Origin of the sequence: Oceanisphaera litoralis (assembly GCF_016907015.1) — a bacterium.
GTDB lineage: Bacteria > Pseudomonadota > Gammaproteobacteria > Enterobacterales > Aeromonadaceae > Oceanimonas > Oceanimonas litoralis.
In genome coordinates, this window is record NZ_JAFBBE010000011.1 from 1 (window position 1) to 55,668 (window position 55,668).

At 59.4% G+C, this 55,668-nt stretch carries 58 protein-coding genes (1 of these 58 only partly in view); 24 read left to right on the forward strand and 34 right to left on the reverse strand.

All coding sequences use genetic code 11. The annotated features are described in order from the left end of the window. Positions 1-116: 116 nt before the first annotated feature. The 9 genes from HNR62_RS08255 to HNR62_RS08295 form a co-directional block, all read right to left on the reverse strand. Entirely contained in the window at positions 117-1,337 is a 1,221-nt protein-coding gene (locus HNR62_RS08255; protein ID WP_204795611.1) for a benzoate/H(+) symporter BenE family transporter, read from the reverse strand. 79 nt (positions 1,338-1,416) lie between these two features. Continuing rightward, positions 1,417-2,760, reverse strand: a complete 1,344-nt coding sequence (locus HNR62_RS08260; protein ID WP_204795612.1) for an MFS transporter — start codon at positions 2,758-2,760, stop codon at positions 1,417-1,419. A gap of 99 nt (positions 2,761-2,859) precedes the next feature. Further along, positions 2,860-3,639 (reverse strand): benzoate diol dehydrogenase BenD, encoded by a 780-nt coding sequence (gene benD / locus HNR62_RS08265; RefSeq protein WP_204795613.1) that lies wholly within the window; start codon positions 3,637-3,639, stop codon positions 2,860-2,862. Continuing rightward, positions 3,636-4,658 (reverse strand): benzoate 1,2-dioxygenase electron transfer component BenC, encoded by a 1,023-nt coding sequence (benC, locus tag HNR62_RS08270; protein WP_204795614.1) that lies wholly within the window; start codon positions 4,656-4,658, stop codon positions 3,636-3,638. Before benC ends, benD begins: the two co-directional genes overlap by 4 nt. Positions 4,659-4,676: 18 nt before the next feature. After that, the gene (gene benB / locus HNR62_RS08275; RefSeq protein ID WP_204795615.1) at positions 4,677-5,162 is read right to left on the reverse strand and encodes a benzoate 1,2-dioxygenase small subunit; all 486 of its coding nucleotides are present in this window, start codon (positions 5,160-5,162) and stop codon (positions 4,677-4,679) included. Further along, the gene (locus tag HNR62_RS08280) at positions 5,159-6,535 is read right to left on the reverse strand and encodes a Rieske 2Fe-2S domain-containing protein (protein ID WP_204795616.1); all 1,377 of its coding nucleotides are present in this window, start codon (positions 6,533-6,535) and stop codon (positions 5,159-5,161) included. The genes benB and HNR62_RS08280 overlap by 4 nt, the downstream gene beginning before the upstream one ends. A gap of 120 nt (positions 6,536-6,655) precedes the next feature. Next, entirely contained in the window at positions 6,656-7,585 is a 930-nt protein-coding gene (gene catA / locus HNR62_RS08285) for a catechol 1,2-dioxygenase (protein ID WP_204795617.1), read from the reverse strand. 53 nt (positions 7,586-7,638) lie between these two features. Then, the gene (gene catC, locus HNR62_RS08290; protein ID WP_204795618.1) at positions 7,639-7,929 is read right to left on the reverse strand and encodes a muconolactone Delta-isomerase; all 291 of its coding nucleotides are present in this window, start codon (positions 7,927-7,929) and stop codon (positions 7,639-7,641) included. A gap of 51 nt (positions 7,930-7,980) precedes the next feature. Next, positions 7,981-9,099, reverse strand: coding sequence for a muconate/chloromuconate family cycloisomerase (locus HNR62_RS08295; protein ID WP_204795619.1), 1,119 nt, complete (start codon positions 9,097-9,099; stop codon positions 7,981-7,983). 106 nt (positions 9,100-9,205) lie between these two features. Here HNR62_RS08295 and HNR62_RS08300 point away from each other — a divergent pair, with 106 nt between their 5' ends. Further along, a complete protein-coding gene (locus HNR62_RS08300; protein ID WP_204795620.1) occupies positions 9,206-10,108 on the forward strand; it encodes a LysR family transcriptional regulator in 903 nt (300 codons plus the stop codon). A gap of 74 nt (positions 10,109-10,182) precedes the next feature. On the opposite strand, the gene HNR62_RS08305 is transcribed toward HNR62_RS08300, so the two are convergent. Then, a complete protein-coding gene (locus tag HNR62_RS08305) occupies positions 10,183-10,965 on the reverse strand; it encodes an IclR family transcriptional regulator domain-containing protein (RefSeq protein WP_204795621.1) in 783 nt (260 codons plus the stop codon). Between the two features lie 285 nt (positions 10,966-11,250). On the opposite strand from HNR62_RS08305, the gene HNR62_RS08310 reads away from it, so the two are divergent. The 5 genes from HNR62_RS08310 to yghU all read left to right on the forward strand — a co-directional run bounded on the left by HNR62_RS08310 (position 11,251) and on the right by yghU (position 15,884). Beyond that, positions 11,251-12,069, forward strand: a complete 819-nt coding sequence (locus tag HNR62_RS08310) for a CoA transferase subunit A (protein ID WP_204795622.1) — start codon at positions 11,251-11,253, stop codon at positions 12,067-12,069. Next, on the forward strand, positions 12,069-12,863 hold the full coding sequence (locus HNR62_RS08315) for a CoA-transferase subunit beta (protein ID WP_204795623.1): 795 nt from the start codon (positions 12,069-12,071) through the stop codon (positions 12,861-12,863). Before HNR62_RS08310 ends, HNR62_RS08315 begins: the two co-directional genes overlap by 1 nt. After that, complete coding sequence (pcaF, locus tag HNR62_RS08320) at positions 12,860-14,065, forward strand: 3-oxoadipyl-CoA thiolase (RefSeq protein ID WP_204795624.1); 1,206 nt, start codon at positions 12,860-12,862, stop codon at positions 14,063-14,065. Before HNR62_RS08315 ends, pcaF begins: the two co-directional genes overlap by 4 nt. A gap of 73 nt (positions 14,066-14,138) precedes the next feature. Next, entirely contained in the window at positions 14,139-14,921 is a 783-nt protein-coding gene (locus tag HNR62_RS08325; protein WP_204795625.1) for an alpha/beta fold hydrolase, read from the forward strand. A 105-nt stretch (positions 14,922-15,026) separates the two neighbouring features. Next, complete coding sequence (gene yghU / locus HNR62_RS08330; protein WP_204795626.1) at positions 15,027-15,884, forward strand: glutathione-dependent disulfide-bond oxidoreductase; 858 nt, start codon at positions 15,027-15,029, stop codon at positions 15,882-15,884. 139 nt (positions 15,885-16,023) lie between these two features. Here yghU and HNR62_RS08335 read toward each other — a convergent pair whose 3' ends face one another. Both HNR62_RS08335 and HNR62_RS08340 read right to left on the reverse strand, forming a co-directional pair. Continuing rightward, positions 16,024-16,686, reverse strand: a complete 663-nt coding sequence (locus HNR62_RS08335; RefSeq protein ID WP_204795627.1) for a CoA transferase subunit B — start codon at positions 16,684-16,686, stop codon at positions 16,024-16,026. A gap of 45 nt (positions 16,687-16,731) precedes the next feature. Further along, complete coding sequence (locus HNR62_RS08340) at positions 16,732-17,430, reverse strand: CoA transferase subunit A (protein WP_204795628.1); 699 nt, start codon at positions 17,428-17,430, stop codon at positions 16,732-16,734. Positions 17,431-17,602: 172 nt separating this feature from the next. On the opposite strand from HNR62_RS08340, the gene HNR62_RS08345 reads away from it, so the two are divergent. The 4 genes from HNR62_RS08345 (at position 17,603) to HNR62_RS08360 (ending at position 23,094) form a co-directional block, all read left to right on the forward strand. Then, positions 17,603-18,493, forward strand: coding sequence for a LysR family transcriptional regulator (locus HNR62_RS08345; protein ID WP_204795629.1), 891 nt, complete (start codon positions 17,603-17,605; stop codon positions 18,491-18,493). A gap of 254 nt (positions 18,494-18,747) precedes the next feature. Next, on the forward strand, positions 18,748-20,385 hold the full coding sequence (locus HNR62_RS08350) for a BCCT family transporter (protein ID WP_204795630.1): 1,638 nt from the start codon (positions 18,748-18,750) through the stop codon (positions 20,383-20,385). Positions 20,386-20,478: 93 nt separating this feature from the next. Continuing rightward, the gene (locus HNR62_RS08355) at positions 20,479-22,350 is read left to right on the forward strand and encodes a DUF294 nucleotidyltransferase-like domain-containing protein (RefSeq protein ID WP_204795631.1); all 1,872 of its coding nucleotides are present in this window, start codon (positions 20,479-20,481) and stop codon (positions 22,348-22,350) included. 9 nt (positions 22,351-22,359) lie between these two features. Next, the gene (locus HNR62_RS08360) at positions 22,360-23,094 is read left to right on the forward strand and encodes a 3'-5' exonuclease (protein ID WP_204795632.1); all 735 of its coding nucleotides are present in this window, start codon (positions 22,360-22,362) and stop codon (positions 23,092-23,094) included. 7 nt (positions 23,095-23,101) lie between these two features. Here HNR62_RS08360 and HNR62_RS08365 read toward each other — a convergent pair whose 3' ends face one another. Further along, on the reverse strand, positions 23,102-23,725 hold the full coding sequence (locus HNR62_RS08365) for a DUF2726 domain-containing protein (RefSeq protein WP_204795633.1): 624 nt from the start codon (positions 23,723-23,725) through the stop codon (positions 23,102-23,104). A 206-nt stretch (positions 23,726-23,931) separates the two neighbouring features. Here HNR62_RS08365 and HNR62_RS08370 point away from each other — a divergent pair, with 206 nt between their 5' ends. From HNR62_RS08370 to rlmM, 4 genes are read left to right on the forward strand one after another with little or no spacing between them, the layout of a single operon-like run. After that, on the forward strand, positions 23,932-24,843 hold the full coding sequence (locus HNR62_RS08370; protein WP_204795634.1) for a transcriptional regulator GcvA: 912 nt from the start codon (positions 23,932-23,934) through the stop codon (positions 24,841-24,843). After that, on the forward strand, positions 24,840-25,454 hold the full coding sequence (locus tag HNR62_RS08375; protein ID WP_204795635.1) for an alpha/beta fold hydrolase: 615 nt from the start codon (positions 24,840-24,842) through the stop codon (positions 25,452-25,454). Before HNR62_RS08370 ends, HNR62_RS08375 begins: the two co-directional genes overlap by 4 nt. After that, the gene (locus HNR62_RS08380; protein WP_204795636.1) at positions 25,444-25,827 is read left to right on the forward strand and encodes a DUF423 domain-containing protein; all 384 of its coding nucleotides are present in this window, start codon (positions 25,444-25,446) and stop codon (positions 25,825-25,827) included. Before HNR62_RS08375 ends, HNR62_RS08380 begins: the two co-directional genes overlap by 11 nt. Next, entirely contained in the window at positions 25,827-26,918 is a 1,092-nt protein-coding gene (gene rlmM / locus HNR62_RS08385; protein ID WP_204795637.1) for a 23S rRNA (cytidine(2498)-2'-O)-methyltransferase RlmM, read from the forward strand. Before HNR62_RS08380 ends, rlmM begins: the two co-directional genes overlap by 1 nt. A 9-nt stretch (positions 26,919-26,927) precedes the next feature. Here rlmM and HNR62_RS08390 read toward each other — a convergent pair whose 3' ends face one another. The 7 genes from HNR62_RS08390 to queF all read right to left on the reverse strand — a co-directional run bounded on the left by HNR62_RS08390 (position 26,928) and on the right by queF (position 34,342). Further along, positions 26,928-27,383, reverse strand: a complete 456-nt coding sequence (locus HNR62_RS08390; protein WP_204795638.1) for a hypothetical protein — start codon at positions 27,381-27,383, stop codon at positions 26,928-26,930. Between the two features lie 145 nt (positions 27,384-27,528). Further along, the gene (locus HNR62_RS08395; protein ID WP_204795639.1) at positions 27,529-28,536 is read right to left on the reverse strand and encodes an isocitrate dehydrogenase; all 1,008 of its coding nucleotides are present in this window, start codon (positions 28,534-28,536) and stop codon (positions 27,529-27,531) included. 78 nt (positions 28,537-28,614) lie between these two features. Then, a complete protein-coding gene (gene xni, locus HNR62_RS08400; RefSeq protein ID WP_204795640.1) occupies positions 28,615-29,397 on the reverse strand; it encodes a flap endonuclease Xni in 783 nt (260 codons plus the stop codon). A 53-nt stretch (positions 29,398-29,450) separates the two neighbouring features. After that, on the reverse strand, positions 29,451-30,806 hold the full coding sequence (gene ppnN / locus HNR62_RS08405) for a nucleotide 5'-monophosphate nucleosidase PpnN (protein ID WP_204795641.1): 1,356 nt from the start codon (positions 30,804-30,806) through the stop codon (positions 29,451-29,453). Between the two features lie 28 nt (positions 30,807-30,834). Then, positions 30,835-30,966 carry a diguanylate cyclase domain-containing protein gene (locus HNR62_RS16385; RefSeq protein ID WP_338044090.1) on the reverse strand — a complete coding sequence of 44 codons (132 nt, stop codon included), beginning with the start codon at positions 30,964-30,966 and terminating at the stop codon, positions 30,835-30,837. 161 nt (positions 30,967-31,127) lie between these two features. Continuing rightward, entirely contained in the window at positions 31,128-33,278 is a 2,151-nt protein-coding gene (locus HNR62_RS08415) for a tetratricopeptide repeat protein (RefSeq protein WP_239552692.1), read from the reverse strand. A gap of 212 nt (positions 33,279-33,490) precedes the next feature. Beyond that, entirely contained in the window at positions 33,491-34,342 is an 852-nt protein-coding gene (gene queF, locus HNR62_RS08420) for an NADPH-dependent 7-cyano-7-deazaguanine reductase QueF (protein ID WP_204795643.1), read from the reverse strand. A gap of 54 nt (positions 34,343-34,396) precedes the next feature. Here queF and HNR62_RS08425 point away from each other — a divergent pair, with 54 nt between their 5' ends. Beyond that, positions 34,397-34,930 carry a SecY-interacting protein Syd gene (locus HNR62_RS08425; RefSeq protein ID WP_204795644.1) on the forward strand — a complete coding sequence of 178 codons (534 nt, stop codon included), beginning with the start codon at positions 34,397-34,399 and terminating at the stop codon, positions 34,928-34,930. A 75-nt stretch (positions 34,931-35,005) separates the two neighbouring features. Here the strand turns inward: HNR62_RS08425 and HNR62_RS08430 are convergent, their stop codons facing one another. The 5 genes from HNR62_RS08430 to HNR62_RS08450 form a co-directional block, all read right to left on the reverse strand. Next, positions 35,006-35,779 carry a Zn-ribbon-containing protein gene (locus HNR62_RS08430; RefSeq protein WP_204795645.1) on the reverse strand — a complete coding sequence of 258 codons (774 nt, stop codon included), beginning with the start codon at positions 35,777-35,779 and terminating at the stop codon, positions 35,006-35,008. Further along, positions 35,779-36,099, reverse strand: coding sequence for a hypothetical protein (locus tag HNR62_RS08435; RefSeq protein ID WP_204795646.1), 321 nt, complete (start codon positions 36,097-36,099; stop codon positions 35,779-35,781). Before HNR62_RS08435 ends, HNR62_RS08430 begins: the two co-directional genes overlap by 1 nt. Positions 36,100-36,115: 16 nt before the next feature. Then, positions 36,116-36,343: a DUF2789 domain-containing protein gene (locus tag HNR62_RS08440; RefSeq protein WP_204795647.1), complete on the reverse strand. Its 228-nt coding sequence runs from the start codon at positions 36,341-36,343 to the stop codon at positions 36,116-36,118. A gap of 83 nt (positions 36,344-36,426) precedes the next feature. Then, positions 36,427-36,729, reverse strand: coding sequence for a DUF3301 domain-containing protein (locus HNR62_RS08445; protein WP_204795648.1), 303 nt, complete (start codon positions 36,727-36,729; stop codon positions 36,427-36,429). Further along, positions 36,722-37,789: a DUF3549 family protein gene (locus HNR62_RS08450; RefSeq protein WP_204795649.1), complete on the reverse strand. Its 1,068-nt coding sequence runs from the start codon at positions 37,787-37,789 to the stop codon at positions 36,722-36,724. The genes HNR62_RS08445 and HNR62_RS08450 overlap by 8 nt, the downstream gene beginning before the upstream one ends. Before the next feature lie 86 nt (positions 37,790-37,875). Here HNR62_RS08450 and HNR62_RS08455 point away from each other — a divergent pair, with 86 nt between their 5' ends. The 4 genes from HNR62_RS08455 to HNR62_RS08470 are packed head-to-tail and all read left to right on the forward strand — an operon-like array spanning position 37,876 to position 40,357. Continuing rightward, a complete protein-coding gene (locus HNR62_RS08455) occupies positions 37,876-38,211 on the forward strand; it encodes a YqcC family protein (protein WP_204795650.1) in 336 nt (111 codons plus the stop codon). Beyond that, positions 38,208-38,939 carry a tRNA pseudouridine(65) synthase TruC gene (gene truC, locus HNR62_RS08460; RefSeq protein WP_204795651.1) on the forward strand — a complete coding sequence of 244 codons (732 nt, stop codon included), beginning with the start codon at positions 38,208-38,210 and terminating at the stop codon, positions 38,937-38,939. The genes HNR62_RS08455 and truC overlap by 4 nt, the downstream gene beginning before the upstream one ends. Before the next feature lie 42 nt (positions 38,940-38,981). After that, complete coding sequence (glsB, locus tag HNR62_RS08465; protein WP_239552693.1) at positions 38,982-39,905, forward strand: glutaminase B; 924 nt, start codon at positions 38,982-38,984, stop codon at positions 39,903-39,905. A gap of 11 nt (positions 39,906-39,916) precedes the next feature. Further along, positions 39,917-40,357, forward strand: coding sequence for a flavodoxin (locus HNR62_RS08470; protein ID WP_204795653.1), 441 nt, complete (start codon positions 39,917-39,919; stop codon positions 40,355-40,357). Positions 40,358-40,717: 360 nt separating this feature from the next. On the opposite strand, the gene HNR62_RS08475 is transcribed toward HNR62_RS08470, so the two are convergent. After that, positions 40,718-41,545, reverse strand: a complete 828-nt coding sequence (locus tag HNR62_RS08475) for a CvfB family protein (protein ID WP_204795654.1) — start codon at positions 41,543-41,545, stop codon at positions 40,718-40,720. Positions 41,546-41,832: 287 nt separating this feature from the next. Between HNR62_RS08475 and HNR62_RS08480 the strand changes: the two genes are divergently transcribed. Next, complete coding sequence (locus HNR62_RS08480) at positions 41,833-43,722, forward strand: SLC13 family permease (protein WP_204795655.1); 1,890 nt, start codon at positions 41,833-41,835, stop codon at positions 43,720-43,722. Between the two features lie 31 nt (positions 43,723-43,753). Next, positions 43,754-44,032, forward strand: coding sequence for a DUF3081 domain-containing protein (locus HNR62_RS08485; protein ID WP_204795656.1), 279 nt, complete (start codon positions 43,754-43,756; stop codon positions 44,030-44,032). Positions 44,033-44,118: 86 nt separating this feature from the next. On the opposite strand, the gene dbpA is transcribed toward HNR62_RS08485, so the two are convergent. The 4 genes from dbpA to cspD all read right to left on the reverse strand — a co-directional run bounded on the left by dbpA (position 44,119) and on the right by cspD (position 49,934). Further along, the gene (dbpA, locus tag HNR62_RS08490) at positions 44,119-45,498 is read right to left on the reverse strand and encodes an ATP-dependent RNA helicase DbpA (RefSeq protein ID WP_204795657.1); all 1,380 of its coding nucleotides are present in this window, start codon (positions 45,496-45,498) and stop codon (positions 44,119-44,121) included. 168 nt (positions 45,499-45,666) lie between these two features. After that, a complete protein-coding gene (dapD, locus tag HNR62_RS08495; protein WP_204795658.1) occupies positions 45,667-46,698 on the reverse strand; it encodes a 2,3,4,5-tetrahydropyridine-2,6-dicarboxylate N-succinyltransferase in 1,032 nt (343 codons plus the stop codon). A gap of 217 nt (positions 46,699-46,915) precedes the next feature. Further along, positions 46,916-49,546 carry a bifunctional uridylyltransferase/uridylyl-removing protein GlnD gene (gene glnD, locus HNR62_RS08500; protein WP_204795659.1) on the reverse strand — a complete coding sequence of 877 codons (2,631 nt, stop codon included), beginning with the start codon at positions 49,544-49,546 and terminating at the stop codon, positions 46,916-46,918. 172 nt (positions 49,547-49,718) lie between these two features. Then, positions 49,719-49,934, reverse strand: a complete 216-nt coding sequence (gene cspD, locus HNR62_RS08505; RefSeq protein ID WP_104484827.1) for a cold shock domain-containing protein CspD — start codon at positions 49,932-49,934, stop codon at positions 49,719-49,721. 381 nt (positions 49,935-50,315) lie between these two features. Between cspD and clpS the strand changes: the two genes are divergently transcribed. Further along, complete coding sequence (clpS, locus tag HNR62_RS08510; RefSeq protein ID WP_204795660.1) at positions 50,316-50,633, forward strand: ATP-dependent Clp protease adapter ClpS; 318 nt, start codon at positions 50,316-50,318, stop codon at positions 50,631-50,633. A 49-nt stretch (positions 50,634-50,682) separates the two neighbouring features. After that, positions 50,683-52,938 (forward strand): ATP-dependent Clp protease ATP-binding subunit ClpA, encoded by a 2,256-nt coding sequence (clpA, locus tag HNR62_RS08515; RefSeq protein WP_204795661.1) that lies wholly within the window; start codon positions 50,683-50,685, stop codon positions 52,936-52,938. Positions 52,939-53,119: 181 nt separating this feature from the next. Here clpA and infA read toward each other — a convergent pair whose 3' ends face one another. The 4 genes from infA to HNR62_RS08535 all read right to left on the reverse strand — a co-directional run bounded on the left by infA (position 53,120) and on the right by HNR62_RS08535 (position 55,001). Beyond that, entirely contained in the window at positions 53,120-53,338 is a 219-nt protein-coding gene (gene infA, locus HNR62_RS08520) for a translation initiation factor IF-1 (RefSeq protein ID WP_007419779.1), read from the reverse strand. Positions 53,339-53,414: 76 nt separating this feature from the next. Then, positions 53,415-54,119: an arginyltransferase gene (locus tag HNR62_RS08525; RefSeq protein ID WP_204795662.1), complete on the reverse strand. Its 705-nt coding sequence runs from the start codon at positions 54,117-54,119 to the stop codon at positions 53,415-53,417. Further along, complete coding sequence (gene aat / locus HNR62_RS08530; protein WP_204795663.1) at positions 54,116-54,814, reverse strand: leucyl/phenylalanyl-tRNA--protein transferase; 699 nt, start codon at positions 54,812-54,814, stop codon at positions 54,116-54,118. Before aat ends, HNR62_RS08525 begins: the two co-directional genes overlap by 4 nt. A gap of 13 nt (positions 54,815-54,827) precedes the next feature. Continuing rightward, a complete protein-coding gene (locus HNR62_RS08535) occupies positions 54,828-55,001 on the reverse strand; it encodes a CopG family transcriptional regulator (protein ID WP_204795664.1) in 174 nt (57 codons plus the stop codon). Between the two features lie 112 nt (positions 55,002-55,113). Here HNR62_RS08535 and dauA point away from each other — a divergent pair, with 112 nt between their 5' ends. Then, on the forward strand, positions 55,114-55,668 hold the beginning of the coding sequence (gene dauA, locus HNR62_RS08540; RefSeq protein WP_204795665.1) for a C4-dicarboxylic acid transporter DauA. The gene runs 1,188 nt beyond the window's last position; the window shows 555 of its 1,743 coding nt (coding positions 1-555); the start codon lies at positions 55,114-55,116; its stop codon lies off the right edge, out of view.

A 55,668-nucleotide genomic window follows, 5' to 3' on the forward strand; every position in this document is an offset into this window, starting at 1 on the left:
CTCTAGCTCCTTATAAGACCATTCCATAATCTGGCCCACCATATTTCTGTATATAAATACAGTGTAGACACAGTTAACTCATACATAGCCAATCCGATTGGTATAACCTTTAACCTTTAACCTTCCCGGTTCCTGTTCAACACCGCCAGCCACCGAGCCTTGCCGGTGATATCGACGCTTTGGGTCAGCACCAGATGCACCCCATAGCCGATCACCACGCCCCACAGCGCCGATGACAGTCCGTACAAGGACAGGCCCGAGGCGGTCACGATAAAGGTAATCACCGAGGCCTCGCGTTCGCGGGCATTGTCCAGGGCGGTCAACAGGTTGCCGGTAATGGCGCCAAGCAGGGCCAGGCCCGCCAATACGGCGACAAAGGCCGAGGGCAGGGAGGTAAACAGGCTGACAATGGTGCCGGCGAACAGGCCGCCCACCAAATAGAAAACGCCGTTGAAGACGCCGGCAACATAGCGACGCTCGGGCTTTTCATGGGCGTCTTTGCTGGCGCAGATAGCGGCGGTAATGGCGGCCACGACGATGCTGATACCGCCGAACAGGGCCATGGGCAGCGACACCAGACTGGTCACCCCGAGCACCGGTTTGGCGCTGACTGGGTAGCCGCCGTTATGCAACACCGCCATACCCGGCAGGAACTGCCCGGTCAGGCTAACCAGCACCAGCGGCAGGGCCAGGCTGAGGGTGGAGGACAGGGTCCATTCCGGGCTGATGAATTGGGGCGTGGCGAGCTCCCAGCGAATACCGGAAAGGGACGCACCTTCAAACCACACGGCCAGCATAATTCCGACGACCAGCAGCAGGACCAGGGTGTACTTGGGCCACATTCGGCGAAAAAACACATAGGCAATGAGCATGCCGATGGCCAGGGCCGGCGAGGTTTCCATGGCGGTAAAGGCCCCCACGCCGAACTGAAACAGAATACCGGCCATCATGCCGGCGGCCACGCCCTTGGGAATGAGGCGAACCACGGTATCGAACAGACCGGAAACCCCAATCAACAGCGTAATGGCGGCCGCCGTCACATAGGCGCCAATCGCTTCGTTGAGTGACAAGTCGGGAAACAGGGTGACCAGCAGGGCAGTGCCGGGTGCCGACCAGGCGGTTACTATGGGTGCCTTGAGCCAGAACGACAGCAATATGCCGGAGATGGCTGCACCGATAGAGATGGCCCACACCCAGGAGGTCATCATCTGTTCCGAGATCCCGGCACTGGCGCCGGCCTGAAAAAAGATGGCAAGTGGCCCGGCGTAGGACACCAGCACGGCAAGAAAGCCGGCGGCAACGGCAGGTAATGACAAGTCACGCAGAAAAGACGACATAATTCAGCTCCTCGGAATAAGGGTGAACAATAAAAAAAGCCCCGGCACAGACCGGGGCTGTTTAGTCATTGGCCGGCAATCAGCTGTCGGCGGCCACTTTGGTGCCATCGGTTGCCTGGTTGGCGACAGCCTGGCGGCGACCCACCAGGGCGATGGCGACGGTCGCGATGGCGCCGGGCACGGCCAAAGCCAGGAAGTTCATCTGGTGTGGCAATGCCAGGGCCAGCAGGGTACCGCCCAGCATGGGGCCCAGGATGGCGCCGTTACGGCCGATGCCCGATGCCCAGCCGAGGGCGGTGGAGCGAATGTTGGCCGGGTAGAACTGGGCCACATAGGCATACAGCAGGATCTGGGAGCCAATGGTGGTGGCGCCGGCCACGGCCATCAGGCTGTACAGCAGCCACATCGGATGCGGATAACCGAGCGACACCAGGGAGGCGGACGCCAGCAGAAAGAAGCTCACCAGCACAGAGCGCAGCGAGAAGCGATCGGCCAGCCAGCCGCCGCCCACGGCACCGATGATGGCACCGATGTTCAGCACCATCAGGAACATCAGGCTGGAGCCCAGCTCGTAACCGGCCGCGGACATCAGTTTCGGCAGCCAGGAGCCCAGCGCATACACCATCAGCAGGCAGCAGAAGAAGGCGGTCCAGAACATCAGGGTGCTCAGGGTGCGACCACCGCGGAACAGCTCCAGTACCGGCGCCTTCTGCACGTTGGCAGGGGGAACGACCAGCTCATCCTTGTCGGTGATCTGCTGAGCCGGATCAACCTGTTGCAGCAGGCCGCGGGCTTCTTCCCGGCGGTTCTGCGCCATCAGGAAGGCGACCGATTCGGGCAGGTATTTTATCATCAGCGGCAGCAGCAGCATGGGGACCGCAGCCAGATAGAACATGATTTCCCAGCCGTAGTTGGGCACTATCCAGATCCCCAGGCCGGCCGACATCATGCCGCCCACGGCGTAACCGCTGAACATCAGCGCCACCAAGGTGCTGCGGCTTTTCTTCGGGGAGTATTCGCTCATCAAGGACACCACATTGGGCATAACGCCACCGATGCCCAGGCCGGCGATAAAGCGCAAGATGCCGAATTGCCAGGGATTGGTGACCAGGCCGTTGATGACGGTGGTGACGCTGAACAGCATCACGCAGATAAGAATGGTTTTCTTGCGTCCGAGCCGGTCCGACAGCATGCCGAATCCCATGGCGCCGAACATCATGCCGAACAGGGCACTGCTGCCGAGCAGGCCGGCCACATAGGGGTTGAGGGCCCACTGGTCCATCAGCAACGGCAGTACCACGCCGTAGATAACCAGGTCGTAGCCGTCGAAAATAATAATGAGGGAACACCAGAACAGCACCTTCCAGTGGAAGGGGGTGAAGCTGGCATTGTCTATGGTCTGGTTTACATCTATCTGTCTCATCCGGTATTACTCCGTATTCTTTCCTTAACCCAGGAGTGGGGATTGGCCCCTGAGGGCCAAAAAAAAGGCTGCCCATCCTCGGGCAGCCTTTACTGCTTGTCAGCCCAAGTCGCCGCCGGCGACCGGGAGAATGGTGCCGGTGATGTAGCTGGCATCCTCTGATGCGAGGAACAAAATGGCCCCCGCCTGTTCGTCCAGGGTGCCGTAGCGATGCATCAGGCTGGTGGCCTTGGTTTGATCAACCAGCGTCTGGTACCACTGCTGCTCCCGCTCGCCCTGCGCTTCGGTATTGCGCGGGGTCAACCGGGGCGGCGCCTCGGTGCCGCCCGGGGCGGTGGCGTTAACCCGGATACCCAGCTCGGCATACTCGAACGCCAGGGCCACGGTAAGGGCATTCACGCCGCCCTTGGCCGCCGCGTAGGGTACACGCATCAGGCCGCGGGTCGCCACGGAAGACACATTGACGATGACGCCACCTTCACGTTTCAGCAGGTGCGGCAACACGGCCCGGCAGCACCAGAGGGTGGGAAACAGCGACCGCTGCACCTCTTTCTGGATCTGCTCCGGGCTGTAGTGTTCGTAGGGCTGCGCCCAGATGGTGCCGCCTACGTTGTTGACCAGAATGTCGATACCACCAAAATGCTCGGCGGCCCGGGTCATCACGCTGTCAGCGCCGTCCCAGGTTTCCAGGTTGGCCTGCACCGCGATGGCCTCGACCCCCTGCCGGTTCAGGTCCGCCACCAGCTCGTGCACGTAATCGGCCAGGTCAACCAGTACCAGGCGTGCACCTTCTTCCGCCGCCCGTTCGGCCACCCGCCGCCCGATCCCCTGGGCGGCACCGGTGATCACCATGACCTTGTCGGTGAAACGCGGCTTCATGCTACCGCCTCTGCGGAGACGCTGGGGCTGAACTTCTCGTAATGGAACGAGGTGGGTTCAATGCCCTGAGCACGGAAGTAGCCCAGTACCGCATCCACCATGGGGGGCGGACCGCACAGGTAGACGTCCACTTCGCCATGATTGATGGGGGCGTCTTCCATATGGTTGGTCACATAGCCCTTGAGCGGGTGAGCACTGTCGGCGCTGGCAACCACTGTCTTGAAGCTGAAATTCTCAACCTCGGCGGCGAATTGCTCCAGCGCCTGGACACACACCAGATCGTCGTCGTTGGTGACCCCGTAGAGCAGGTGGGTCGGCTGGTCGGTGCCTTCGGCCTTGAGGTGCTCCAGCATGGCCATGAAGGGTGCCAGGCCGGTACCGCCGGCCAGCATCAGCACGGGGCGGGCGACCGGACGCAGGTAGAACACGCCCATGGGACCGGTCAGGGTCAGCTTGTCGCCGGCCTTGCACTGACCGACCAGATAACTGCTCATCAGGCCGCCCGGCACATTGCGGATCAGGAAGCTCAGTTCCCGGCTGCCGGGCTTGGAGCTGAACGAATAAGCGCGAACTTCCTTGGTGCCCGGCACCTGGATGTTCACGTACTGGCCCGGCAGAAAGGCAATATCGTCGTCTGCGGTCAGTTTCAGTTCGATGGCGGTCGGAGAAATCAGGTTGACTTCGACCACTGTGCCGGTGAGGCTGGCGATGCCGGTCTTGCACAGGGTGGAGGCGGCGGGGATCTCCACCACACAGTCGCTGGACGGTACCATCTGGCAGGTGAGGATCTTGCCTTCGGCCGCTTCTTCGTCGGTCAGCGCCTCGTCGATGTACTCGTCGCCCAGCTCGAACTGGCCCTGGTGGCAACTGCCCTTGCAGGTGCCACACACGCCATCAGAGCAGTCCATCGGCAGGTTGATCTGGTTGCGGTAGGCCGCATCCAGTACGGTTTCCCCTTCATTACAGCTGATGAAGCGGGTAACGCCGTCTTCAAAATTGAGCGCGATGTTGTAACTCATTTTCTTTCTCCCCACCAATTACAGGTGATAGATATCAATCACTTGATTGATGTAATCGTTATTCAGAACTACCTTCTTCTCGGTGATCAGGGGCTGTTCGCCGCCGATATCCAGGGTATAGAAGGAGGTACCGAAAAAGGTTTCGGTCTTGTGGTAGCGATGGCTGTTGGTCTGCCAGTTGAAGCGCAGTTTCACCTCGTTGCCTTCCCGGGACAGGATCTCCAGGTTGCTGGTCAGGTGAGTGGTGCGCGGCTCCGGCATGGAGCTGGCACCGGAACGTTCGGTCTTGATCCGATACACCCGATCTTCCAGGCCATCACGATTCGGATAATAAATCAGTGAAATCTCGGTCAGGGGGTTCTCGGTCAGCTGGTCTTCGTCGTCCCATGCCGGCATCCAGTACACTACGTTTTCGCTGTAGCACTTGAGCCACTCGTCCCACTGACGGTCGTCCAGCAGGCGGGCTTCACGGTAGATAAACGCCTGAATTTGTTCAAAGTTCATTCGGAGTCCTCCATGGAAGTGATGGAAATCAGCTGGGCGCGCTCGGCTTCGACCGCCTGCAGCATTTCTTTGACCCAATGCTGGTGATGGGTCACGTACAGGCCTTCGTCTTCCGGCTTGGTACCGCTGAGAATCGGCTTGAGGTCGATGGCCTTGGCACCGGCATCCGGACCTTCAATCCAGTGGGCAGCGCCACGGCTCATGTCGTTCCACTTCAGGCCGCTTGCCGAATAACCTTCCTGGCAGGCACGGAACTCTTCCAGATCGTCCGGCGTACCCATGCCGCTGACGTTGAAGAAGTCTTCGTACTGGCGCAGACGCTTGGTCCGTTCGGCAGCCGGCTCGTTCTTGGGTGCCCAGCAATAGATGGTGATTTCGGTCTTGTTGACGGAAATCGGGCGCAGCACCCGGATCTGGGTGGAGAACTGATCCATCAGGTAGACGTTGGGGTACAGGCACAGGTTCTTGGTGGTGTTGACGATGGCATCGGCACGGGCCTCGCCCACTTTTTCCTGCAGCTGTTCGAGTTGGCTGTAAACCGGACGTACCTCCGGATTGGTCAGTCGGGTCCACAGCATCATGTGGCCATGCTCGAAGCCATAGAAGCCGCCCTCGTTGGACCAGCTCTTGGCATCCACCGCCTCGGTGCCGCCCTTGTCGTAGTTGCGCTGGCCCATGGTGGACAGGTAGTTCCAGTGCACTGTGCCCACGTGGTAGCCATCGGCGCCGTTTTCGGCGGTCAGCTTCCAGTTGCCTTCGTAGGTATAGGTAGAGCTGCCGCGCAGGATTTCGATACCGTCTTCGGCCTGATCGACGATGTTGTCGATGATCTTGGTGGTTTCACCCAGATACTCGGTCAGCGGCAGTACGTCCGCATTGAGGCTGCCGAACAGGAAGCCGCGGTAAGACTCGAACTTCGGCAGGCGCTTCAGATCGTGGGAACCGTCGGTGTTGAAGCTCTCCGGGTAGCCGCCCTTCTTCTGATCGCGGGCTTTCAGCAGCTTGCCGTCGTTCTTGAAGGTCCAGCCGTGGAAGGGGCAGGTGAAGGAGGTCTTGTTGCCCTGCTTCTTGCGGCACAGGGTGGCGCCACGGTGAGAACAGGTGTTCAGCAACGCCTGCAGCTCGCCTTCCTTGGAGCGGGTAACCACTACCGGCTGGCGACCAATGGTTGCGGTGTAGTAGTCACCGGGATTTTCCAGCTGGCTTTCGTGGGCCAGGTACACCCAGTTGCCTTCGAAGATGTGTTTCATCTCCAGGTCGAACAGTTCCTGATCGTTGAAGACGCCACGGTCACAGCGATAGTGGCCGGTGGCCGGGTCGGCTTCTACTGCGCCCCGGATCTTCTTTTCGAGTCGGTCGAGTTGGCGAGTCATGTTTCCTTACTCCATCTGGCGCTGTCGGCCTGTTCGGGCCTCTGTGATACCCGACCGCCTGCTGGCAGCAGGCGGTCGGTCCACACACAGCGTGGTATTAAAAATTTTGTGTCCGGTCGCTTAGCTTTCCAGGGCGCGCAGGCGCTCGTGGCGCTGCTGGTGCTCGGGCTTGTCGGAGGCAACCAGCTGAATGTTGAATTCCACCTTGGTGAACGGCTTGTTCAGGCCGTATTGCTCGGCGGCAGCATTGTCTTCGATGCGCACGGCGTCGCAGACCAGCTCTTCGCGGGTGGCGAAGGCGAAGTCGTCGTAGGTGTATTCGTCACCGGACAGGTTGATCTGGGTGGTCAGGTGCTTGTAGCCCGGCTGGGACACAAAGTAGTGAATGTGCGCCGGACGCTGTCCGTGACGACCCAGCAGGTTCAGCAGGGCCTGGGTGGCGCCTTCGGGCGGGCAGCCGTAGCCTGACGGAATGATGCTCTGGGCGGTGTAGCGGCCTTCGGCATCAGTCATAATGGTGCGACGCAGGTTGTACTCGCTCTGGGACTTGTCGAAGTAGGAGTAGCCACCCTTGAGGTCGGCGTGCCAGATTTCAACCTTGGTGTTGGGCAGGGGCTTGCCGTCCTGATCGGTGACCACACCGGTCAGGATCATGGTTTCGCTATCCTGGGTGCCATCGTCCATGCGGGCGAAGCCTTCGGATACCGGGGCGCCGGCCACATACAGGGGACCTTCGATGGTGCGCGGGGTACCGCCGGCCAGGCCGGCCTGCTCGTCTTCGGCATCCATGCGGATATCCAGGTACTTGTCAATACCGATGCCCGGGGCCAGCAGGGCGGCTTCGCCGTTCTTGCCCAGGTCGTTGATGTAGTAAATGGCGCGCCAGAACTCATCGGGAGTGATGTCCAGATCTTCAACGATCTGGAACAGGTCGTGCATTACACGGTGAACGATGGTCTTGACCCGGTCGTTACCGCCTTCCTGGTTGAGTCCGGCTACCTTTTCCAGCAGTTCTTTGACTTCCTGGGTGTGCATGGTTTTTACTGACATTGCTCTGTCTCCTGACTGGTCCTGTTTTATTACTAATTATCGGAACTGAGTGATTAACGATCATCCTGATGGATGGAAGACGGGTGCCGGCACAGGGGCGCGACGCTGATGTCCATGTAGGGAAACAGCGGCAGCGCACTGATCAGATCCTGCAGTTCGGCGTTGTCGGCCACATCGAAGATGCTCACGTTGGCGTAGCTGCCGGCAACGCGCCACAGGTGGCGCCATTTACCCTGGGCCTGCAGCTCCTGGGCGTAGGCCTTTTCCCGGGCCTTGATCTCGGCGGCCACTTCGGCCGGCATATCTTGGGGAATATTGACCTTCATCTCGACTTTGAACAGCATGTGTCTTTCTCCGTATGGTAATCGTTGCGACGGGTGCCGGGGTCCGGCGGTTTATTTCCGGCGATAATGATTCAGCTTGTCTTCGTCTATCTCGACGCCCAGGCCGGGGCCGGTGGGCAGGGTCACGCCGTTGTCATGGAAGTTTAGCCGCTTGACCACGATGTCGTCCTTCATCAGCAGCGGGCCGAACATTTCGGTGCCCCAGTGAATCTTGTCGAGGGTGGACCAGGCATGCAGGGCGGCGACGCTACCGATGGTGCCTTCCAGCAGGGTGCCGCCATAGAGGCCGATACCGGCGGCGCTGGCCACATTGGCGACCTTCAATGCCTGCAGCGGGCCACCGGCCTTGGCAATTTTCAGGGCCACGGCGCCGGCAAAGCCGGCGGCGGCCAGGCTGAACATGTCGGTGGCATCGGCCACGGCTTCGTCGGCCAGAATGGGCAGATGGAACTTCTCGGACAGGCGAACCAGGGCCGCATGATCCTTCATCGGGGTCGGCTGCTCCACCAGATCGATACCGGCGGCCTGCAACTCGGCCATGCCCCGGGCGGCGGTGCTTTCATCCCAGGCCTGGTTGACATCGACCCGCACGCTGGCGCTGTCGCCGACGGCGGCCTTGATCGCCGCCACATGGCGCACGTCGTCCATCAGGGCACGGCTGCCGATCTTCAGCTTGAAATCGCAGTGGCGCTTGGCGGCGATCAGGCCTTTGGCCTCGTCGATATCCTTGGCGGTATCACCGCTGGCCAGGGTCCAGAGCACCGGAATATGCTGGTGCACGGCGCCGCCCAGCAGCTCGGACAGCGGGCGGTTCAGGCGCTTGCCCTGCAAATCCAGCAGGGCGGTCTCGATGGCGGACTTGGCCAGGCTGTTGCCCCGGGTGGCATTGTTCAGCCTTACCCGCAGGGTATTGATATTGTCAGCCGCTTGCCCCAGCAGCAGGGGCTTGAAATAGGTGTCTATGGTCAGCTTCACGCTCTCGGGGCTTTCCGGGCCGTAGGCCAGGCCGCCGATGGTGGTGGCTTCACCCAGCCCCTCCAGACCGTCGGAGTCTTTCATGCGCACGATAACCATGGTCTGAACGCCCATGGTGGTCATGGAAAGCTTGTGGGGGCGTATGGTCGGTATGTCGACCAGAATAGCTTCGATGGACTGGATGGTAGCGGACATGTAATCTCCCGGTGCGGTATGTTTGCTTTGTTGCGCGAAGGTTACATGCCTTGTATCGATGCGAGCCAATATTGATTAAGTTGCAAGTGATACCCTGGAGGTATGGATGGAGTTAAGGCATCTGCGTTATTTCGTGGTGGTGGCACAAGAGCTGAACCTGACCCGAGCCGCAGAAAAGTTGTTTATTGCCCAGCCGCCGTTAACCCGGCAGATCAAGCAGTTGGAAGAGGAACTGGAAGTCCAGCTCTTTATTCGCAAATCCCGGGGGCTGGAGCTGACCCAGGGCGGTCAGTATTTTCTGCAGCAGGTGCACACCATCATGGACAAGCTCGAGGCCAGCATCGAAGGCACGCGTCAGGTGGCCCAGCACCGCAAGACGGTATTTTCCATCGGCTTTGTGCCGTCGGTGTTCTATGGGCAACTGCCCTTGATGGTGCGGCGCCTGCGTCGTAACAAGAATCTGGAAATCGTGCTGCACGAGCTGAAGACCCAGGAGCAGGTCGAGGCGCTCAAGAGTGGCAAGATCGATATCGGTTTTGGCCGGATACGTATCGATGATCCGGATGTAAAGCAGGAGATGCTGTTCAATGAACCCTTGATTGCCGCCTTGCCCGCGGGTCATCCCCTGACCGGGAATAAGCCGACCATGCAGCAGCTGGCGGAGGTGCCCTTTGTGGCGTTTCCTACCGGCAGCGGGCCCAACTTTTCCGATATGGCGCTGGGGTTGTTTCATCGTCGGGGTCTGAAGATACAGGTTATCCAGCAAGTCAACGATCTGCAGACGGCACTGTCGCTGGTGGCCTCGGACATGGGCTTTGCCCTGGTGCCCGATCAGGTGAAAAAGCTGCGCCGGGAGGGAGTGGAATTTATGTCGGTGGCCGATGAGAACATCACCACGCCGGTGATCGCATCGCGTCGTCGTAGTGAAAACCCCAATGCGGTGATGCGGTTGGTGAATACCATACTGGCGGAGCTGGTAGAAAACCGGCTAAGTGGACGTTATCCCTGATGTGTGAGGGTGAGGGTGGGGATGAGGATGAGGGTGAGGGGGCGACATGGCAAACGCCCGGCCTCCGCTGTATCTCAACCGACCGCCTTTCGTATCAGGCTGGCTTTTTCCTGCAGCAGGGGCAGAAAGCGTCCGCGCAGTGTTTCCATGTTTACGCGTCCCGCGTTGGTACTGATGTTGATGGCGCCCAGCAGAAAGCCCTGCTGATCGAACACCGGCACCGCCACCGAGCGCAGGCCGGGGTCCAGTTCCTGATCGACGATGGCATAGCCTTGCCGGCGCACCGCTTCCAATACCTTGCGCAATTCATCGGGCTCGACGATGCTCCGCCCTGTGTGAGCCAGCAGCCGGACCTTGCCCAGAAAGGATTCCAGTTGGGGGGCGGGCAGATGGGCCAGCAGCACCCGGCCCATCGAGGTGTAGGCGGCGGGCAGGCGGGTGCCTACCGATAGCTGGATGGCCATCAAACGGTGTTCCGCCGCAGAGCGCGCCATATACACCACTTCGTCGCCGTCCAGGATGCCGAGAGAAGTGGACTCGTGTATTTCCCGGGTAATGTCTTCCAGATAGGGCTGGATCATGGTTGCGTAGCGATTAACCGATAAAAAGGCATGGCCCAGTTGCAGCACCCTGGGAGTCAGTTCAAAATGACGATGCTGTTTTTTCAGGTAGTCCAGCGCATGCAGGGTCAGCAGAAAACGGCGGGCCTTGGCCCGGTTCATGCCGGTTTTGACCGCCACTTCGCTCAGGGTCATACGGGGGGTGTTTTGATCGAACGCCTGTAATACTGCCAACCCGCCGGCCAGGGCGGTAACGAAATCCCGATCGTCCGGGCTGAGTTTGTTATCTTCTATCATGTTGTCTTTCCTGTCGCAGTCGGCGGAAGTGCTGGGCAATTGATGATAACAAAAGTTCGCAATGCGAACATACCACATGAATAATTTATCTTATTTTGAAAGTTTCACGCAAAGCTAAAAAATATTCACATGTTTTACAGTTACTTACAGTTACTTAAAGTTACCTGAGAGCGTGAATAACCATTTTGGGTTTGCGAGATAAATAAAACAGTGTAATTATGTTCGCAATGCAAACATATAGTTCGTTATACGAACTTTTGATTTTACTCAGGGAGGCAAATACTCATGGCCAACTTTATGAGCTTGCACGACGCAGTTGCTCACTATGTCCAGGATGGCGCTACCATCGCCATGGAAGGCTTTACTCACCTGATCCCCTTTGCGGCGGGTCATGAAGTTATTCGGCAGGAAAAGCAGGATCTCACGCTGATCCGCATGACCCCCGATATTATTTATGATCAGTTGATTGGTGCCGGTTGTGCCAAGCGCCTGATCTTCTCCTGGGGCGGAAACCCCGGCGTGGGTTCCCTGCATCGTCTGCGCGATGCGGTTGAAAAGGGCTATCCCAAGCCGCTCGAAATTTTCGAACACAGTCACGCGGCCATGGCCTGCGCCTATGAAGCGGGCGCAGCGGGTCTGCCGCTGGCGGTATTGCGCGGTTACATCGGCAGCGACCTGCCCAAGGTCAACCCGCAGATCCGCTTTATTGAATGCCCCTTCACCGGTGAGCGACTGGCGGCCGTTCCCGCCGTGCGACCCGATGTGAGCATTGTGCATGCCCAGCGTGCCGACCGGCAGGGCAACGTGCTGGTATCCGGCATCGTCGGCGTACAGAAAGAAGCGGTGCTGGCGGCGAAGCACAGCATAGTGACCGTCGAGGAAATCGTCGACGACCTGCAGGCCGATCCCAATGCCTGCGTGATCCCGGGCTGGGCCATCGATGCCATTGCCGTGGTGAAGCGAGGCGCCGCGCCGTCTTATGCGCACGGTTACTACCCGCGTGACAACAGTTTTTATAAAGAATGGGATGCGATCGCACGAGATCGCGACAGCTTCAACAACTGGCTGCAAGAAAATGTCTATAACCAGGGAGGGCAAGCCTAATGACACTCGAATATAACGCTTCCGAAATGATGACGGTGACCGCCGCTCGTGCCCTGAGCAACGGCATGACCTGTTTTGTGGGTATCGGCCTGCCCAGCGAGGCGGCCAACCTGGCACGTCTGACCCACGCGCCCGATGTGACCCTGATCTATGAATCCGGCACCCTGCAGACCAAGCCTGAAATACTGCCGCTGTCCATCGGTGACGGCGAGCTGTGCGAGTCGGCCCTGACCACGGTAGCGGTACCCGAAATGTTCCGTTACTGGTTGCAGGGCGGTCACATCGACGTGGGCTTCCTGGGTACCGCGCAGGTAGACAAGTACGGCAACCTCAACACCACCCTGATTGGTGATTACCAGGCGCCCAAGGTACGGCTGCCCGGTGGCGGTGGCGCCCCCGAAATCGCCTCCAACGCCAAGGAAGTGTTCATCACCCTGAAGCACTCGCCGCGCGCCTTTGTGGAAGCGGTCGACTTCATCACCACCCTGGGCTACGGCCGCGACGGCAAGGGCCGTGACGGTGTGCCCAACATCGGCCGTGGCCCGACCAAGGTGATCACCGACCTGTGCGTGATGGCCCCCGATGCCGACACCAAGGAACTGACTGTGGTGTCCCTGCACCCGGGCGTGACCCGCGAGCAGGTTACCGAAGCCACCGGCTGGGCGGTACGCTTTGCCGACGAGCTGGCGCAGACCCCCGAGCCGAACGCCGAAGAACTGGCCATACTGCGTGATCTCAAGGCCAGAACCGCCGCGCATCACGCCAAGCCGATCTCTAAGGAGGATGCTCAATGAAGCCGGTATATCTGTGTCATCCCCGCCGCACCGCCATCGGCCGCTTTGGCGGCACCCTGGCGGCGGTTCGTCCCGACGACCTGGCCGCCCGCGTGTTTGAAGCCGTGCTGGCTCAGGCGCCGAATCTGGACCCGGCCGCCATCGACGAAGTCATCATGGGCTGTGCCAACCAGGCCGGTGAAGACAACCGCAACGTGGCCCGCATGTCCTCCCTGCTGGCCGGTCTGCCGGTAAGCGTGCCCGGCACCACCATCAACCGCCTGTGCGGCTCCGGTATGGATGCCGTTGGCACCGCCGTGCGCGCCGTCAAGGCCGGTGAGCTGGATCTGGTGCTGGCCGGTGGCGTGGAGTCCATGTCTCGTGCGCCCTATGTGATGGGCAAGGCAGACTCCGCCTTTACTCGTGGTCAGAAAATAGAAGATACCACCATCGGCTGGCGCTTTATCAACCCGCTGATGAAGGCCCAGTGCGGCGTGGACTCCATGCCGGAAACCGCCGAGAACCTCGCCGAGCAGTTCAACATTTCCCGGGAAGATCAGGACGCCTTTGCCGCCCGCTCCCAGGAAAAGGCCGCCGAGTCCCAGCGCAACGGTCGCTTTGCCGAGGAAATCGTGGCGATAGAAATTCCGCGCCGCAAGCAGGAGCCGCTGATCTTCGCCGACGACGAGCACCTGCGTCCGGGCACCACGGTCGAGAAGCTGGCCAAGCTGCCGACCCCGTTCCGCGAAGGTGGTAGCGTGACCGCCGGTAACGCCTCCGGCGTCAACGACGGCGCCGCCGCCATGCTGATCGCCAGTGAAGAGGCAGTGGAACGTCACGGTCTCAAGCCGATGGCCAAGGTACTGGGCATGGCCACCGCCGGCGTTGAGCCGCGCATCATGGGCGCCGGCCCGATCCCGGCGGTGCAGAAGCTGCTGGCTCAGCACAACCTGACCATGGACGACATCGACCTGTTCGAGTTCAACGAAGCCTTTGCCGCCCAGGCTCTGGCCTGCATGCGCGAGCTGGGTCTGAAGGACGACGACGCCCGGGTCAACCCCAACGGCGGCGCCATCGCCCTGGGTCACCCGCTGGGCATGTCCGGCGCCCGTCTGCTGCAGACCGCCGCCCATGAACTGCACCGCCAGAACAAGCGTCTGGCCCTGTGCACCATGTGTGTGGGCGTGGGTCAGGGTATCGCCACCCTGATCGAGCGCGTTTAATCACAGCGCAACCCCTTATCTGCCCGAAAGGCCGGCGTTGGCCGGCCTTTCTTTTTACTTGTTAGGAGGCCGAATGTCTTTTCTGAACATCAATGGCCGCGCCGTTGGCTACCGCCTGCTGGGCGACGCCGAACTGCCGCTGGTCGTGCTGGCACACCCCCTGGGCATGAGTCAGGCGGTGTGGGATGACCTGCTGCCCGCCCTGCTGCCCCAATACCGCGTGCTGACCTGGGACCTGCCCGGTCACGGCAGCAGCGCCGCCTGGAGCGGCGATGAAATCACCCCCGCCAGCCTGGCGGCGGAAGCCCTGGCCCTGGCCGAGGTGGCCGGCGCTGAGCGCTTCCACTTTGCCGGCACCTCCATCGGTGGCGTGATCGGTCAGCAACTGCTGAGCGCCCACCCCGAGCGCCTGCTGTCCGCCACCCTCACCAACACAGGTGCGGTAATCGGCACCCGTGACGCCTGGCAAACCCGGGCCGCCGCCGTGCGGGAACGGGGCCTGGTGAGCATGGCCGTGGACATAGTGCCGCGCTGGTTTGGTCCTGCCGCCTGTGCGGCCCAGCCCGCCCTGCTGGCCGGCTGGAACACCATCATGGGCCGGGGCGATGCCAACAGCTACGCCCTGCTGTGCGAAATGCTGGGCGAGGCCAACTTCAGCGAGCAACTGCAGGGCCACGGCGTGTCTCTGCAGCTGCTGGGCGGCAGTGACGATCTGGCCACCCCGCCCGAGTCGCTGCGCAACCTGGCCCAGTGCGCCGGTGCCGGCGAGCCGGTTATCCTGGAGCAAGTGGGCCATGTGCCCTCGGTAGAAGTACCGGCCCAGTTTGCCGACGTGTTGCTGAAACACCTGGGCTGACAAAGCAAACGAACCAATGAAAAGGCCTGCAATCGCAGGCCTTTTTGTTAAAGTGGTCGTATTACTTGCATAAGCATAAAAACCATAGTGTTGACAGGAGCCTGTATGACCCGTGAATATCACGTTCCCACCGTGTGGACTGTGCCGGAAGACGATGGCAGCACCTGGGCAAAAACCAACCGTCCGGTATCGGGTGCCACCCACGATAACGCCTTGCCCAGGGGCAGGCATCCGCTGCAGCTGTACTCCATGGGCACGCCCAATGGCCAAAAAGTCACTATTCTGCTGGAAGAACTGCTGGCGCTGGGCATCACGGATGCCGAGTACGATGCGCATTTGATCAGCATTGGCGACGGAGATCAGTTCTCCAGCGGCTTTGTGGAGATAAACCCCAACTCCAAAATTCCCGCCTTGCTGGACTGTTCGACGGATGCTCCCATCAGGGTGTTTGAGTCCGGCAACATACTGTTGTATCTGGCAGACAAGTTCGGTCACTTTTTGCCGGCCGATATTGCCGCACGTACCGAAACCCTGAACTGGCTGTTTTGGCTACAAGGTTCGGCGCCGTATCTGGGCGGTGGCTTTGGCCATTTTTATGCCTATGCGCCGGTGAAAATAGAGTACGCCATTAACCGTTTCACCATGGAAACCAAGCGCCAGCTCGATGTGCTGGACCAGCAACTGGCAGACAAGCCGTATATTGCCGGCAACGACTACAGCATTGCCGATATGGCCATCTGGCCCTGGTATGGCAACCTGGTGCTGGGGCGGGCGTATGATGCCGCCGAGTTTATCGATGCCGCCAGTTATGTTCATGTATTACGCTGGGCGAAAGAGATTGCCGCACGGCCTGCGGTACAGAGAGGGCGCATCGTTAATCGTACCAGTGACGAGCCGGGAGAGGCCCTGGCCGAGCGTCACTCGGCGGCGGACATCGATGCAGTCTTGGCGCAAAAAGCCTGATCGGCAAGAAACGAGAGCTATCCCAAAGCGCCGTTAAGGCGCTTTTTTTATCAAGCCCATGATCATGCCCATGATGCCGGCATAGCAGGGAAACAAGAGCACATTCCTCTGTCGGTACAAGCTTCTGTCGGTACAAGCCTCAGTCGGCAAAGGTCATTTCGGGCACCCGAGCGGGCACGATCAGCTTGCCGGCGGTCTTGGCGACGATTTCTTCTACGCTGACGCCGGGCGCCCTTTCCCTGAGGATGAAGGCACCGTCTTCGATTTCCAGATAGGCCAGATCGGTCAGCACCCGCTTGATGCAACCGGCGCCGGTCAGCGGCAGGGAGCACAGGGGCAGCAGCTTGGAGTCGCCGTTTTTCGAGGCGTGGGTCATGGTGACGATGATGTTGTCGGCCCCGGCCACCAGATCCATGGCGCCGCCCATGCCCTTGACCAGCTTGCCCGGTATCATCCAGGAGGCGATGTTGCCCTGCACGTCCACTTCGAAGGCGCCGAGCACGGTCAGGTCCACATGACCGCCGCGGATCATGGCGAAAGACTCTGCCGAGTCGAAAATGGAGGCGCCGACCCGGGCGGTGACCGTTTGTTTGCCGGCGTTGATCATGTCGGCATCCAGCTCCGCCTCGGTGGGGAAGGAGCCCATGCCGAGCAGGCCGTTTTCGGACTGCAGCATCACTTCCATGCCCTCGGGCACATAGTTGGCGACCAGGGTGGGAATGCCGATGCCCAGGTTGACGTAAAATCCGTCGTGCAATTCGCGGGCAACGCGCCGGGCCATTTGTTCACGGGTTAGCGCCATGAGATGTTCTCCTTGATAACAGCGGTGGAAGAAACGAAAGCAGGATCAGGCACGCAGGGTGCGCTGCTCGATGCGTTTTTCGAACTGGCCGCAGATAATGCGGTTCACATAGATGCCGGGCGTGTGGATCTGGCTGGGCTCCAGGGTGCCGGGCTCGACGATTTCTTCCACTTCCACCACGGTGATTTTTCCGGCGGTGGCGGCCAGCGGGTTGAAGTTGCGGGCGGTGTGACGATAAATCACGTTGCCGTAGTGGTCGGCCTTCCAGCCTTTGACGATGGCAAAGTCACCGGTGATGGCCGGCTCCAGAATATGGGGGCGGCCGTTGAACTCGCGCACTTCCTTGCCTTCGGCGATGGCGGTGCCATAGCCGGTGGCGGTAAAGAAGGCGGGAATGCCGGCGCCGCCGGCGCGCATTTTTTCCGCCAGGGTACCCTGGGGCGTCAGCTCCACTTCCAGCTCGCCGCTGAGCAACAGTTGCTCGAACAGGGCGTTTTCGCCCACGTAAGAGGCGACCATCTTGCGGATTTGCCGGTCTTCGAGCAGCAGTCCCAGACCAAAGCCGTCCACGCCGCAGTTGTTGGACACCATGGTCAGCTCCCGGGTGCCCTTGCGCTTGATCTCGGCGATCAGGTTTTCGGGTATACCGCAGAGACCGAAACCACCGGCCAGTACCGTCATGCCATCTTCCAGCCCTGCCAGGGCTTCCCGGTAGCTGTGTACTCGTTTATCGAAACCTGCCATCACAGTTCCCTCTTGTTTGTGCACCGTCGGATATGAGTTGTTGCTGTCGAGTATCGCATGGGTTATTTATTTGTTAAGTTTGATTTTGTGATTGATTGATGAGTTTTTTAAATGAATATCGGTCTCGGTTGTGGCCGGTGAGGAGTAGGGGTGAGTAAAGGCGGAATCAAAAATGACGGTTAAACAATTGCGGGCCTTTCTGGCGGTGGCACAGACCCTGAATTTTGCCCAGGCCGGTGAACGGCTGTTTCTGTCCCAGTCGGCGCTGAGTCTGACCATAAAGGGGCTGGAGGACGATCTGGGCGGGCGCCTGCTCATCCGCACCACCCGCCAGGTACGGCTGACCCCCGAGGGCGAGGCCTTGTTGCCTCTGGCCCGGCGCTTGCTGGTGGAGTGGGACAATACCGAAGACGAGCTGCGCCAGCGCTTTACCCTGCAACGGGGCCGGGTGGTGCTGGCGGCCATGCCTGCCTTTGCCGGCAATCTGCTGCCGCCCTTGCTGGGAGAATTTCGCACCCGTCATCCGGGCATCAACGTCACCATCAGCGATGTGATCAACGAACAGGTGATCGATTTGGTACGAGAGGGTCATGTGGAGCTTGGTATTACCTTCGAGCCGGCCGCGGACTCTGGCCTGGCGTTTACGCCGCTGTATCGGGATCGCTTCGTCGCCGTGGTGCCCGACGGTTCGCCGCTGGCGCAGTACCAGGCCCTGAGCTGGCGGCAATTGCTGGAGCAGCCTTTCATTGCCTTGCAACGCCCCTCGGCGGTACGTCTGATGCTGGAGCAACAACTGCGGCAGCAGAAACTGACCCTGCCGGTGGCGTTTGAAAGTCATCAGTTGACTACCATAGGCCGTATGGTGGGCTGCGGGCTTGGGGTGAGCGTGGTGCCGGCGCTGTGCATCAAACAGATGCATGAACTGGGAGCCCATTGTGTGCGGCTTAAGGATCCGGTAATAGCACAAGCGGTGGGCATGGTGGCCCGGGCGGATCATGAATTGTCGGTGGCCGCGCAGGCGCTGTATGACATCTTGCTGAATTCTCCCATGCCGGAGCCATAGGGCGCTTTTTCTCCGCTATCCTGAAGTAACCTTTTGTTATATAAAGGGCGCGTGTGGCCGTGGGAGTCAGGCTGGCACAGGCGCCCTTTATATAACAAAAGGTTACAGGGGGGAACGGTTGTTGTTTTTCGTTTCATAATGATTGCAAAGTAACCACTTGGCTCTGTATTCAAGAAGTTATCGCGTTTTTTGTGTTAACTTTACCGCGTGTTTCATTACAACTCTAATGACTTAGGGTGCAAGGGATCTGAGCAATGACAGATAAAGACAATCATGATGTGATCGCCCCGGAAGGGAAGGTGAATCCCATCGATACCGATTATCAGGTGGGGCAGGACAACATTGCCCTGCAGATAGGCCCCTTCGGACTGGATATCCACAACCGGGTCTTCATGATCTCGGGCCTGGCCATCGTCGCCTTCGTGTTTCTGACGCTGGCGTTTCAGAATCAGGTGGCGCCGTTGTTTTCCGACCTGCGTAGCTGGCTGACCTCGAACCTGGACTGGTTTTTTATCGGTTCCGGTAATATTTTTGTGCTGGTGTGCCTGGGTTTGATCGTGTCTCCCCTGGGCAAGGTGCGTATTGGCGGCACCGAAGCCACACCCGACTTTACCTATATTGGCTGGTTCTCCATGTTGTTTGCCGCCGGTATGGGTATCGGCCTGATGTTCTACGGCGTGTCCGAGCCCTTGTCACATTTCGGCAGCGCCTTCGGCGGCATCAGCATCGAAAACGGGGTGCGCACCGACTGGGCGCCCTTGGGGGCGGCACTGGGTGATGCCGACGCCGCCAGAAGCCTGGGCATGGCGGCCACCATTTACCACTGGGCACTGCATCCCTGGGGTATTTACGCGATACTGGCGCTGGGGCTGGCGATCTTCTCCTTCAACAAGGGGTTGCCGCTGACGGTACGTTCCGTCTTCTATCCGCTGCTGGGCGAGCGGGTCTGGGGCTGGCCGGGTCATCTTATCGATATTCTGGCGGTCATTGCCACCATGTTCGGCCTGGCGACCTCGCTGGGCTTCGGTGCTTCTCAGGCCAGTGCCGGCCTGAACTTTCTGTTCGGACTGCCAACGGGCACCACCACCGAAATCGTGCTGGTGATCGTCATTACCGCCATTGCGCTGGTGTCGGTACTGGCTGGACTGGATGCCGGGGTGAAACGGCTGTCCGAGATCAACATGGCACTGGCGGCCTTGCTGCTGCTGTTCGTGATCATTGTCGGGCCGACATTGCTCATACTGAGCGGTTTTTTCTCCAACATGGCATCTTATCTGGAACATCTGCCGGCGCTGTCGATGCCGTTCGAGCGTGAAGACGCCAATTATTCCCAGGGCTGGACTGCCTTCTACTGGGCCTGGTGGATTTCCTGGTCGCCGTTTGTCGGCATGTTTATCGCCCGGGTGTCTCGTGGTCGTACCGTACGCGAGTTTCTGGTGTCGGTGCTGCTGATACCTTCTACCGCCTGTGTGCTGTGGATGACCGCCTTCGGCGGTACCGCCATCAGCCAGCTGGTGAACGACGGTTATCAGGCGGTGGCCGAAGCCGCGGTGCCGCTGCAGCTGTTTATCATGCTGGATGCGTTGCCGCTGGCGCAGATCACCTCCTTTATCGGTATCATTCTGGTGGTGGTGTTCTTCGTGACCTCGTCCGACTCCGGCTCCCTGGTTATCGACACCATTGCCTCCGGCGGCAAGGTCAACTCGCCCAAACCGCAGCGGGTGTTCTGGTGTACCTTTGAAGGTCTGGTGGCCATAGCCCTGATGCTGGGCGGCGGTCTTGCCGCGCTGCAGGCGATGGCGGTATCGACCGGCTTCCCCTTCACCATAGTGCTACTGGTATCGTGTGTGTCCCTGATCAAGGGGCTGGCATCGGAGCCAAGAGCGAGCTGAGTTCCGGGCCAAACCAGGGTCTGGACGGTATAAAGGCAGGCGGGGGACATCCCGTCTGCCTTTTTTCTATTTTTGTATTGAGTGAGTCTGGTTATGGAAGCAGAGCAACTTGAAATACTGGGGTTTATTCGCCGCTTTCCTCCCTTCGATATGCTGGAGGAAGACACCCTGGCGCATATCGCCGGGCAGATAGAAATTGCCTATTACCGGGCCGGAACCGCGATTCTTAATTACGGGGATCAAGTGCATGACTTGTATCTGATCCGCAGTGGTGCGGTGGAGATGTATCGTCGTAGCGGCGAGCTGCATAATCGCCTGAGCGAGGGCAGCCTGTTCGGCCAGATGGGACTGCTGATGAACAATCGGGTGCGAATGTCGGCCACCGCGCTGGAAGACACCCTGGTCTACTGCCTGCCCGAGGCGCTGTTCAACGAGCTTTACGAGGGCTTTGAGTCCTTTGCCGACTTCGTGGAAGTGGAAGACAGAACCCGGCTGCGGCAGGCGGTCTCCCGCCAGGAGGGTGGCGATGAATTGCTGACCTCGACGGTGCGCGAGCTGATCTCCCGCGAGCCGGTGACCATTGCGCTATCGGCCACGGTACTGGAAGCGGCGCAGAAGATGACCGAAGAAGGAGTGTCGTCCATTCTGGTGCTGCACCCCGACCCTCAGACCGACGACGAACGGGTGGCCGGTATTCTGACCGACCGGGATCTGCGTACCCGGGTGCTGGCGGCGGGCCTGTCGGCCGAGGCCGGGGTGGAGGAGGTGATGTCGACGGAACTGGTGGCGCTCGAAAGCGGTCGGTTCGTGTTTGAAGCCATGCTGATCATGCTGCGCTATAACCTGCACCATCTGCCCATACTGCACAAGGGCAAGCCGGTCGGCGTGATTGCCCTGTCGGACGTGATGCGCCACGAGTCACGCAGCAGTCTCTTTGTGGTGCGACACATTTTTCGGGCACAGAACGCCGACGAGCTGGCGGCCATTGCCGACGATGTGAAGGCCTGCTTCGTGCGCATGGTGAACGAAGACGCCAACTCGCAGATGATAGGCACCGCCATGGCCGGCATTGGTCGCAGCTTCAAGCAGCGACTGCTGGAGCTGGCCGAGGCCGAGCTGGGCCCGCCGCCTGTGCCTTACTGCTTTCTGGCGTTGGGGTCGATGGCGCGGGACGAGCAGCTGATCGTGACCGATCAGGACAATGCCATTATTCTCGATAACCGCTTTGAGCCCGCTCAACACGGTCCTTATTTTGCCGCCCTGGCCAAACGGGTCTGCGATGGTCTGGCTGCCTGCGGTTACAGCTATTGCACCGGGGATATCATGGCCACCAATGTGGAGTGGCAGAAAACCCGTCGCCAGTGGGAACAGTGTTTCGGCGACTGGATTGACAATCCCAACCCGCGAACCTTGCTCAACAGCTCCATATTCTTCGACCTGGACGGGGTTTACGGCAAAATCGAGTGGGCCGAGCAATTGAATGCCTTTATCTCGCGTCGGGCCAAGCGCAGTCCGCGTTTTCTGGCCAGCATGGCGCGTAACGCCCTGGGGCGTACGCCGCCACTCGGTTTTTTCAAGGAATTCGTGATGGAGCAGGACGGCAAGCACAACAACTCCATTAACCTCAAGCGGCGGGGCACGGCGCCGCTGGCAGACCTGATCCGGGTACATGCGCTGGCGGTGGGCTCCAAGGCACACAATTCCTTCGACCGGCTGAACGATGTGATCGAGTCGAACATACTGCCCAAGGGGCGGGGCCCGGATCTGCGCGATGCCATGGAATTTATCGCCACTGTGCGTATTCGTCACCAGGCGCTGGATGTGGAGGCGGGCGCCGAGCCGGACAACAATATCGAGCCCGAGAATCTGTCGGACTTCGAGCGCCGCAACCTGAAGGATGCCTTCCAGATCCTCAGTCATGCGCAGAAATTTCTGAAGTTTCGCTATCAGCCGAATCGGAGTTAGGGAAGCACCATGTTCTATTTAAGATCCGATGATATCCGACCGAATGCCGAGGTGCCCGAGTGGCAAACCCAGTTCGGTGAGCTGGCCCGCCATGCCCGGGATTATCGGCTGGAGCGGTATTATCGTGCCGGTGCCGTCAATGCCGAGACGCCCCTGTCCGAGGTGCCCTTTGTGGCCATGGACTTCGAGACCACGGGGCTCAACCAGAAAAAAGACGCCATCGTCAGCATAGGGCTGGTGCCCTTCGACTTGCAGCGCATTCGCTGCCGGGAAGCCAGGCACTGGATTTTGAATCCGCACAAGCCGATGGCGGAGGAGTCGGTGGTGATCCACGGCATTACCCATTCGGAGGTGAAGGCGGCGCCGGACTTGCTGCTGGTGCTGGATGACTTGCTCACCGCCCTGGCCGGGCGGGTGGTGGTGGTGCATCACAGAACCATTGAACGAGGCTTTCTCGATATGGCGCTGAAGGCGCGGCTGAACGAAGGTATTGTGTTTCCGGCGGTGGATACCATGGAGCTGGAGGCTCGGCTGCACCGGAGCAAGCCTTTGGGGTTATGGGCCCGGTTGAGAGGAAAAACACCGGCTTCGATTCGGCTGGCCGACAGCCGCAGCCGTTATCATCTGCCGTTTTACCAGCCGCATCATGCGCTGACCGACGCCCTGGCCACCGCCGAGCTGTTGCAGGCGCAGATAGCCCACCATTTCAGCCCGGATACCCCTATCGGCGACCTGTGGGTGTGATGAGACGTTACAACCGAAAGCGTGGCTCGTTGTGATCATCGGCTTGTTCCTCGTCCGGCAGGCTGAGTACCGGTTCTACGCGGCCTTGTCCGACAGGGGCCGGAATGGCGGGGGACTGCCGCTTGAGGGTGGCCAGTATCTCGGCGCGCAGGTCGGCAGCAGAGAGCCCGTCTTTGGGCGACAGATGGACCACCGGCAGGCCGGTGTCCTGAATATGCTGCAGCAGCAGCCGGCGCTGGCGACCGTCGGTCTTGCTCAGGCTGTCATCGATCAGGGCGACCACGGCGTTGACCCGGAGATCCTTGGGCGAGCAGAGCACGAAGTCCAGCTTCTCACCATAGAGGTCGTTCATGGCCTGTTCACGCTGGGCCTTGTTCAGTTTGGGATTGAGCTCGACCAGTTCGCCAAGGCTGACGGCGGCAAAGACCCGCAGTTGTGATCCTACGGCCTCGTCCAGTAAGCGCAGGGCGGCGGCGGATTCGGGGCTGAACAGCAACTTCTGTTGATAGGGCTGTTTGGGTGTCCCTCGCCACAGTCGGCGCAGCAGGGCGAACAGAACCAGCAACGTCAGCAACAGCACCAGGCTGAACATCAGCCAGTCGAGCAGGGAAACGGGAAGCATGTCGGTCATGGATGGCCTGAAAAAGATAAGAAAAAGCGGCCCCCAGTGTAGCAGAGGCGACGGCATAAAATGAATATCGGCACCGGCATGTTCGGCGGTGGGCGTAGGCCACTCCGCGGGTGGGCGATAATTGTTCTGCTTTATGGTGGCGGTGCTGGCTTGTCGTTCGTCGGCCCCCTATAATCCCGCCATTAGAAAATCTTATCGAGGTATGGATGTCTCGGCGACTCCCCCCGCTTAATGCCCTCAAGGCATTTGAAGCCGCCGCCCGCAACTTGAGTTTTACCCGGGCGGCGGAAGAACTGTTCGTTACCCAGGCGGCGATAAGCCACCAAATCAAGGGGTTGGAGGAATACCTGGGCATCAAGCTGTTTCGTCGACGCAACCGGTCCCTGCTGTTGAGCGAAGAAGGCCAGAGCTATTTCCTGGACATAAAGGATATTTTCTCCGGTATCTCCGATGCCACCGAGCGGCTGCTGGCGCGCAGTGCCAAGGGCGCGCTGACGGTGAGCCTGCAGCCGAGCTTTGCCATTCAGTGGCTGGTGCCGCGTCTGGTACGCTTCAGCGAGGTGCATCCGGACATAGACGTGCGTATCAAGGCGGTGGATCTGGATGAAGGTTCGCTCACCGACGACGTGGATGTGGCCATTTATTATGGCCAGGATAACTGGCCGGGCCTGCGGGCCGACAAGCTGCATGCGGAATACCTGATCCCGGTGTGTTCGCCGATGCTGCTGATGGGCACCAAGCCGTTGAAGACCCCCGACGATCTGACGCACCAGACCCTGCTGCACGATACGTCGCGGCGGGACTGGAAAGCCTGGTTCAAGCAGCTCGACATTCAGGCGGCCAATGTCAATCAGGGGCCCATTTTCAGCCATTCGTCCATGGTGATCCAGGCGGCGATTCACGGCCAGGGGGTGGCGTTGGGGCACAGTGTGCTGACCCAGCCCGAGATTGATGCCGGGCGGCTGGTGTGCCCCTTCGAGCAGGTGCTGATGTCCAAGAATGCCTATTACCTGGTGTGCCACGAATCCCAGGCGGCCCTGGGCAAGATTGCCGCCTTCCGGGAATGGATGCTGGCGTTGGTGATTAAAGAAGAGCAGCAGAAGGCGCTGAACGGATGAGTCATGTATTGATAAACGGGGCCGACAATGCCCCCAACCGGGTGTTGCTGACCCACGGTGCCGGGGCCGGCATGGAGCATGCGGTGATGAGCAGCCTGGCATTGGGGTTGGCCGATGAACAGATTCAGGTGATCCGCTTCGAGTTTCCCTTCATGCGGAAAACCCGGGCCGACGGACGCAAACGTCCCCCGGATCGGGAGCCGGCACTGCTGGACTGCTGGCGCGAGATGGCGGCCGAGTTTGCCCATCCCCGGCTGTTTCTGGCGGGCAAGTCGATGGGGGGGCGCATGGCATCGCTGGTGGCCGATGAACTGGCCCCGGCCGGCCTGATCCTGCTGGGTTTTCCCTTTACGCCACCCGGCAAGCCGGATCGGTTTCGGGGTCAGCATCTGGCCACGCTCGCGACGCCGACCCTGCTGGTACAGGGCGAGCGGGACAACTTCGGCAATCGGGAGGCGGTGGCCGCTTATGATCTGGCACCGGGGGTGAAAAGCCTGTGGGTGAAAGACGGCGATCACGGCTTCAGTCCGCGCAAGTCGTCGGGCACCACACTGGAGCGAAATCTGGCGGCCATTGTGGCCGGCATGCGGAGGTTTGTGCTTGCTCGTTAATTTCTGGTTTTATCTGGCGGCGCTGCTGGGGCTGAGTGCCACTGCTCTGGGTGCCTACGGCGCTCATGGCCTGGCCGCCAGTGGTGTGCCTGCCGGACTGGTAAGTGCCTTCAACACCGGGGTGCAATATCAGTTTTATCATGCCCTGGCACTCTTGCTGGTGGTGTTGGCCTGGCGGTTCAAACCGGCAGGCTCGCTGCAGGTCGCGGCGGCATGTTTTGCACTGGGCACCCTGTTGTTCAGTGGCAGTATTTATGCTTTGGTGCTGTTTGGCACCAAAGGTATTGGTTGGTTAACTCCCCTGGGGGGAGTGTGTTTTATGGCGGGCTGGTTAAGCGTATTGCTGGCCGGTCGTACCTGGTTGAGGTCTTGATGAAACAGTTATTGATATATTGTCGTCCCGGATTCGAGAAAGAGGCGGCAGCGGAAATTCAGGACAGGGCGGGGCAGTTCGGTTGCCCCGGTTTTGCCCGTGCCAAGGACGACAGCGGCTTTGTCATTTACGAATGTTTTCAGCCGGACGACGCGGATTTGCTGGCGCGCAAATTGCTGTTTCGGGAGTTGATTTTCGCTCGCCAGATGCTGGTGGTCTGGGCAGAGCTGAAAGACTTGCCGTTGGATGATCGCATCACGCCGCTGTTGGCAGCGGCCGAGGGCATGGAGCTCTGTGGTGATATCCGGGTAGAAACCCCGGACACCAACGACGGCAAGGAACTGTCCCGTTTCTGCCGCAAATTTACCGTGCCCATGCGGCAGGCGTTACGTGGCAAAGGGTTGCTGACCCGTAACGAGTCGGACACCAAACCCGTATTGCACTTGTTTTTTATGGCCAATAATCATGCCATATTGGGGTATTCCTATACGTTCAATAACTCTCCCTTCCACATGGGAATCCCGCGGTTGCGTTTTCCGGCCGATGCACCCAGCCGCTCCAGCCTGAAACTGGAAGAAGCATTCCATGTGTTTATCCCCCGATATGAGTGGGATCTGCGCCTGACCTCTGGTTTGCGTGCGGTCGATCTGGGTGCCGCGCCCGGTGGCTGGACCTATCAGTTGGTGAACCGGGGCATGATGGTCACGGCCATCGATAATGGCCCCATGAGTCAGGCCTTGATGGACACCGGGCAGGTGAAGCATTACCGGGAAGACGGTTTTACCTGGCGTCCGGCGCGCAAGAATACCTACTGGCTGGTGTGCGACATGGTCGAAAAGCCGGCGCGCGTGGTGGCGACCATGGCCGACTGGCTGGTAAATGAAGACTGTCAGGAAGCCATGTTCAACCTGAAGTTGCCGATGAAGAAGCGTTACGGCGAGGCGGTGCATAACCTGCAGCAGCTCAAGGACAAGCTGGCCGAGCTGGGGGGCTTTCATGTACAGGCCAAGCAGCTCTATCATGACCGGGAAGAAATTACCGTGCACGTGTATCAGCCGCGCAAGGTGGCCAGGCTGCAACCCAAGGAATAAAAGAATGGCTTAAAACCTGTATTTACAATCCAGTCTGGATTCATCGTCGGTGATCTTGATGTCGAATTCCAGCCGGGTGTCGGGATCGGAGGGGCGAATGTTCAGCTTGAGGCCGTCTCCCCGCAGGCGCACCGAGGTTTTAAAACCGGCCCGTTCGAAATTCAGGCGGGGGCGAAAGCTTTTCAGCGACAGGCTGACCGAGCTTTGCGGCGTCAGCTGCAGGCTGGGGTAGGCGGCCAGGCGCTGGTTACCATCCGCCGTGGGCTGCAACTCGATATCGAGTCCGTAACGTCTGGGGGCCCCGGGGAGCTCGGGAGGCGTCAGGGCAAACCGCAGCGGCGGCAGGGCGGTGAAGTCAGGGGCCTGGTAGGCAAGAGAGGGGGATTCATAAGCGGGGCTCGGGGTGACATAGACCAACAGTAGCAGGGGGAGAAGCAGCGGCAGCTGTGTGAGTCGAAAGTCCATCACCTGTTCCCTCCGTCAATAACGGTAACTATAGTCGGCTGTTTGTGATCAAGACCGCATATTTTGCCGGGATCAGGTCTGATATTTGTCGGCGAACACCTACTAAAAAAGGGCCTTTCGGCCCTTTAACTGATTTGTCAGTCGCTTACAGGTTGGCGATGATCGCCTGGGTAAACTCGGTGGTGCTGGCGTTTCCGCCCAGATCCCGGGTCACCGTCTTGCCTTCGGCGATGGTCTTGCGTACCGCCTCCCGGATTTGCCGGGCCTTGTCCTGCATGCCCAGGTGCTCCAGCATCTGAATGGAGGCCAGGATCACCGAACAGGGGTTGGCGATGTTCTGACCGGCAATGTCCGGCGCCGAACCGTGCACCGCCTCGAAGATGGCAGCCTCTTTACCGATATTGGCGCCCGGGGCCATGCCCAGTCCGCCGATGAGGCCGGCACAGAGATCCGACAGAATGTCGCCAAACAGGTTGGTGGTGACGATCACATCGAAACGCTCGGGATACATCACCAGATTCATGCAGGCGGCATCGACAATCATTTCGTTGGTTTCTATATCCGGGTAACGCTGGGCCACTTCCCGGGCCACGTCCAGAAACAGCCCCGAGGTGGACTTCAGGATGTTGGCCTTGTGGACTATGGTGACCTTTTTGCGGCCCTCGTTACGGGCCAGTTCATAGGCAAACACGGTAATACGCTCGGCACCTTCGCGGGTGACGATGCTCATCGCCTCGGCGCTGTTGTTGTCTTCGGAGCGCTTCTGCCCGGCACCGGAATACATGCCTTCGGTGTTTTCCCGGATGGTAATGATGTCGATGTTTTCGAAGCGGCTCCTGGTGCCTTCAAACGACACCACCGGACGCACGTTGGCGTAGAGGCTGAAGTGTTTGCGCAGAGAGACGTTGATGGAGGTAAAACCGCCGCCGACGGGGGTGGTCAGGGGGCCTTTGAGGGTGATTTTGTTTTGAGCTATCAGGTCAAGGGTCGATTTGGGAAGAAGTTCGCCGTGTTTTTCCAGGGCCATGAGGCCGGCGTCGGCATAGTCATAATGAAAGTTACAACCGGCGTGATCCAGTATTTTCAGGGCGGCATCGATAATGCTTGGGCCGATACCATCACCCGGGATCACGGTAATACTGCGTTTGTTCATGGGCAGCGTTCCGTTTTGGTTATAGGTCGAGGGAGAGTCTTATTGCCCCCTATGTATACCATCTTCGCCGTGCTTTTCCTATGACCCTTTAGTCGATGGTGGATAACGCAGATCCTGCAGGTTAAAGCCCAGTGCTATATCATCCACCAGTTTGACCAGCTGCCTCGACAGCAAGGCATGGTGCTGATGCGCATGCACGGTATTTTCGTCTTTTCCCTGTGGGTCGCTGGCCAGCAGCTGGTCCAGAGTATGGTGCTGTTGTAACAGTGTTTTGGCCCGCTTGGGACCTATGCCGGGCACGCCCTTGATCTGGCTGCCGGATACCCCGGTCAGCGCCCAGTAATCCACCAGTTGCTCGACCCTGAGTCCATAGTGTTGCTGCACGAAATCTTCGTCCAGCCAGCGTTGATTGAAATGATCCCATAACCGGATATGGGGGCTCAACAGCTGACAAAACCCCTGATCGGTGGAGACGATAATGCTGTTTTTGCCGTGACGACTCAGGGTGGTGGCGAGGGTGGCAATAAGATCGTCCGCCTCATCGGTGTCGGACAGCAGGGCGTCTATGCCCTGTTGCCACAGCCGCTGTTGCAGTTCACCGAGGTAATTGGCCAGTGCCTCGGGCATGGGCTTGCGCCCGGCCTTGTATTCCGGATACAGATGATGACGAAAACCGACCGGCGCGCCGTCGAACACCGCCAGCACATGGCTGGGCTGGAACTGGGTGAGCAGCCGGCCGACGGCATGGGTCAGGGCGGTGCCGGTGGCGGTCAGCGCCGTTGCTTCATGTTGATGCCGTTGAGCCTGTACCGCATGCAGCCGGCGGATCAGATTCAGGGCATCGATGATCAATAATTGCATTCAAACTCTTGTTATCGGGTGTTATCGGGTGTTATCGGTTGTTTGTCGGATGCTTATCGGTTGATGCGATAGCAGGGCACATAGGTAGAGCCGGGCAGTTTCATGCGCTGCTGCTCTACAAACTGCCGCAGCAGCTTGTCCATCATCTTCATCATCCTGGGCTCGCCATTGAGCAGGAAGGGACCCTGTCTCTCTATGGCTCTGATGCCCCCTTCCTTGACGTTACCGGCGACGATGCCGGAAAAGGCCCGGCGCAGGTTGGCCGCCAGCTGTTGCGGCGGTTGATCACAACTCAGGTTCAGGTTGGCCATGCTTTCGTGATCCGGGATAAAGGGCATCTGGAATTCCGGCTCTATCTTCAGCGACCAGTTGAAGGAGTAGGCGTCACCCACCGACTTGCGATAATCCCGCACCAGCGGCATGGCGTTTTTGACCCGTCGCGCGACTTCCGCCGGATCATCGATGATGATCTGGTACAGCGACTGGGCATCGGGGCCCAGGGTGTTGCCGATAAACTCGTCCACACTGTGGAAGTAGTCGGCGCTCTCTTCGGGGCCGGTGAGGATGATGGGAATGGGCTGATGCCGGTTTTCCGGATGCATCATGATGCCGAGAATGTAGAGGATTTCTTCGGCGGTACCCACGCCGCCGGGAAAGATGATGATACCGTGGCCCAGGCGCACGAAGGCTTCCAGGCGCTTTTCGATATCCGGCAGTATCACCAGCTCGTTGACGATGGGGTTGGGCGGCTCGGCGGCGATGATGGAGGGCTCGGTCAGGCCGATGTAGCGGCTGCCGGTGACCCGCTGCTTGGCATGGCCGACGGCGGCGCCTTTCATCGGGCCTTCCATGGCGCCGGGGCCACAGCCGGTGCAGATGTTCATTTCGCGCAGGCCCAGCTCGTTGCCGACCTCGCGGGTATATTGATACTCCTGCGCATTGATGGAATGGCCGCCCCAGCATACCGCCAGATTGGGCTCGGCGCCGGGATTCACGGCGTGGGCATTGCGCAGGATGGAGAAAACCAGATCGGTCAGGTGCAGCGATGAGGTCAGATTCAGTTGATTCTCGTTTTGCAGCGTGCTGTTGACGTAGATGATGTCACGCAGCACCGAAAACAGGTGATCCTGAATGCCGCGGATGATTTCACCGTCCACAAAGGCATGATCCGGTGGGTTGAACAGCTCCAGCTTGACGCCGCGTTCTCTTCGTATCACGTTGATATCAAATGATTTATATCGTTCCAATATTTCCTTTGAACTGTCGGTTTTGCTGCCGGAGTTCAGTACCGCCAGGGCACAGTTGCGAAACAGTTGATACAGGGCGCCGGAGGCGGACTGTTTGAGGTGATCGACTTCGACTTGCGACAGCAGGTTCATGCTGCCGACTGGATTGATATGGGTGATCATAGCCGCTCCCGTGAATATTGTTATAAGGTCAATCCATGACTATCTGATCACGCCCGGCGTGCTTGGCGCGGTACAGGGCCTGATCGGCGCGCTCCAGTGCTGAAGTGATGCGGTCGCCCTGCCGAAGCAGGGTGGCACCGATGGATGCGGTGATGGTCACGCGCTTTTCTTTGAATCTTCTTTGAATCGAAACGGAATACTTCTGATTTTTTCGCCGGTCAATAACGGATGCCATTTCCTTTCACATCGGATTATCGTCGAGATGGTCCATGGTTCACCATTACACCCACCATTACACCCTGGTGCAGGGGGCCGGTAACATTATATCGCGTTCGCCGGCTCGGGAGCCAGGACGCTCCAGTCAATCTGTTGTTTTTTATGTGAACTATTGACCTTGACCAGTCCTTTCAGAATAGCCTGAAGACAACAGTGACGAATATCGCCATTAAAAAAAGCGGCTTGCTGACAGTTGACCGCCAGCAGTTCTACCCAGGCGCGCTCGCCGGTTTGCTCTGCCAGCTGGTGGGCGGCGGCCATGGCGAGGTAAAGAATATCGCCCAGACGCATATCATCCAGGGTGTGGGGGGCTTTTGGCAGGAATGGATGCCCTACGATGCCGATGGCCAGACGCTGATCAAGCTGAAACCGGCAGGGAAATTCCATGAACATGCGCTCCAGGCTGGCGATCGTCTGTTGCAGCGAGTTGACCTGACGCTGCGAGATGACGTAGATGAACTGCCCCTCGCGCAAGTCGTAGAGCCGGGCCTTGGGATGGATGCGCCCTTGCAGGTATTCGCCCAGCTCTTTCTGCAGGGAGCTCGCATGGGCCAGCCCTATCCGTTCGTTCAGGTCGACCATAAAGGGGACATGCAGCAGAAAATAATAGATTTTATCGTTAAACGGCTGTACTTCGGCTTCGTTGAGATACCACTGCTCGGAACGCTGCTGGCGCTTGGCCATTTCCTGCGGCAAACGCAGCATCAGCTGGCGCCAGTTGGGTAAACCGGTTCTGGATTCGAGTAACAGCGACTGTTGCAGTTCGGTATTGCTCTGCAGCAGGCGGCGGCTGCGAATATGATTACGCAGCCAGCCGTAAAGCATCAGGGGGGAGATCAGCCCCAGGCCGGCGGCGAGCAGGGCAAAGCGCTCTTTGTCCTGCTGCACTTGTTCATGCTGCCGGCGTAGACCGCTCAGCTCTCGTTCCTGCTGCAGCTGTTGATCGCTCTCTTGCACCAGGCTTTGGGTCAACAGCCGGTTAAGCCGGCTGGCTCGCTCGTAAGCGGCATGAAAGGCCTTGTGATGCACCAGCGCCAGGGTTGGGTTACCGCTGGTTTCAAACAACAGCGCCAGCAGTCGATGGCTTTCAATCAGACGGGGAACGTCATCCTGTTGTTCGGCCAGGTGCCGGGCCCGCTCGAGCTGGATCAGGGCCAGGCCCTGCTCTTGCTGCTCCAGGTGCAGCTGGCCCAGTTGCAGTAGTGTGTCTACCTGGCGGGGAATATCCTGACTGCGCTCGAAGCTGGCCCGGGCCAGGGTCAGGTAGTGGCGCGCCTCGGCATGGATCTTCAGTAGCCGGTAGGAATGGCCGATTTCCAGATAAAGCCGGGCCATCAGGTTGGCATCGCCCTGGGTTTTGACCAGATCGAGCGCGTTGAAAAAATAGACCAGCGCCAGGCTGGCGTCGTTACTGGATCGGGTGACCCGACCCAGGTTGAGCAGCGAACCTGTCAGCAGCGCCGGATTACCCAGTAATTCGAATTCGGTCGTGGCCTGGTTGGCGTAATGTATCGCCTGTTCGCCCTTGCCCAAAGAGGCATGCAGGGTGGCCGCTTTATCGGCAGCCATGGCCTTCAGATAGTACTGGCGACGTTTGCCCAGCAGGTCCAGGGTTTCCACATAGTGGGCCAGGGCAAGCTCATCCTGTTGCAGCATGAGGTAATACTCCCCCAGCAGATAGTTGGCCCAGGCCTGTTGAATGTATTCACCTTGTTGTTGCGCCAGAACCCTGATTTGTTCGAATGCCAGCCGGGCTTCATCGAAACGATGTTGATACAAGAGCACGCTGGCCTGTAACAGGGACTGGGCTGCTTTCAGCGAGGGGGGAGCATTGGCTGTCAGCAGGGTGCCGGCTTCATCGAGCAGGGTGCCGGCCTGCTCGGTATCTTGCTGTGCCAGCGCCAGTTTGGCCTTGATGAGCAGGCTGGCCGCCTCGGCATCGGGCTGACGATAGCGTTTGGCGAGTTTGATGGCCTGGTTGATGCTGGTATCGGCCGGCAGCGTCAGCCCTTCATTGGCCTGGCACAGGGCCTGAATTTGCCAGGCGGTCTGACTCTGCTCCCGGGTGCGATAGTGCCTGGTCAGCTCCTGGTGATCGAAGTCCTGGCGTGAATTGACCATCTGCGCCGGATCGACGTCCTTGCGTTGCAGAAAAAAGTGGGTCAGGGCCACACACTCGCCGGGTCGGCTCAGCATCAACTGCCGCGCCCGTTGTAATTCAACGGGTTCGGGTTGGTATGGCGACAGCGCAGGGGCGCCCGCCAGATGCGAAACCAGAACGGCAGCAGACAAAATCACAATAATGAATACCGATATAATATGCGGATGAAGCGTCAGTTTACGTAGCAGGCCGGAGGGAGTCCAGCTTCTGACGCGATCCGGCCCTATTGATAGTCTGGACTCGCTTGTTACTGGCGTTGCAAGCGAACGTTGGCGGCCTTGCCGGCCACATTACTGCGATAGGGGTTGATATCCAGGCCGCCACGACGGGTGTAACGGGCATAGACGGTCAGCTCCTTCGGCTGGCAGTGCGCCATCAAATCCATGAAAATCCGCTCCACGCACTGTTCATGAAACTCGTTATGCTGACGAAAGGACACCAGGTAACGCAGCAGCGCCTCGCGGCGGATGCGCGGACCCTGATAGCGGATCATCAGGCTGCCCCAGTCCGGTTGGCCGGTGACCAGACAGTTGGACTTGAGCAGATGGGAATGCAGGGTCTCATTGACCTCTTCGGGGTCGGTGGCGTGGTGGAGCAGGTCGGCCTGGGGCTGATAATGCCGGATCTCGACATCGAGACCATCGATGCAGTCACCGGGCAGGATGCCAAACTGGGCCGGGGCCGCCTGCAGCTCGTACAGTTTGACCTTGACCGGCCCCTGCGCACAGAGGGTCAGATCCCGGGTCAGAATGTCCGCCACTTCTTCCAGGCTGTCGAAGTGACTTTGATTGAAGCTGTTCAGATACAGTTTGAACGACTTGGACTCGATGAGGTTGCGGCTGCTGGCGGCCACGCGTACCTCGCCCATGGCGACCATGGGCTTGCCCTTGCGATTCAGCCAGGACAATTCATAGAGGTTCCACAGATCTTCCCCGGCGAAGGGCAGGGCATCGGCGTTGAGTCCCAGCTCGTCCCGGTTCAGGCTGCGGGGCACCGGCTGCAGCTGGCCGGCGTCGTATTCACAGACATAACTGCTCTGCTTGCCCAGGGGAAGCTCGTCCAGCGCGGTGCTGGCCTGGTATTTCTGCTCTGGTGTCATTTCGGGATCCAGTTGGTAGAATGCGGGTCACTGAGCCTATTGTGAGACTTTACTATGCAAGATCAAGTGGTGATGGCGCTGGCCGAGCTGTTTGAACGTCAGCGGCGACTGGGTGGCATACCGCTGGTGGATCACGACGCCGATTTTGCTTCTCCGGCCGAGCAGTTACCGGCCCGGGGTGGCCGGGTGGGCTGGCAGCCCTGGCGGCGGCCCGAGCCCGGCAGTTTCGATAACATCGCCACCGCGCTCGAGATGCCGGTGCACCCGGATCTCGATGCCTTTTTCGGCCATTATTATGCGGGCAATGTATCGGGTTGCTTCAAGGGGCTGTTTCTGACCCTGCTGCAGCCCTGGAACGAGCAGGATTTCGAACGACTGCAGCAAAATCAGATAGGCCATCAGCTGATGTTGCAGAAGCTGCAGCTGCCCGCCAGCTGGTTTCTGGCCAGTTGCCGCGACGAGCAGCGGCTGGTGACCCTGGACAACGCCAGTGGCGAAGTATTGCTGGAGCGGTTGGGCAAGGGCCGCATCGGCGTGCTGGCGCCAAACCTGGCTCATTTTCTGCGCCGGCTGGAGCCGTGTGGCTAATACCCGTGAGGGGAGAAGTGTAAGGTGTGAGGGGCAGCTCATGCCTCATGCCTCACGTCTCCGCCTCACAGTGTATCAACTCTTGAAATCCCAGGACAGGTTGGACACCAGCCGGCAGGGTTCGCAGACGAAGTCGAAAATCTCGTGCACCGGCTCGGCCAGCCGCCAGTCTTCGCCACAGCCCGGACAGGGCCGATTCAGTTCTGCCTCCAGGCTGTCGCCACCCACCCGATACAGGTAGTAGAAGGTCGGCACCTCGGTCAGATATTCGATACGTTTGGCCAGATCCCGACCGCGACGACTCAGGCGGCTGTCTGGCTCGCCGAGCTCGAGCACGGCACCGTGTTCAAGAATGGAGCCGTTCATCTGCAGCTGATCACAGGCCTCCCAGTCTTCCTGCCACTTGAGGATCTGCTTGCTGTCGCCATTGGCCACCGGCGGTATCCGGTACAGCGGCACCGGGGTGAAATGGTCGCCGCAGCGTAGCGGCGAGCAGCTATGCAGGTAGGTGGTATACAGCAGTTGCCAGCGGCGCTGCTCGCAATGATCCGTGGTATCCGAGTTGAGATCCTGCCCTCTGAGCTTCAGCTTGGGGCTAGTCAGTCCGGCACCATGCAACTGCTCGATGGCCAGCTCCACCTGACGGCTGTGATAACGCGGGTGCAGGCTGTCTTTTTCCGGGCAGACCACCCGGGCGCTGAGCCAGCCCTGATGCATGGAGGTGGGAAACTCCCGGCCCAGGATCTGGCCGTTATAGCGCAGGGCATCGATAAACTGGCGAATGGCCGGCTCGGCGTCCGCCAGCTCTATGTCCTGATAACAATCGAAGTTCAGTTCACAAACCCACATCAGCCCTGTTGCTCCGTTTGCTGGGCGGCTGACTGCGCCAGGAGTTGTTCCAGCCGGGTGACACGGGCCTCTAACTCATTGATGCGCTGCACGTAATCCGGTGTCGCACCCTGTTCGGTTGCGGCGGCCTGTTCGGTTGCGGCGGCCGGTACCGTCGCCGCGGGCAATTTCCCGGGCGAGGATTTGTAGCGGCTGACCAGTTGCAGCAACTGGGCCATGTTGACCGAGCCGCCGACCCTGGCCTTGACGGCGGCGGTGGTGATGGCCTTGCCTTCTCGCACCAGGCTGTGAATGGCGTTGATAATATCCTGTTGGGGCATGATGGCTCCGGTTGTGTTATCTCAGGCTGACGTTCAGCTGATCGATGACTTCGGCCCAGTCCGAGTCGTCTTGCAGCCCTTCTTTCAAAAAGGCGGACTGGGACTTGCTCCAGAAGGGGGCCTCCACCAGCTCTACCTCGGGTGGCAGGCGGTGAGAGGAGAGAAAATGCTCTATGCCCTCGTGGCTGGCGTCCAGCCCCAGTTGCTCGAACAATTCACTGAAAGGGTGAGTGATGTGTTCCATTACCGTCTCCTTTTTTACCGTCAAAATGGCGTGCGGCTAACGCTTATAGCCAACTCTTGTCAGAAACAAGGGCCGCCCATGCATTACAGCATAGGTGACGGGGGCTCGCGCAACACCGGCACCGACACATCCAGTACCTTCAGGCCCTGCAGCCAGAGATCACCTTCGTTGTGCTGCAGGCCATCGTGGCTGAACTCGAACCGAAACCGTGCCAGCAATCGGCCTTTTTTCCAGACATAGCGGTAGCGATAAACGCTCAGCAACTGAAACTGCTGCCGGCGACAGTACCGCTCCAGCCAGTGGCGGGCGAACTCGCTCTGACGACGAACCTGCCAGTATCCGGCCCCGAGCAGGCAGATGGCCAGCAGTCCCAGCAGTTCAGTCATTATCGCTCGCCACTGGTGAACCGGAAGAGGGGGCAGTCGAAAACAGGGTGCCGATGGCATGTTTCAGTGGCACAGACAGCGCCGGGTTGTGCAGATTGGTCAGGATCAGCGGGCGCAGGGCCGGAATCGAGACCAGCTCGGCGAACAGGCCGTTGAACAGCTCGCCGTGGTGGGCTGCCAGCTGTTCCAGATAGCTCAGCAGCAGGGTTTCGTCGGTCATCTCCTGCCATAGCCGCGCCGCCAGGCTCAGCATCAGCGGCTGGCTCGGCGTCAGGGTGAGCAGGGTGGCGATTTTCTGGCGCCGCGCTTCAAAGGGTGCACAGCCGGCGGTGGCCCGCAGCAGCAGGGCGATGCGCTCCTGATCCGGCGTCTGGTGCTCCAGCTCGGCGCTGATGTCGTCCAGCAGGTGCTCGCTCAGGGCGGCGGGCTGGGGATGATGCTCACACTGGTTCAGCAGCGCCCGTTGCACCGGTTGCGGCAGGTTGAACAGCCGGGATGCCAGTGACTGGCTCAAGGTCGGATCCCGATGCAGCCGAGCCGCCAGATCGGCCAGCCCCTGCAGGCCAAGCTGTTGCCAGTCGTGCTGCTCGGGGGCGGCCAGGTAATCGAGCACACCCTGATAGAAGTCGGAAGGCGGCAGTCCCAGCTCCAGCCGTAACCGGGCATGAAAGGCGGCCAGCTTGTCCTGGGCGGGCTGAAAGGTAAAGGGCGTCTGGGCCAGTCGCTCTTGTTGCGCATCGCTGAGCGGTGCACTCGGATCCTGGCCCAACTGCTCGACCAGTGCCGCCAGGAAGTGTTTGACCGCAGCATGGTTGAACAGGCCACGCTCGTCCAGCGGCAGCTTGAGGAACCAGACGTAGGGTTGGGGCTGGTCGCGGCGTTGCCAGTAGCAGACCGCCAGCCAGGCATGGCGCTGTAATGGCCAGGGATAGGGGCGCCGGCCCGCTTCTATGGCGGCAAAGTCGTCCCGGCCAAGGGGCTGCAGGCGGCGGCCCAGATCGTAAAGGCGAAACTCGGTGCCTGCCTGGGTTAAGAATTCACTCAAGGTATCTATTTGCATCGGCTTCTCCTGTCGAACCGGGGCGAATTATAGGGAGTCACAGACCAAGATGGTATAGTAGCGCGCTGTTTAAGAGGATGTTACCCATGTCTGCCGAAGCCCAAACGTTGTTGTATGCCATTGAACGGGAACTGAAAGCCCTGTCCTGGTGGGAAAGCGCGCCGCCATCTGCCCAGGCATTGGCCAGTACCGAGCCGTTTTGTCTGGATACCCTGAGTTTTGCCCAGTGGCTGCAATTTGTGTTGCTGCCGCGGCTGCAGGCGATGCTCGATGCCGGCGCGCCGCTGCCGAGCCGGATTTCCCTCTATCCGATGGCGACCGAAAGCTTCAAATCGCTGCCCGAAGACACGGGTGCGCTGGAGGAAGCCATTGCCCGGCTGGATGAAGCCCTGTCCGGCCAGCCGGTGCATCGCGAAGCATGAGTGTCGATATTATTCATGAAGACGAGTCGCTGGTGGCCATCAACAAGGATGCCGGTTTGCTGGTGCACCGCAGCTGGCTGGACAAGGGCGAAACCCGCTTTGCCATGCAGCTGACCCGGGACGCAGTGGGGTGCCATGTATTTCCGGTACATCGGCTCGACCGGCCCACCTCGGGCGTCCTGCTGTTCGCCAAAAGTGCCGAGGTGGCGCGTACCCTGACCGAGGCCTTCGGTGAGCGGCGGGTCGACAAGCAGTATCTGGCGGTGGTGCGCGGCTATATGCCGGAGCAGGGCACGCTCGATTATGCCCTGCGCCACCGGCTGGACGATATTGCCGACAAATTTGCCGATGCCGACAAGCCCCCGCAGCCGGCAGTCACGCACTGGCAGGCGCTGGCGCAGATTGAGCTGCCTTTTGCCGTGTCGAAGAAACACGACACCAGCCGCTACAGCCTGGTGCGGCTCAAACCGGAAACCGGACGCAAGCATCAGCTGCGGCGGCACCTGGCGCACCTGTTCCATCCCATCGTCGGCGATACCAGTCACGGTGATGGTCGCCATAATCGCTTTTTTCGCCGGCAATACGATTGCGAGCGCATGATGCTGCATGCCAGCCGACTGACGCTGACCCACCCGGTCAGCGGCGTGCCCCTGGTGCTGGAGGCCGGGCTGGATGCGCACTGGCAGCGGCTGGTGGATGAATTTGACTGGCAAACGGCACTCGATTAACCCGGACCTCTTGGGTTAAGATCATTTTTTTCAGCAGGTTAGATGTATTCTGTGACACTTCAGCCCCTATTAGACCGAATTAACCTGGAAGCCCGATCTCGTTTTGGCCAGGGTGCGGTAGCCGATTATATTCCGGCGCTGGCGCGGGTGCCTGCCGACCGTTTCGGCATGGCCATCTGTACTCTGGACGGCGAGCTGTATTGCAGCGGTGATGCAGCAGAGTCCTTTTCTATCCAGAGTATTTCCAAGGCATTTGCCCTGGCCATGGCCCAGCAACGTTACGGTGACGAACTCTGGCAACGGGTGGGAAAAGAGCCTTCGGGTCATGCCTTCAACTCGCTGGTACAGCTGGAGTTTGAACGGGGCATGCCGCGTAACCCTTTTATCAATGCGGGGGCGCTGGTGGTGGTGGATGCACTCAGTTCACGCCTGTCGGCGCCGGTACACGCCTTTCTCGAGGCCATGCGGCTGCGGGCAGGTAATCCGACCATCCGCATCGATCATCGGGTGGCCAACTCCGAGTACGAGCACCGTTTTCGCAATGCGGCCATGGCCAACCTGATGAAGAGCTTCGGCAATTTTCATAACGATGTGGACGAGGTACTGAAAGCCTATTTCAGCTACTGTGCCCTGTCCATGAGCTGCGTGGATCTGGCGCGGGCCTTCAGCTTTCTGGCCAACGGTGGTCGCTGTGTGCTGACCGGCGAGCAGTGGCTGTCCCGGTTGCAGACCCAGCAACTGAATGCCTTGCTGTTTACCTCCGGTCTTTACGATGCGGCCGGCGATTTTGCCTACCGGGTGGGGATGCCCGCAAAATCGGGGGTCGGTGGGGGGATAGTGGCGGTGGTGCCGGGACGCTTCACCGTGTGTGTCTGGTCACCCGAGCTGAATCATTATGGCAACTCGGTCGCGGGGGTTTGGGCGCTGGAAGAATTGTCCCGATCCCTGGACTTACGACTTTTCTGACAGGAGTAACAATGGCAGCAGTAGATATTATTATCGGCAGTGTATACGGCTCGGCGGTGCTGGTGGCCGAAACCCTGGAGCAGGCGTTGATCGACGCGGGGCATCAGGTGCAGTTGCATGAAGACGCCGTGCTGGCGGATCTGGATAGCGGGCATTTCTGGCTGTTCGTTACTTCGACCACGGGGCAGGGCGATCTGCCGCCGAACCTGGTGCCCCTGTTTCAAGAGATGCGCGAAAGCTGCCCGCCCATGCCGCAGTTGCGTTATGCGCTGGTGGCGCTGGGTGACAGCAGTTATGACAATTTCTGCGGTGCCGGTCGCCAGTTTGACGAACTGCTGCAAGAGCTGCAGGCACAGGCGGTGGTCAAGCGGCTGCAGGTGGACGCCACCGAAACCCTGGAGCCGGAAGAACCGGCGCTGGTCTGGCTGAAAGGCTGGATGGCGAAGATCTGACAAATAATATCATTCACATTCTATCTTTTTGACTGCGATATCAATCCCGGACAAAGGGATTGATATCGCAATAACCGTAACACAGTCAAAATCGAGATCCTGACTTTCGTCTGGATGACGGCACAGAGCGGACAACATTTATATACAGCACGCATGTAGTAGCTGCTTCAGCTGCTAAATCCGGCAACGCCGGATCTGATGCACAGAGCAACATGAAACATCGGCACAAAGATATCGCTCTGCGATATTGCACAGCTAAAGCAGTGCCTACAAGGGTGTACGCGTAGCGTGTCGTGGGAGGCGGCTGTGTTGCCTCTGGTACCGGGTCTAAATGTGATCAGATCCTTACAGGGATAGGTATCACTGCTTGCGGATACCGTCTGCCTCGATCAGGATCTTGCCCTGCTTGTACAAACCACCGATGGCCTTCTTGAAGGTACCCTTGCTGATGCCGAACAGGCGGAAGATGGTGTCGGGATCCGTCTTGTCGTTGACCTTCATGAAGCCACCGGCCATGTCCAGCTTGTCGAGCACCGCCTGGGCGGCATCGTCCACCTTGCCCGCGCCCGGCTTGAACAGGGTCAGATCGATTTTGCCGTCGTCACGTACCTGCTTGATATAGCCCTTGGTGGCCAGTCCCGTCGGTACCCGACCCGCAATATCGGACTTGAATACCAGCCCCCAGAAACGGTTATCGACCACGGCCTTGAAGCCAAGCGGGGTATGCTCGGCAATCAGCAGGTCCACCTCCTGGCCGGGGCTGTAGGGAGGGAATTCCCGGCTGAGGAAACTGTCCAGCTTGCTGCTGGCCACCATGCGGCCCTCATGATCCAGATACAGGTAAACGACATAGCTTCTGCCTTCCTGCATGGGTTGAGACTGACTACGCTGAGGAACGAAGATGTCTTTTTTCATGCCCCAGTCGAGAAAGGCGCCCAGGCGGTTAATGGTGACGACTTTCAGCGAGGCAAACTGGCCGACTCGGGCCTTGGGTGTGTCGGTGGTGATCACCGGCTCCTGATCCGAGTCCAGATAGATAAATACCGTTATCTCATCACCGGGCTGACAACCGTCAGGTAACTGGCGCCAGGGCATGAAGGCCTCGCCGTACTCTCCGGCATCCAGCCAGCCGCCTTTATCGTCCAGTCGCAACAGGGGCAGGGTGTTATTATCGCCAAGCTTGATCATGAGCATTACCGTATTCGCAAAAAAACCGATCTTAGCCTGACCGGGCCATAAAGACCACAATTGTTAACGCATGGCCTCGGCGCCTTATTATGGGGTTAAGCGTTTAAATTCAATTAATTATGGAGTGTTTTTCGCAATTACCTGTTGCAAGGGCAGATAGAAATACTGCTACACTCGTGAAGCTGAGCGGCCGCGTTAACCGGTGAAGATAATGCGTGATTCTGGCTGGGCAAAGGGACCTTATTCCAGGCAACTACTCCCGGCCATGATCAGGAGCCAAAAATAGCATGACCTCATCACAAATCACCATTCTTGTTATTCTGGTTGCCACAGTACTGATGTTTCTGTGGGGCCGCTGGCGTCACGACATGGTGGCGGCGGGCGCCTTGCTGTCTTGTGTCTTGACCGGCCTGGTGCCGGCCGACGCCGCCTTCGAGGGATTGAGTCATCCGGCGGTGATCACCGTGGCCTGCGTGCTGGTACTGAGCAAGGGGCTGCAAAGCTCAGGTGCCGTCGACGTACTGACCCGGCTGCTGCTGCCCTCCCAGGCCGGACCGACCCTGTCCATTGCCGCCCTCACCGGGCTTGGTGCCATACTGTCTGCCTTCATGAACAACGTCGGCGCCCTGGCCCTGTTGATGCCGGTGGCAATTCAGATGGCCCGACGCCAGCAATTGCCGCCCGGCAAGGTGCTGATGCCATTGGCCTTCGGCACCATACTGGGCGGTATGACCACACTGATTGGTACCCCGCCCAACCTGATTGTCTCCGGCTTTCGTCAGGCCAGCGGAGAGGGGGTATTCGGCATGTTCGATTACACCCCGGTCGGGCTGGCGGTGGCGGCGCTGGGGGTGGGCTTCGTGGCGCTGATTGGCTGGCGCATAGTGCCGGAACGCAAGCAGTCGGGCGTCGAGGGTTTCGATTCCGGCGCCTATATCACGGAGGCGCGGGTGCCGGCCGGCTGCAAGGCCGAAGGCATGACCCTGAGAGAGATAGAGCAGGCGCTGGTGGAAGCCGACGCTCAGGTGCTGGGGCTGGTACGCAACGAGGTGCGGGTGGCGCCGCCCAGCCCGCGCCGCCGAACCCGGGCCGGCGATATTCTGATGCTGGAGGCGGAAGCGGAAACCCTGTCTCATGCCCTGTCCAGCCTGGGTCTTAAACTGGAAGAAGCCAAGGCGACCCGAGAAGAAAAAGAGAAAGAAAAAGAGAAAGAAAAAGAGAAAACCAACGAAAAGGGCAGTGCCGAGGCCCAGGCCACTCCGGTTGCTGCCACGCCTGATGAAGCAGGCAGCGCCGAGGGCAGCGGTTCGGATACCTCGGATGAAGTGGTGCTGACGGAGCTGGTGATACTGCCAAGCTCCGAACTGCTGGGGCGCACGGCAAGAGGCATTCAGCTGCGTACCCGCTATGGTGTCAACCTGCTGGCGGTATCACGTCAGGGGCAGCGCTCGGTCAAGCGACTGCGGGCGCTGGCTTTCAGAGCCGGTGACTTGCTGATGATGCAGGGCGGGCCCGAGGCGATCGCCGAATTTGCCTCCAGCACCGGCTGTGTGCCTCTGGCCGAGCGTGACTTGCGTATTCCCGATAAACGCAAGGCCCTGATGGCGACCGGCATCATGGCGGCGTCGATCGCCGCCGCTGCCCTTGGGCTACTGCCGGCGGCGGTGGCCTTTGCCGCCGGGGTGCTGGCGTCCATGGTGCTGCGCACCGTGCCGCCTCGTTCGGTTTATACCGCCGTCGACTGGCCTGTGGTGGTGTTGCTGGGTGCGCTGATCCCGGTAGCCGAGGCGATGGAGTCCACCGGTACCGCCCAGCTGATTGCCAATCTGTTGTTGAACGGGGTGGCCCAGGGGCATGCCATCGTCGCCCTGCTGTTGATCCTGGTGGTGACCATGACCTTGTCGGATTTGATGAATAACGCGGCGACGGCGGCGGTGATGTGCCCCATTGCCATCGGTACCGCCACCCAGTTGGGCGTGAGCATGGATCCCTTCCTGATGGCGGTGGCCATCGGTGGCTCCTGCGCCTTTCTTACCCCGATTGGGCATCAGAATAATACCCTGATCCTGGGGCCGGGGGGCTTTCGCTTCGGCGACTACTGGCGTCTGGGGCTGCCATTGGAGCTGTTGGTGGTTGTGATCAGTATCCCCATGTTACTGTGGGTATGGCCGTTGTAAACGGGACAGAATGGATACGGAAGGAGGTAACATGCAGAATGAATTGAATAACAAAATCGTGCTGGAGGTCTTCGACAAGATTCAGCGTTTTGGTGAACCCCATGAAGATGGGCATATGCTGGACGGCATAGTGGCGAGCAGCGACTTTGACGGTTACAGCGTGGTCTTGTCCGGCAGCGGCGTCACCTTGCAGTTGAACTTCCACCAGAGTTATCACTTCGACTATGCCAGTGATACGCTCAAGGACCAGTTCATGGCGAAAGTCGATTATATTCATCGCCATTACAACGAGCGTCAGCAAGGCAACTGAATTTTGCTATCGCTTCAGTGACGAGACCGAGAGGCAAAAATTCAACCCGATCACCATAAGGGACGATCGGGTCGAATCGCGTCGTCCTAGCCTACCAGGCGTGCCCTGACGGTGCGGCCCTTGATCTTACCCTGCTGCAGGTGCTTCAGCGCCTGTTTGGCCACATCTCTGTGTACCGCCACATAAGACTGCATCTCCGAGATATCAATCTTGCCCACCTGAGCACCGGCAATGCCGGCCTCACCGGTGAGGGCGCCCAGAATATCACCGGCGCGAATCTTGCTTTTGCGACCACCGGCAATATTGAGGGTAACCATCTCCGGCTGCAGCGGCGCCGTGTTGTCGTTCAGCTCGGCCAGGGATCCCTGCACGATGGGCGCCTGCTGATATTGCTCGATCATGTTGACCCGATAGGCTTCCTGCGGGCTGTACAGGCTCAGCGCCAGACCCTGCTGGCCGGCACGACCGGTGCGGCCGACACGGTGCACGTGCACTTCCGGATCCTGGGTGATGTCGTAGTTGATCACCGCCGCCAGCTCCTTGATATCCAGGCCGCGGGCCGCCACATCGGTGGCCACCAGAATGTTGGCGCTGCCGTTGGCGAAGCGGATCAGCACCTGATCCCGCTCGCGCTGCTCCAGATCACCGTTCAGCGCCAGGGCGGAAAAGCCCAGGGTGGTCAGGTGGTCGGCTACTTCCTGACAGGCACGCTTGGTGTTGCAGAAGACCACCGCCGAGCGCGGTGCATAGTGGGCCAGCAGGGTGGCCAACGCCTGTTTGCGCAAATTGGGTACCACTTCGAACAGCAGCTGGACTATGGTGTCTGCCCGCTGTTCATCGGCTACCGATACCCGCTCCGGCTGCTGTTGCAGGCCTCGGCTCAGTTCGGCGATGCCCTCGGGGTAGGTGGCCGAAAACAGCAGGGTCTGGCGTGTTTTGGGTGCAAAGGCGACCACCCGCTCGATGTCGTCGACAAAGCCCATGTCCAGCATGCGATCCGCTTCGTCCAGTACCAGGGTGTTGAGATCGTCCAGCACCAGGCTGCCCTGTTCCAGGTGCTTGAGTATGCGCCCCGGAGTGCCTACGACTATGTGGGCGCCGAACTCGAGTGAGGCGGTTTGCGCCGCAGTCGGAGAGCCACCGCAGAGCGCGACCAGCTTGACGTTGGCCATGGCCCGGGCCAGACGACGCAGCTCGCGGGCGACCTGATCGGCCAGCTCGCGGGTGGGGCAGAGCACCATGGTCTGTACGCCCATATGATTGACGTCGAGCCGGGCCAGCAGTGCCAGGCCGAAGGCGACGGTTTTACCGCTGCCGGTGCTGGCCTGGGCAATCACGTCTTTGCCTTCCAGCATCAGCGGCAGGCTCTGGGCCTGAATCGGGGTCATCCGGGTGTATTCCAGGCTGGTCAGGTTGGCGATCAGCGACGGGGCCAGGGGCAGGGTTGAAAATTCGGTGTTGGTCACGGGGAAGCTCTTGATATCAGATAAATAGGGGCGCACCAGGGTCTGTTGACCTTAAGACGGGGCCGCATCATAGCAGAAAAGCGACGGGGGTGGTGTTTTTTGGCCATTAGTTAAACAAAAAGCCCTCGCATGCGAGGGCTTCATAGTCTTCCGATCTTGCTTGGCGGCTTAGTTGTGCTTGTGCAGCTCGGCATTCAGCTCGACGGCAGACTGGTTGGTTTTCACCTCGATGCGGCCGGTCTGGGAGTTGCGACGGAACAGCAGGTCGGATTTGCCTGCCAAATCGGCGGCTTTAACCGTTCGCACTTCCTGGTTCTTGTCATCCAGCACGGTCACCTTGGCACCGGCGGTGATGTAGAGGCCGGATTCGATGGTGCAGCGGTCGCCCAGCGGGATGCCCAGACCGGCGTTGGCGCCCAGCAGGCTGCCTTCGCCCACGGAGATGACGATGTTACCGCCACCGGACAGGGTCCCCATGGTGGAGCAGCCGCCACCCAGATCGGAACCGTTGCCGACCACCACACCGGCAGAGATGCGGCCTTCCACCATGCTGACGCCCAGAGTACCGGCATTGAAGTTGATGAAGCCTTCGTGCATGACGGTGGTACCTTCGCCCACGTGCGCACCCAGACGGATGCGGGACGCATCACCGATACGTACGCCGGCCGGTACCACGTAGTCGGTCATTTTCGGGAACTTGTCGACCGAGTTGACACTGATGGTACGACCCTGCGCCCGCGCCGCCAGCTGGCGTTGGGCCAGTTCGTCGACGGCGATGGCGCCTTCGGAAGTCCAGGCCACGTTGGGCAGCAGGCCGAACATACCGGACAAGTCCAGACCGTGCGGCTTGACCAGACGGTGGGACAGCAGCGCCAGCTTCAGGTAAACCTCGGCGGTGCTGGCGGGGGCGGCGTCGGTGTCCAGAATGGTCATCACCAGTGGCTGTTGGGTGCCTGCCAGAACCTTGACGATCTCGGCCTGCTCTTGAGCGTCTACAGACAGAAACGCCGCTTCCAGTTCGTTCAGCTGTGCGGCGCCGATTTCGATGGCGGCGTTGCCGCCCTGGTAACCGATCTTCGCAGCCACTGCGTTAACCAGTGCCTCATCGGCGTTCAGCAGCGGCAGGTTGTAGTAAACCTCCAGCCATTCACCCTTGGCGGACTTGGTGCCCACACCCAGACCGAAAGCAAAGTTTGCCATTTTGGTAACTCCGTTAATTTGGTTTGAATTCCTAATCGGCCGGCGCGCACATAGCGGCCAGCCGGATGTTAATCAGTTGCAGGCCGAGCCTTGCTGTGTTGAACAGATCAGTGGCGAATGGTGTCGCGCCGCTCAAAAGCGGCTTCGAGAATGGCTTGCGGTGCAAACATCTAAAACGACTTCCCTGTTTCTTGATTCATTTCTGGTGCATCTTTTATCATATTTTGCCGCCCTGGTTGAGCTCCTCGACCACTTTTTCTCGCAATAAGGCTTGTTCTTGCTCATTAAGCGGTCGATCTTCGCCGTTGGTCAGGCTGAAAAAGTCTTCTACCCGCTCGCCGATGGTGGTGATTTTGGCGGCGTGCAGGTTCAGCCCCAGTCGACTGAATACGGAGCCGATACGGGCCAGCAGGCCGGGGGTGTCGAGTGCCACCAGCTCCATCAGGGTGCGTTTGGTCAGCCGCTGGGGCTGCAGAAAGTTCACCTGGGTGGTGACGGTAAATTCCCGATGTCGTCGTGACGGCGGACGAATGCGCACCCGGGGCGGCGTTGGTATCAGCAGTACCTCGCTCAGGTTGTAGCACAGGTCGGCCAGCCGATCGCCACTCACCGGCTGGCCGTCGGGCTCGAGCACGATGAAGGTATCCAGGGCATAGCCGTCTTTCGAGGTCATGATCTGGGCATCGTGGATGTTGAGGTTTTTCTGATCCAGCGCCGCCGCCACCCGGCCGAACAGGTTGGGGGAGTCGGGATGGTAGATAAACAGCTCGCTGCCGCCCCGGCCCGGTTGCTGGCTGATTTGTACCAGAGGCCGCGGGCTGTCGGCATGGGCCAGAATATGGCGGCTGTGCCAGGCGATTTGCTCCGGGGTATGACGCAGAAAGTAATCGGCGGTAAAGCGGGCCCACAGGGGCTTGATCTGCTCGACCGGGGTATCCAGCTGTGCCAGGATCTGCCGGGCCTGGCGCTGGTTTTCGCGGATACGCAGGCGCAAGTCCGGCGGGTTTTCCAGGCCCCGGCGCAGCGCCTTCTGGGTGGCGAAGTAGAGCTCGCGCAGCAGGGTGCCTTTCCAGTCGTTCCACAGGTGATCATTGGTGGCACAGATATCGGCCACCGTCAGACTATAGAGAAAGTCCAGGCGCAACTCATCTCTGACCAGCCCGGCGAACTCGCCGATCACCTCCGGATCGTAGATGTCACGGCGTTGGGCGGTGACCGACATCAGCAGATGATGTCGCACCAGCCAGGACACCAGGCGGGCGTCGGATTTGTCGAGATCGTGCTGCAGGCAGAACGCCAGGGCGTCTTCTGCCCCCAGTTCGGAGTGATCGCCACCCCGGCCCTTGGCGATATCGTGAAACAGGGCGGCGAGGTTAAGCAGTTCGGGCTTGCGCAGACGGCCGCAGATTTCAAAACACAGCGGATGACTGCGTTTGGCGGCAGGTTTGCGAAACCGATAGATGTTTTTAAGCAGCCGGTGCGTGTGCTCGTCGACCGGATAGGCATGAAACATGTCGAACTGCATCTGGCCGACAATTTTGCTCCACTGGGGAAAATAGGCGGCGAGCATGCCGTAGCGGTGCATCAGGGTCAGCGCCAGACCACCGGCTCGTGGATGGCGCATCAGCATCATGAACAGCCGTCGGCAGTCGGCCCGCTCGCACAGAAAACCGGTCAGGCGGCGGCGCGCATCCCGCAACTGGCGCAGTGTGGTGGAATAAATGCCGGTGATCTCGGGATGAGCGGCAATCTGATAGAAGAGCCGCAAGATGGCGGCGGGCTCTTCTCTGAACAGCGCGGGATTGATGACGTCGATCAGGCGCCCACGCAGGCGAAACTCGGGGGTGAGCATCTTCACGTCCATGGCGATGTGGCCGAGAATGGCTTCGTCGAACAACTGCAGCAGCATTTCGTTAAGCTCGGCCACCCGCCGCACCGTCTGATAGAAGCGCTTCATCATCTGCTCTATCGGCTCGTTGCCCTCGCCGGCAAAGCCCAGTGCCGTGGCCACCGCCCGCTGACGGTCGAACAGCAAACGGTTATCGGGGCGATGAATGGCCATGTGCAGGGCAAAACGCAGCTTCCACAAAAAATTCTGGCAGTCGAGCAGCTCATGGTACTCGGCCCGGGTCAGAAAGCCGTGGCTGACCATTTCGCTCAGGGTGGCGGCGCCGAAGTGGCGACGGGCGACCCAGCTGATGGTCTGGATATCGCGCAGGCCGCCGGGGCTGCTCTTGATGTCCGGCTCCAGCTTGTAGCTGGTGTCCTGAAACTGGCGGTGGCGATCTTCCTGCTCCTCCCGCTTGGCCTCGAAAAAGGCCTGGCTGGGCCAGAATTTATCGGGCTGGGTAGCCTGGGTGAGGGCGGCAAAGGTGTCGTAGCAGCCGGTGATCAGCCGGGCTTCGATCAGGTTGGTGGCAATGGTGATGTCTTTTTTGCCTTGCCGGATGCATTCCGCCACCGAGCGCACGCTGTGGCCGACTTCCAGACGCAGATCCCACAGCAGGGTGATAAAGCTGCCGATACGGTCGTTCAGGGTCGGCTCCGGGGTGCCATTGCACAATATCAGCAGGTCGATATCCGAATAGGGGTGCAGTTCGCCCCGGCCGTAACCGCCCACCGCCACCAGCGCCAGTTGCGGATCCTTGTCCAGGCCATGGCGCTGCCACAGCCCGGTCAGCAGCTGATCCATATGCTGGGAGCGGGTGACCACCAGTTCCATGATGTCGTCGCCGGCGTTGAAGCGTTGTTCCAGCCAGTCTTGCAGGCGAGCCAGTATTTCTTTGCACTTGGGCAGGGTCAGTTCTGTGGGGGCGAGCAGGGCCGGAGCGAGCAGGCTGGCGTCCATGAGGTGGCGATATCCTTGCAGTCGGAAGTAACGACTACGTTAGCAAAGTCGGCTCCGGCGGGAAAGGAGATCCCTTCGTTTGCCGCGGTGCGGCCCCGTCGGTTGCTGCCGGTATTGCAGACACAATAAAGGCGCCGAAGCGCCTTGATGTATGGATATCGTGTATCCGTGCTTAATTATTATCTGCCGCAGGTACTATACTTATTGCATGGTTACCTTTGGGTCCTTCTTGTATCTTATATTGTACTAACTGGCCCGCTTTCAGGGTTCTGTATCCGTCCATCTGGATGGTGGAAAAATGTGCGAACACATCATCGCCGCCTTCCTGTGGGCAGATAAAGCCAAATCCCTTAGCATTATTAAACCACTTAACCGTACCGGTCGTCATACATCTGCATCCTTTTGCTCAAACATCCAAAACAACATTGAGTAACTGGCACAGTTGCCAATATTTACGACAGGTTAACCCCGCCGGATGCGGCGACCCGAATGATAAGCGCCATACGACACTTGATTCAATGGTCACCAATCAACCACTCTAGCCAAACAGGGGGGTGAGTCAAGCGTTTGTTTGTTATCGTATTCCGCCACAGGCAAGACGGTTGACAGTGCCAGCGTAAGCGGTAGTGTGGAGGAAAGACTAGCTGACGCGTTCCTGATATCCTGATAAAAAGAGTCAGTCCCTGGCTTGATAGCGACGCCCGGCAGCGGCACCCAATCCGGTGCGACTGCTGTAGCGAGATCCGGAACCGTGATTTAGAGTAACTATATGGGCAGGAGAACACAGCAGGCAGAGGGTGATCAGTTAAAAGAGGTGGAAGAAACTGCGCTGCAGCCCCCTCCTATGTACAAGGTCATCCTGAACAATGACGATTACACCCCCATGGATTTTGTGGTGGAAGTACTGCAAAAATTCTTTGTTATGGACCTGGATAAGGCCACGCAGGTGATGATGGCGGTTCATTATCAGGGGAAAGGAGTCTGTGGCCTGTTTACCGCAGAGATTGCAGAAACCAAGGTAGCGCAAGTGAACAAGTTTGCCCGTATGCATGAACATCCGCTGTTGTGCACCATGGAGCAGGAATGAGTCAGTACCCGCCGCAACGGGACACCGCAGTTTTTTAGGGGAGGTGCCTATGTTGAACAAAGACCTTGAGAGCACATTGAACGACGCTTTCAACGAAGCGCGCCGTGCTCGCCACGAGTTTATGACGGTGGAGCACCTGTTACTCGCGCTGTTGGACAACCCGTCTGCCAAAGAGGCCCTGATGGCCTGTGGGGCAGATCTCGAACAGCTACGCCGTGAAACCCACCTGTTTATCGAGCAGACCACACCGCTGATACCGGCGGGGGACGATGAGGTAGAAACCCAACCCACCCTCGGCTTTCAGCGTGTGCTGCAGCGGGCGGTCTTTCATGTTCAATCTTCCGGCAACGCCGAGGTCACCGGTGCCAATGTACTGGTCGCCATCTTCAGCGAGCAGGAGTCTCAGGCCGCCTACCTGCTGAAAAAGATTCACATCAGCCGGCTGGATGTGGTCAATTTCCTGTCCCATGGCGTGCGTAAAGACGGCCGGCAGGAAGAGGCCCCCCCCGCCCAGATGGAAGAAAACACCGACGAGGCGGCCAGCAGCCAGACCGAAGGCTTTATCATCAACCTCAATCAGTGGGTGAAGGAAGGCCGTATCGATCCGCTGATCGGCCGGGAGCATGAAGTCAACCGTGCCATCCAGGTACTGTGCCGCCGGCGCAAGAACAACCCGCTGCTGGTGGGGGAGGCCGGGGTAGGTAAAACGGCCATCGCCGAAGGTCTGGCCTATCGCATCGTGCATGGGGATGTGCCGGACATTATCGCCGACAGCACCATCTACTCGCTGGACATGGGCTCGCTGCTGGCGGGTACCAAGTATCGCGGTGATTTCGAGAAGCGCTTCAAGGCATTGCTCAAACAGTTCGAGAAGCAGAAAGGCGCCATCCTGTTTATCGATGAAATCCACACCATCATCGGTGCCGGCGCCGCCTCGGGTGGCCAGCTTGATGCGGCCAACCTGCTGAAACCCATGTTGTCGAGCGGTCAGATCCGCTGTGTGGGTTCCACCACCTATCAGGAGTACAGCCAGATTTTCGAAAAAGACCGGGCCCTGGCGCGGCGCTTCCAGAAAATCGACATCCTGGAACCCTCGGTGGAAGACACCACCAAGATACTGCTGGGGCTGAAGAGCCGCTACGAGTCACATCATGATGTGCGCTACACCAGCAAGGCCATTCGGGCGGCGGCCGAACTGTCTGCCAAGTACATCAACGACCGCCATCTGCCCGACAAGGCGATCGACGTCATCGACGAGGCGGGCGCGAAAATCCGCATGATGCCGCCCTCCAAGCGCAAGAAGACCATAGGAGTGGGCGACATCGAGGCCATCGTGGCCAAGATTGCCCGTATTCCCGAGAAATCGGTGTCCAGCTCCGACAAGGAAGCGCTGAAGAATCTGGAACCCAAGCTCAAGATGGTGGTCTTTGGCCAGGACAAGGCGATAGAGGTATTGACCGACTCCATCCGGCTCAGTCGTTCCGGCCTGGGCAACGAGAAGCGGCCCATCGGCTCCTTCCTGTTTGCCGGCCCGACCGGGGTGGGCAAGACCGAGGTGACCCAGCAGCTGGCGCGGGTGCTCGGTATCGAGCTGGTTCGCTTCGACATGTCCGAATACATGGAGTCCCATACGGTGTCGCGTCTCATCGGGGCCCCGCCGGGCTATGTGGGCTTCGATCAGGGTGGTTTGCTCACCGATGCGGTGATCAAGCATCCCCATGCGGTGGTGCTGCTCGATGAAATCGAGAAGGCGCACCAGGACGTGTTCAACCTGTTGCTGCAGGTAATGGACAACGGTACCCTGACCGACAACAACGGCCGCAAGGCGGACTTCCGCAACGTGATACTGGTGATGACCACCAACGCCGGGGTGCAGGAGACGATACGCAAGTCCATCGGTTTCCAGCAGCAGGATCACAGCCATGATGCCATGACCGAAATCAACCGGACCTTCGCACCCGAGTTCCGTAACCGGCTCGATCATATCATCTGGTTCAACCACCTGAATATGGAAGTGATTCACCGGGTGGTGGACAAGTTTATCGTCGAGCTGCAGGCGCAGCTGGATGCCAAGGGCGTATCGATGGAGGTCAGCGAGTCCGCTCGTCACTGGCTGGCAGAAAAAGGCTACGACAAGTCGATGGGCGCACGTCCCATGGGGCGGGTGATTCAGGAAAAGCTGAAAAAGCCGCTGGCCAACGAGTTGCTGTTCGGCGAACTGGTCGGTGGCGGCTCGGTCAAAGTCACGCTAGAGGACGACAAACTGCATTTTGACTATCAGTCGGAAGCCTCTCTGGCCCATTGAGTTCAGGCCCGGGGCATAGCACCATAATGAGTACTACAATGCCCGGCACCATGATGGTGCCGGGCATTTTTTATCCAAGAGGTGCATGCCTGGAGAAACCGGGGGCGAAAAAAATCACCCAAAGACACAGCGATGGGGAACAGACGCCACCATGTAACATTCGGAGTGACTGGCGAACGGATTAGCGAGCGCGGAAGACGATGCGTCCTTTTGACAGATCGTAAGGAGTCAGTTGGACGGTGACCTTGTCACCGGTAAGGATACGGATGTAGTTCTTGCGCATCTTGCCGGAGATATGAGCGGTGACTACGTGGCCATTTTCCAGCTCAACGCGAAACATGGTGTTCGGCAGGGTGTCCAGAATGGTCCCTTGCATTTCAATACTGTCTTCTTTAGCCATTGAGTCCTCTTGTTAACGCAGGCAATAAAAACGGCATCGATCATGCCGGATTTCGCCTCGAGTGTAAAGTTTCCGCTCAGTCTTTCATCGCCTGCCAGTGTCCGGCCACGAGTCGCTGATGAGGGCGGAAGTGTCGTTTGTAGTTCATTTTCTTACAGCCATCGACCTGGTACCCCAGATAAACCCAGCTCTTGTTCAATCTGGCAGCCAGTTGCAACTGGCTCAGAATGGCGAAAGATCCCAGAGATCTGTGCTCCATGTCGGGGTCGTAAAAAGTATACATGGCACTGAGCGCCTGGCCGAGCAGGTCGGTAACCGCCACCGCCACCAGCTGTTGATCCAGCCAGACTTCCATGAATACCGGCGGTAGCCAGTCACAGAGCAGAAAGCCGTCATACTGCTGGCGACTGGCGGGATACATGGCCCCATCCTGGTGCCGTTCGTTGATATAACGCCGATACAGCCGAAAATACTCCGGCTTTTCCTGCTCACTCAGGCTGATGCTCAGATCCCGGTTCTGGCGGATGATACGTTTCTGGCTGCGGCTGGGCGCGAAGTGGACGACGTCGATGCGCAGCGACTCGCAGGCACGACACAGCTGGCAATGCGGGCGATAAATATCCGATCCGCTACGGCGAAAGCCCGCACTGAGCAATTGTTCGTACCCTTCCAGGCACAACAATTCCCTGTCGAGCAGGACCAGCAGCTGTTCCTGCCGCTCGGGCAGGTAACTGCAGGGGTGTTTGGGCGTCAGCCCCACCTTGAGATTTACTTCCCTCATAACGTCAGCTCACCAGATTGCCAGCACCCTTGGGATAACGGCTGCTGTTGTCGTTCTTTCAGTTTATGTAAAAAGCGCGAGCGGGGCCAGCTGGTGGCCCCCAGGCTCATCAGATGCGGGGTGGGTAACTGGCAGTCTATCAGTTCGCCGCCATGGCGGTGCAGGTGCCGGCACAGGCCGAGCATGGCGAGCTTGGAGCCGTTGTCGACCCGATGAAACATCGACTCGCCACAAAACAGGGTGCCAAGGCCGATGCCGTAAAGCCCGGCCACCAGCCGTTCTCCCTGCCAGACCTCGATCGAGTGGGCGTGACCCAGCTGGTGCAGTCGGCAATAGGCCTGCTCTATGCCGGCGGTGATCCAGGTGCCTGCTTCCTGGGTTTCACGCAGCTGGCGGCAGGCGCGGATGACCTGTTCGAAGGCGGTGTTGACGGTCAGCCTGTATTGCCCGCGACGGGCAAGTCTGGCCAGGCTGCGACTGATGTGCAGTTTATCCGGTTCCAGCACAGCGCGGGGATCCGGCGACCACCACAGCAGGGGCTGACTTTGATCGTACCAGGGGAAGATCCCCATACGGTAGGCCAGCAACAGCCGTTCCGGGCTCAAGTCGCCGCCCACGGCCAGCAGACCGTTGGGTTCGATTAACGCCTGTGAGGGGTCCGGAAACCAGAGCCGGTTGTCGAGTAGGGTCAACATGGCGCGCCTTTCGTCAGTCCTGACTCGCATCGAGCCAGTCCTTGCCGGTTTTTTGCTCGATATAGTCGCGAATAAATTGACGTACCTTCTGGGAGGGGGTCACGTCTTCCTCGGCACAAAGTTGTTCGAACAGGGCCTTTTTTCTGGGATCGATCAGCAGGGTCAGGCGGGCGGTTCTTTGTTCCATAACGGCTCCGATAGTCACTAAAACATGTTAATCATATTATCATTGAATGATTCATTGATGAGCATATAATCGATTAAATAATACCAAGATTATCTGTCATCGGGAGAGAAGCATGCCGCATCGGGCCCATCTTTTTTCGTTGCGTATCGGCCATGCCCTGCGCGAAAGCTGCCTGAAGGAGCGGTACGATAGCCGGCGTTTGTTCAAGGATGTACTGGCCGGGATCACGGTGGGAATTATCGCCATTCCTCTGGCCATGGCACTGGCCATTGCCAGCGGGGTGGCCCCTCAGTATGGGCTCTATACCGCCATCATTGCCGGCTTTGTCATCGCCCTGACCGGTGGCTCCCGGCTCAGCATCTCCGGGCCCACCGCCGCCTTTGTGGTGATTCTCTATCCCATCGCCCAGCAATATGGTCTGGGTGGCCTGCTGCTGGCGACCGCTATGTCGGGGGTGATCCTGGTGGGTATGGCGCTGGTGCGACTGGGCCGTTTGATCGAGTATATTCCCGAGCCGGTCATCCTGGGATTTACCGGCGGCATAGGGGTGGTGATTGCCACCCTGCAGCTGAAGGATTTTCTTGGACTGGAACTGACCAGCCTGCCCGAGCACTATGTGGGCAAGGTAACGGCGCTGATGGCGGCCTTTCCTCATCTGCACTGGCCC

Coding starts and splice junctions, on each gene's coding strand:
- HNR62_RS08255 (WP_204795611.1), bottom strand. CDS start 1,337: ATGTCGTCTTTTCTGCGTGACTTGTCATTACCTGCCGTTGCCGCCGGC.
- HNR62_RS08260 (WP_204795612.1), bottom strand. CDS start 2,760: ATGAGACAGATAGATGTAAACCAGACCATAGACAATGCCAGCTTCACC.
- benD (WP_204795613.1), bottom strand. CDS start 3,639: ATGAAGCCGCGTTTCACCGACAAGGTCATGGTGATCACCGGTGCCGCC.
- benC (WP_204795614.1), bottom strand. CDS start 4,658: ATGAGTTACAACATCGCGCTCAATTTTGAAGACGGCGTTACCCGCTTC.
- benB (WP_204795615.1), bottom strand. CDS start 5,162: ATGAACTTTGAACAAATTCAGGCGTTTATCTACCGTGAAGCCCGCCTG.
- HNR62_RS08280 (WP_204795616.1), bottom strand. CDS start 6,535: ATGACTCGCCAACTCGACCGACTCGAAAAGAAGATCCGGGGCGCAGTA.
- catA (WP_204795617.1), bottom strand. CDS start 7,585: ATGTCAGTAAAAACCATGCACACCCAGGAAGTCAAAGAACTGCTGGAA.
- catC (WP_204795618.1), bottom strand. CDS start 7,929: ATGCTGTTCAAAGTCGAGATGAAGGTCAATATTCCCCAAGATATGCCG.
- HNR62_RS08295 (WP_204795619.1), bottom strand. CDS start 9,099: ATGTCCGCTACCATCCAGTCCATCGAAGCTATTCTGGTCGACATACCG.
- HNR62_RS08300 (WP_204795620.1), top strand. CDS start 9,206: ATGGAGTTAAGGCATCTGCGTTATTTCGTGGTGGTGGCACAAGAGCTG.
- HNR62_RS08305 (WP_204795621.1), bottom strand. CDS start 10,965: ATGATAGAAGATAACAAACTCAGCCCGGACGATCGGGATTTCGTTACC.
- HNR62_RS08310 (WP_204795622.1), top strand. CDS start 11,251: ATGGCCAACTTTATGAGCTTGCACGACGCAGTTGCTCACTATGTCCAG.
- HNR62_RS08315 (WP_204795623.1), top strand. CDS start 12,069: ATGACACTCGAATATAACGCTTCCGAAATGATGACGGTGACCGCCGCT.
- pcaF (WP_204795624.1), top strand. CDS start 12,860: ATGAAGCCGGTATATCTGTGTCATCCCCGCCGCACCGCCATCGGCCGC.
- HNR62_RS08325 (WP_204795625.1), top strand. CDS start 14,139: ATGTCTTTTCTGAACATCAATGGCCGCGCCGTTGGCTACCGCCTGCTG.
- yghU (WP_204795626.1), top strand. CDS start 15,027: ATGACCCGTGAATATCACGTTCCCACCGTGTGGACTGTGCCGGAAGAC.
- HNR62_RS08335 (WP_204795627.1), bottom strand. CDS start 16,686: ATGGCGCTAACCCGTGAACAAATGGCCCGGCGCGTTGCCCGCGAATTG.
- HNR62_RS08340 (WP_204795628.1), bottom strand. CDS start 17,430: ATGGCAGGTTTCGATAAACGAGTACACAGCTACCGGGAAGCCCTGGCA.
- HNR62_RS08345 (WP_204795629.1), top strand. CDS start 17,603: ATGACGGTTAAACAATTGCGGGCCTTTCTGGCGGTGGCACAGACCCTG.
- HNR62_RS08350 (WP_204795630.1), top strand. CDS start 18,748: ATGACAGATAAAGACAATCATGATGTGATCGCCCCGGAAGGGAAGGTG.
- HNR62_RS08355 (WP_204795631.1), top strand. CDS start 20,479: ATGGAAGCAGAGCAACTTGAAATACTGGGGTTTATTCGCCGCTTTCCT.
- HNR62_RS08360 (WP_204795632.1), top strand. CDS start 22,360: ATGTTCTATTTAAGATCCGATGATATCCGACCGAATGCCGAGGTGCCC.
- HNR62_RS08365 (WP_204795633.1), bottom strand. CDS start 23,725: ATGACCGACATGCTTCCCGTTTCCCTGCTCGACTGGCTGATGTTCAGC.
- HNR62_RS08370 (WP_204795634.1), top strand. CDS start 23,932: ATGTCTCGGCGACTCCCCCCGCTTAATGCCCTCAAGGCATTTGAAGCC.
- HNR62_RS08375 (WP_204795635.1), top strand. CDS start 24,840: ATGAGTCATGTATTGATAAACGGGGCCGACAATGCCCCCAACCGGGTG.
- rlmM (WP_204795637.1), top strand. CDS start 25,827: ATGAAACAGTTATTGATATATTGTCGTCCCGGATTCGAGAAAGAGGCG.
- HNR62_RS08390 (WP_204795638.1), bottom strand. CDS start 27,383: ATGGACTTTCGACTCACACAGCTGCCGCTGCTTCTCCCCCTGCTACTG.
- HNR62_RS08395 (WP_204795639.1), bottom strand. CDS start 28,536: ATGAACAAACGCAGTATTACCGTGATCCCGGGTGATGGTATCGGCCCA.
- xni (WP_204795640.1), bottom strand. CDS start 29,397: ATGCAATTATTGATCATCGATGCCCTGAATCTGATCCGCCGGCTGCAT.
- ppnN (WP_204795641.1), bottom strand. CDS start 30,806: ATGATCACCCATATCAATCCAGTCGGCAGCATGAACCTGCTGTCGCAA.
- HNR62_RS08415 (WP_239552692.1), bottom strand. CDS start 33,278: ATGCTGAGCCGACCCGGCGAGTGTGTGGCCCTGACCCACTTTTTTCTG.
- queF (WP_204795643.1), bottom strand. CDS start 34,342: ATGACACCAGAGCAGAAATACCAGGCCAGCACCGCGCTGGACGAGCTT.
- HNR62_RS08425 (WP_204795644.1), top strand. CDS start 34,397: ATGCAAGATCAAGTGGTGATGGCGCTGGCCGAGCTGTTTGAACGTCAG.
- HNR62_RS08430 (WP_204795645.1), bottom strand. CDS start 35,779: ATGTGGGTTTGTGAACTGAACTTCGATTGTTATCAGGACATAGAGCTG.
- HNR62_RS08435 (WP_204795646.1), bottom strand. CDS start 36,099: ATGCCCCAACAGGATATTATCAACGCCATTCACAGCCTGGTGCGAGAA.
- HNR62_RS08440 (WP_204795647.1), bottom strand. CDS start 36,343: ATGGAACACATCACTCACCCTTTCAGTGAATTGTTCGAGCAACTGGGG.
- HNR62_RS08445 (WP_204795648.1), bottom strand. CDS start 36,729: ATGACTGAACTGCTGGGACTGCTGGCCATCTGCCTGCTCGGGGCCGGA.
- HNR62_RS08450 (WP_204795649.1), bottom strand. CDS start 37,789: ATGCAAATAGATACCTTGAGTGAATTCTTAACCCAGGCAGGCACCGAG.
- HNR62_RS08455 (WP_204795650.1), top strand. CDS start 37,876: ATGTCTGCCGAAGCCCAAACGTTGTTGTATGCCATTGAACGGGAACTG.
- truC (WP_204795651.1), top strand. CDS start 38,208: ATGAGTGTCGATATTATTCATGAAGACGAGTCGCTGGTGGCCATCAAC.
- glsB (WP_239552693.1), top strand. CDS start 38,982: ATGTATTCTGTGACACTTCAGCCCCTATTAGACCGAATTAACCTGGAA.
- HNR62_RS08470 (WP_204795653.1), top strand. CDS start 39,917: ATGGCAGCAGTAGATATTATTATCGGCAGTGTATACGGCTCGGCGGTG.
- HNR62_RS08475 (WP_204795654.1), bottom strand. CDS start 41,545: ATGATCAAGCTTGGCGATAATAACACCCTGCCCCTGTTGCGACTGGAC.
- HNR62_RS08480 (WP_204795655.1), top strand. CDS start 41,833: ATGACCTCATCACAAATCACCATTCTTGTTATTCTGGTTGCCACAGTA.
- HNR62_RS08485 (WP_204795656.1), top strand. CDS start 43,754: ATGCAGAATGAATTGAATAACAAAATCGTGCTGGAGGTCTTCGACAAG.
- dapD (WP_204795658.1), bottom strand. CDS start 46,698: ATGGCAAACTTTGCTTTCGGTCTGGGTGTGGGCACCAAGTCCGCCAAG.
- glnD (WP_204795659.1), bottom strand. CDS start 49,546: ATGGACGCCAGCCTGCTCGCTCCGGCCCTGCTCGCCCCCACAGAACTG.
- cspD (WP_104484827.1), bottom strand. CDS start 49,934: ATGACGACCGGTACGGTTAAGTGGTTTAATAATGCTAAGGGATTTGGC.
- clpS (WP_204795660.1), top strand. CDS start 50,316: ATGGGCAGGAGAACACAGCAGGCAGAGGGTGATCAGTTAAAAGAGGTG.
- clpA (WP_204795661.1), top strand. CDS start 50,683: ATGTTGAACAAAGACCTTGAGAGCACATTGAACGACGCTTTCAACGAA.
- infA (WP_007419779.1), bottom strand. CDS start 53,338: ATGGCTAAAGAAGACAGTATTGAAATGCAAGGGACCATTCTGGACACC.
- HNR62_RS08525 (WP_204795662.1), bottom strand. CDS start 54,119: ATGAGGGAAGTAAATCTCAAGGTGGGGCTGACGCCCAAACACCCCTGC.
- aat (WP_204795663.1), bottom strand. CDS start 54,814: ATGTTGACCCTACTCGACAACCGGCTCTGGTTTCCGGACCCCTCACAG.
- HNR62_RS08535 (WP_204795664.1), bottom strand. CDS start 55,001: ATGGAACAAAGAACCGCCCGCCTGACCCTGCTGATCGATCCCAGAAAA.